Here is a 57671-nt window from a genome sequence, read left to right as displayed (position 1 = left end):
CGTTGAAGGGCCGTATTTCTCATAAAATCCCTGCGTTCGCGCAAGATGCTCGGGTTTGATCAGAGCAGTTCCCATGAATTTGATTCCCAGTACTTTATGTCCAAAATATCTGCCAAACAGATAGTTGCAGGTGTCTCCCAGTATTGCTGCTATAAGGAGCAAAATAACAACCAGCCATATGTTCAGGGATTCGGGATATTTGGCCGCCATCATGCCAGCTGCAAAAAGCAAAGAGTCACCGGGCAAAAAAGGCATGAAAACAACACCTGTTTCAATAAAAATAATCATAAAAAGAATGACATAGGCCCATGCCCCGTAGTCCTGAATGATTTGTCCGAGATGCTTGTCCAGGTGAACAAACAGGTCGATGAATTGGTCGAAAACCTCCACTGTGAATGTAATTTAAACTTGACTTCAAAAACCAAAATAGATGCTGGCGACATTAAAACGCCGCATTTTTATTTTTGCAGTTGTAAATTTACAGGTATAATGATGATTAACCTAATGTTGGATGAAATGATTAGCCATGTTCATACTATTAATGAGCCTTACTGCATGAAAAGTCGTGCAAAGTGATTTTCCAAATGGCTCCTCATGGCATTGCGCAACTGCTCGGAATTCCCGTTTTCAATAATTTCTATCAGGCCTTTGTGCGAGACGAAATTCGCATTCGATGAATATTTGCACAGCAAACCGCTTTTGTGCACATAATCGAACACCGGTAAAAGCATCCGCTGGAATTTTTTCATGGTTTCATTGCGTGTGATTTCATACAGTTTTCCATGGAAAGCGATCTCATGCTCGATCTGGAAAAGCATCCGGTCCGAGGATGAGGGTTCGTTTTCCACAAGAATTTTCAAAGCAGCGATATCATCGGGCGTAACGCGCTCCATAAGATTATCAGGCACATGGCTTTTACAGCGATGATCACGGAAAGACATTCAAGCTCGGCGAAACCATTTCTTTTGAAGGCTCCAACGAAGCTACGGCGGCAGAAATTTCAGGTGGAAGGGTGATGTTCAATGCCAGAAATCAGCAAGGCGATGTGCGTGCGCGCATTGTGGCGCTCAGCAGCGATGGCGGCGTGAAATGGGATACCACCTATTTTGACCACAACCTGCCCGATCCCGTATGTGAAGGAAGTATTCTGACCATTGGCAAAAACAAAAAACAAAACATCCTCGCATTCTCCAACGCCGCCGACACCAAAAACCGCGATAATCTCACATTAAGGATCAGTTTCGACGATGGAAAAACCGGGACGAAGCAATATCTGGTAGACAAAAGTAAAAACGGGGAAAAGGATTTCACCGCCTATTCGGATCTGGTGCAGACCGGGAAGAAAAGTGTAGGGATCCAATATGAACTTGATGGCTACAAATCCATTGTGTTCAAAGACATTAAACTGGAATATTAAAATTCCTGCAGTTTTGGTTACCATCACTAATGCTGTTACCCTTGGCAGGAAATAACGGAATCAATGATGGTAATTTTTTATTTTGCAAAACAAATTGGCTATCAAGACCTTACCTTAGTATTTGGTTTTTCACCAAAGCCAGTTTTTAAGCTTTTCTGCTTTTTCAAGATGGTGGTGAAGCGTGGGCAGCTTGCCGCTAGCGAAGGATTTTGTCTCCTCATCCTGGCCTAAAATAATCTCCGTTTTAAAGAGATCGATCGTTTCTACGTGAGAAACAACCATCATCATCATGTAAGTGGAATCAAAAGCCATTCCGTTCAAGGAAGCCAGGCTATCCAATTTCTTCTGTTTAGCCTCCGAAAGCATCATAGGTAGGTCTACCATCTTTTTGGCAGCAAGGGCTTTCAATTCGTCGCTCGCCTTACCGTGGTCCATGACCATATGATGACCATATTCTTTCACAGAATCGACAACTGCTTTCATTGACGCCATTTCACCGGCTTTGATTTCAAACATATTCCCATCGGCAGCCTTGATCATAAATTGTCTGTCGGCTTCGGCAACCATACCAACCCCTTCGTGGTCTGTACAGGAAATGACTGCGGACCCAAGTGCCGCCATTAAACAGAAAAGTACTCGCTTTTTCATACGTAGTTTTGATGAATTGATAAACAAAAATGAACGTTAGTTAACATCGCATATGTAGCATTGCGATTTCGCGGCCGGTCTTTAAAAAACTGTTCCAGAAGCGCGTATCCCAGCAAAACGTTGCCATTTATTTTTCGCAGCGTATAATCCGGGTCCGGATTACTGATCTGAGTGTTCTTGTCTTTCACCGTTTTACCGCAAGTTTTCTATTGGGCTTATCGGAAAAGTGAGGAGGGTTAAAAGAATCGTTAGCGCAATGCTCGAGTTATAGGTATGAATGTATCGCCTTGTTCTTTTGAGAGGGTAAATTCATAACTATGCGCTGCTCATTCTTCACCGGCTGGATAACATTCGTTTTACTTACAGGCTCCTGCCTGCTGGCTAATGGACAAGCCACAGCCCGGCTAACTGGCTATGTAACAGATGCCACGACTGGAAAACCAATGCAGTTTGCCAATGTATATGTCAATGGCAGCAGCCAGGGGGCCGTTACCGACGAAAAAGGAGCATATGCGCTTGCAGTAAGCCCACTTGGCACGGTTGAAATTGTGGCATCTTTTGTTGGATATCAATCTGCTACGCAAAAAATCCGGCTTGAAAATACATCTCCGCGAAAAGCCGATTTCCGGCTCAAAATAAGCGAACAAATGCTGGATGCGATCACAGTAAAGGGCAATACGAAGCGGTCAGAACGACATTTGCGTCAGTTTAAAAAGCAACTTTTCGGTGAGCCGTTTGGTGGGCAATGTGTGCTTGTAAACAGTGAAGTTCTTAATTTTAAAGAGGAAAATAATCACTTATATGCCACGGGCAATGCACCGCTAATCATTGATAATCAAGCATTAGGTTGCCGGGTGATCTACGATCTGCAACATTTCGATGCTACGCCGTCCGGGAAGCTCTACTCGGCTGGAACGGCCCGGTTCGAAGAGCTGAAACCTGAGAACGAACGTCAGGCTGACCGGTTCCGGCGCAACCGGCTGACCGCATACGGGGGATCTATCCGGCATTTGATGGCCAGCCTGGTCGATAGTACTTTTGAGCAAGCGGGCTTTCTTGTTTATCAGGAGGACGCCACCAAGCCAATCTCCGTCGAACGCAAGACCATTACGCTTACCGCTGCCATTGGCGAATACAAGCGTCTGGTTCCGGTCCAGCGTTCGAAAGTGATCCGGCCGGGCCGTTTACCGAGCGAGCGCCGATTGGTTTCACCCATGAAACTGATTGTGTTTTATACCAAAGCGGTCTCCAATTTCTCACCGTATCCCGATGCCCGCTACGCCTACACAGAACTGCAATTACCGGCCGGGCAGCTGCAAATGACCGTGGATGGGCTTATTACAATGCCCGAGGGCCTGGAAGTGGAAGGCTCCATGGGTGACGACAGGCTCTCCACCATGTTGCCCGCAGACTGGAAACCTAATGCAAGTGAAATGGAATCCGTTTCAACCGGCGCACTGGCCGCAAAGGGGAAACTCGCGCCGCCTGACACCGCCCTGGGAAGTATCCGTGCAGATTTTGACAATCGTTATAAACTGCTGGCACCCAGCTTGTTTGTACATGTTGATAAGCCGTTTTATGTCACGGGCGACCGCCTCTGGATGAGCGCATACTTACTCGACGCAACGAATTACCGGCGGGCGGGTGGCGAAACCGCCATGCACGTCGACTTGCTTACCTCAACAGGCAAACTGGTTGAGCATCAATGGGTACGCATTGCGGATGGGCGGGGCCAGGGAAATCTCCGTCTGTCCGATACGCTCACGACAGGAACGTATCGCCTGCGTGCCTATACCGATGAAGATGATGGTCAGCGACGCCCTGCATTCGAGCGGTCTGTGCCGGTTTATAATTTGGTGAAAAACGGTCAGCCCGTTAAAAGTGATTCGGTTACTCAGCCATTGGATGTTCAGATTTTGCCGGAAGGTGGCCGCTGGATTTCCGGGTTACCGGCGCGTTTGGGTATGAAAATCATACAGCCCAATGGTTATGGATTCCAGGCGGAAGGACGCATTGTGGACGATGCAGGCATTGAAGTGGTTCGGTTTAAAACCAATCGCGAGGGGATGACGAGCGTACTGATGGAGCCGAAGCCCCAGCTAACTTACTTCGCAGAACTAACCTATAATAAGGAATTGCTGCGCATTGCTTTACCGAAGCCAGAAAACCAAGGATTATTGCTTTCCGCCGATGCACTGAGTGATTCAACCCGGCTGGCATTGACCATCATGAGTTCCAATCGGGACGCTGCAGACTCTGTGTATGTGCTGATCCAGCAACGCGGTGTGGTAGTGGATCAGCGAAAAATCATTTTGCAAAACGGGTCAGCCAAAATAAGCCTGCCTATGCTGGAATGGTTGCCGGGCCTTGCGCAGGTTACCCTGTACGATGCCAAAGCCATGCCGCAATGCGAGCGCTTGTTTTTTGTGCCCGAATCCGTGCCACCCGTTCTGGTAACATTGAAATTAAACAAAACGAACTATCAGCCGCGGGAACAAGTTGCGGTGAGCCTTAATCTGAAAGATAACGGAGCGCCCACGTCAGCAGCCTTGTCAGCATCGATCACCGATGCCAGCAAAGTGCCGGGCGACACCGCCGATGCTCATGTGCAAGCACACTTGCTGCTGACCGGAGAACTGCGCGGGCGTGTTGAAAATCCTAATAAATACTTCGCTAATCCATCAACTGAGACGCGTAAAGAGTTGGACGACATGCTGTTGACGCAGGGCTGGCGACGGGTAAGCGGCACGCCGGAAGCTGATTCACTCGGTGGTGTGTCGTTCAGTGGCCGCATTCTGAATCCGAAACATCAACCTATTCCCGGCGCACAGGTTACCGTGGCGTCCACAAGGCCCGGGCAATCGTTCGTAAGATCCGCAGGCACTGACGAGCAGGGCCGCTTTCGGCTACCCGGATTATCCGTTGCGGATACGGCAACATTGATGGTGCAAATTGCCGGGCGTAATTTCCGGAAAATGTCTTCCAAAGAAGCCGTTCTGGTTCAGGAATGGCCTGGTAAAAGTTGGGAATTTGGTAAAATAATTGCTCCGCCAAACTGGTCCGACCTCCAAGCGGAACTGCAAGCCGCCCGCGGCCGGCAGGAAGCAAATACCGAATTGTACCGTGATAAAGCCGCTAAACAGCTAAACGAAGTAACAGTTCGTGCGCAAAAATACAATGAAAGGCCTGATGACATTCAAATGCGGAGTCTGCATAACAATGCTGATGCCACCATCCTTTTCAATGAGAAATCCCCAAATTACCCGAATTTGTATGAAATGGTTCAAGGGCGCTTTGCGGGCGTGACTGTATTCAGGACTGTCGCAGCAAAGGGCATTACAGCGCCCCCTGGCTATCTTGTGTCCGTTCGTGGTGGTGGGCAACCCTTGTTTTTGATGGACGGCTTACCGATTGAAGACCCTGACGGAAATGCTCTGATGAACTTCAATCCAAGAGACATTGAACGTGTCGAATTGCTGAAAAATGCTGGTTCGACGGGTATATACGGGGTTCGGGGAGGTAATGGGGTAATTGCATTTTACTCCAAAAGTGCGCGTTCCATGCAGGCGGGCACAAAACCGAAAGAGCGTATGACCCCGGTCCAATTCATCGGTTATCCTTCGGTGCAGCGGGAATTTTATGTGCCGCGCTACGATATAGAAACAACCGACACCACCATTTCTGGTCGTTTGGACGACCGGGATGTACTATATTGGAAACCCATGATTCAAACCGATAGCAAGGGCAACAGCCAGCTGCGCTTTCCCCTCTCAGACACCGTGCGGACATTAAGAATTGTTATACAAGGCATTACGGCCAACGGCCGCCCGGTGTACGGCGTTCAGCTGGTGCGGGTTCAGTAAAGACGTCACCATAATCTTAACCAATCCTAAGTGGAGAATGCAAATCCCCTTTTATTCAAATAATGGCATGCGGGCGAACTCAGGGCGTTCGAGCTCCTCGAACAGAACTGCTGCGCCTATGTTTCCTTTATACAGACTATGGTTTCTCATTTGCCCTGAATAAATGTGGGGAAGCATTTGTTTAGCAATACGCTTGGCCTCAGTCAGGTAAAAATTGTTTTTTGTTGCATTATACACACTTAAAAGGGCATAACATTCGCCTGATCTTCCACAGCATAAGCTGCCATTCATGCCTGGCTCAGCCGCATTCAAAAAGTGGTTGGCCGTTTTTGTTGCCAGGTCCAGGTAATGTTCGTCGGAGGTGAAGTGGAATAACGCTGTCCATAAAAAGGTGTATCCTGCCGATCCGTGGCACCAGCCTGTCCATGAGACGGGTTCGGTATTGGAGATTTCCCAGCGTAAATGCCCGTTTTCTGCTATGCCCAGACTGACCAGTTGCTCAACTCTTTCGAAAAAGCGAACCGGTAAATGTTGCCCGGAAGTTTTACACCATTTCAAAGTAGCATATAAAATCCCCGCCCAGCCGTGCGCAATTCCCCTATAATTAATCAGGTTTTTCTCGCCAACGGCGGAATAGGCATCGATAGTGGACCAGATTTCTTCCATCGTATTTTTGCCAAAAGCCAACAGATCATTTTTTGTGAACCTGTCATAAGAAGGCATATTTTCCAAAATAAGCGAACCGCCAATCAACGCCGCTGACTTACCCAATGTAAGATCCAGGTTCTCGCAAGGCTGCGAGGCGTGCACTAAAAAATTGTGGACGGCATTATAGTAACTCCCGTAATCCCCCGCGGCCTGACTGACCAGCACCTGAACTAGATCCACTCCGCTGGGCGTATGGTAAATAGAGGAAAGCCCGACAATGGATGGAGTGAGATCCATATCTTTTGAATAGAATCCGCTCTCGGGATCGTGCGTGTAACCGGCTGCCCGATCGCTCCATACGTCCGCAAGTGCCAGTGTTTCGGCGCTGGAATGGACCAACGCTTTTCGCAAAAGCATGTAGGCAATGCCTGCCGCGCCAAAATTGACCGAGCTCTTCGGCGCCAGTTGCAGTCCGGTTTTTACGAGATTTCCAGTAAATCCATAATCTTTCAGAATTGAATCCCGGAAGACCTGCACCGACATTTTCTTGTCTTCGGCAAATCGATCCGGGAAACTTTCCTGCACTTTCATCATGGCTAAATAGAAATCTTCAATGCGTTCATAACGGTCCTCTTTACGCTTGGAAAGTGCTTTGAAGATCGTTTTCTCAATGTTATTATTTATAATAATGTCCAGGCTGCTGAACGGAACGGGGGTTTCGCTCGCAATTTGCGTGAACAATGTTTTTTTGTCATAGGAAAAATTGAGATACTGCTTGCCCGTAAATATCTGGTATAGCAAGGCCCCCAATGCATATTGCTCACCTGCAAATGTCGAAGGCGGGGCAGGTCTAGCGTCAAGAACAGCCTGTGCATATTCGGGCTCAAAGAAGAAACCCAATCCACCCCGTGCGGGCACCTGGTCGTTTGCGACCATCCTGGAAAGACCGAAATCAATGATTTTCAATTCACCCGATCCGGCAATGATAATGTTGGCCGGATGCACATCCGAATGGATAATGCCCTGACTGTGAAGATGTGTGTAAGCGTGGAGAATCCGGCAGGAAATGTCGAGCAATGCAAGCACATTGGATTGATCATGAAGATTATGATATTTCTCGGCAGCCTGCAAACATGTTGCCCCATCAACCCATTCCATGATCAGATAATGGTCGGTTCCATGTTCTCCATGTTCCGTCAGAGCCGGGTTGATAGCACCGTCGAGTTGGTTCAGTATGTCAATTTCATTGTAAAAATTGGCCAGTAACTGGGGTGTTTTCTTACTCGTTTTGAGCAGTTTAAGCGCATAATACTGACCATTTCTTTTGATCTTATAAATTTCCGTATCCGCAACGCCGTCCAGTTTTGATACGATTTCATAGTCTTTAAACCGGTCGCCTGCATTTAAAAACTGTTTGCTTACTCCGCATGTATCATCGTAAGAAACAAGAAAGCCTTCATTTCTGAGTTTGGCCAGGAAAGTATAGGAGCCTTCCAGGATCTTTTGCGCATCCAGGTTATTCATCAGTGCATACGTGAGGACACCTTCCGGCAGGGATTTTGGCTTGCGAAATTCCTGCAAAAGCGACGCAGAAGACGCATCGATTATTTTGCTTGTATTTCTGGCCTGTGTATAGGTGACGATAAAGTCGTCCGCTTCGTATTCGAATTTGGCCAGCGCCTGCTCCGGCAATGCTTCTACCGGCAGCACCTGAACATTCTCAGGCAATATATATAATTGATTGGAAGCCATAGTTTTAGGTTTTTAAGCTGCCGTCCAGGTCATCGTATTGACTCCTTCCAGCATCATTTTTTTTAGAACAAAATCAACACTTTCAGCGGGGGGCAGCCTTTCGGTTTTGGACAGGGTGATGGATGCCGCCAATTTTTCTGTCACTATGGCCCGCCAGCTTCCTCCCTCACGATTCTTGGTAGTTTCGTCCGTTGTGCTGTCCATTCCCCAGGACAACATTCCCGTTTCATCCAGCGAAGCGGTAAAGGGAACGCCCTGGGCTTTGTGCTTTTTCAAAACAGGCGCGAGCATTTCGGCGGCTGCTAACAGGTGGTCCAATTCCGTGAAGTAAGCCACAAATTTGTCAGGCCGGAGCAGTCCCTCGCGGTTCATGCCCATTTTGAAACTGAATGCCTGGGATTTGGTTAGGACAGAGGTCGTTTTCTCAAAAACCTCCGGCAGCTCTTCTAAGACGGGACTAATGTAAATTTTATAGATGGAATGTGGCTTCGTATCGCGACGCCTGGAATCCTTGCGGTTCCACGAGATCCAGCGGTAATCTGGATTCGGTTCGTGCTTGTTCCAGTTTTCCAGCAGCTCCCTGTTCATCCGGTTATTTTTTCCAATTCTTAAAAATTCTTCTACTTCTTCCAATGTTCCCAGCGCATCGGCTGGCGTAAAGAAGTGGGGCATTGTGTTGTAAGCGTAGAGTTTACTTGCCAGCGCAGCCTGATCCGCTTCTTTTAGCAACACCCCGTACCGGATCGCCGCAGTAGACATTTCAAGCAATGGATGCCGACTATCCAAGCTTGCTTCCTGAGCTTCATATAGGAAATCGTGCGCTGCAAAACCCGAATAAAAATGCTGACCGCCCTGAATTTCGAAGATGCCTTCAAGCACGAGTTTAGCCATCGTCAGGTTCACCTCATCATCATATCCGGACTTGAAATAATGTGGCAATTCACCCGCATGCTGCAAAAAGTAAAACAGCAGTGCTACTTCTTTATACGCCAGCTTGGCACTGCCGGCGGCCTCCATCTGCTTCCGACGGAATAGGCCGAAGAACTCAGGATCTGTGTTTAAATCCGCAAGAGCATGAAGCTCCTGCGGATTTAAATTTCCCTGCTCGACCAATTCAAATGCCGGACTTGACCGGAATGTTGCGTGCAAAAGAAATTTGACTTTGATCATCAGGTTGTTGTTTATCGGTTTCCCCGCTGCGCACGCACTTCCTCAATGGCTTCCTGCAACTTCTTTTCAAGCATATCCAGCTGATTCGGCGCATCCTGAATTTTTACATCGACATACCTTTGAAGCTCGGCCAGGTTGGTCTTGAATTCGTTGAGTTCCGTTTCCTCTAATTCATCGACGACTTGCTGATAAGGTGTTCCGGTTTTCCAGAGCGTGAAGTCGGTCGGCACGTAGGAAGGCAAATGGCTGCATGCAATAACGCTGCAACCGCCGCAGGTGAATACAGGACAGATTGTAGGCCAGTGGCAAAATGAGTGGCCGGGGCAGTTGAAGACCGTCGGATTCGGGCATAGGAGGGAAGGACTTGTGATCCTGCAAAGGGTTATCTTATTGGGATCAAAATTTACTGTGACGGCAAGGTCTTTGAATTTGAAAGTTTTCATGTCTCTTATTTTTATGTATGGCTAAATGGTCATGCTCCCGACTTTTATCAGCAAAACATCGGGTGAAAACGTTATCACTAATTCATTAAACTACCCCATAGCGCACCTCCTTTCATCAAAAAAATTTGACGTATTTTTAACATTAAGCAGGGTAGGAAGAGGCAAAGTCGCACGATCCCGATCCGCTGGTAATATTCATTTTATTATTTTTTATCTAACCAAAATTATATTCAAACGCATCCGTTTTTAAGCGTCAGATTACCCTATTTACAAATCAGGTAATCTGGCGCAAGCAGGTAAAAACACGTTTTACAGAATGGGTAATTTGCAGTTGTGTGGGGAAAGCGAGGAGGGGTAGGAGTTGACGGGGAGTAAGGGGAGGCGGCGAAAAATTAAACACAAAAAGGCGACTTAACAGCCGCCTTTCTACTTAGTTACTAATGAATGCCCCTACTTCACAAGCGTAGCTTCAAGTTCCACACATAGTGTTTCATAAAGCGTCTTTACTTCGACGACTGTTGAAACTTGTTTTATTTCGTTTTTGGTGACCCATTCGGTGAATGTGTCGAAAGCCGCGAAAAATTCGGGGTGGTTGGTTGTATATATGTTCAGGCGCGCGATGTTTTTTAGTTCGTATCCTGCCTGACTTACAACTTGTTCGAGATTATGAATGGCCAGCAGCAGCTGGGTGCGCATATCGGCGTCACTCGATGTTCCGTCGGGATGCACGGCTGCCTGGCCGGCGCAGTATAATGTGCTTTCGATCTGCTTTACTTCAACGCCTTGATTGTAAGCGCGTCCATCCTGCCATTTCCAGGGATTAATGATTTTCTTTTCCATTTTAAGCTGATTTGATTTCCAGTGCAAACCTAGCGATCGCACCTGAAATCAGCCTGTGACCTGCGTCACGACTTTGGTGTGCGGTAGGTCACACTACAAGTCGAGCCGGCTGAGCGTTTCGCGGGAAACACCCAGATAGGCAGCGAGTTGTGTCTTGGGAAGGCGTTGCAGCAGCGTTGGGTGCTGGGTAACGAACTGTTTATAGCGCTCCTGGGTGCTGGATGTCATCAGCGAAAGGATCCGGCGTTGACCTGCAAGAAAGCCCGCCATTACTTTTTCCAAAAAAAAATGATCGATCTTAGGCAGCCCGGTGCGTAATGCATTGAAATTGTCGAGCGACAAGCATAGCGCTTCGGTATCTTCCAGGCATTCCATGGAGAGTGTGGCCTTTGTGCGGGTGTAGTAGGCTTCGAAGTCATTGTCCCACCAGTCTTCCATGGCGAAGGCCAGGATGTGCTGCTTTTCCGTTTCTTCGTCGGTATAGACGAGTTTGGTTAGCCCCGACAACAGGAAATAGTTATAGGGCACAAGTTCTCCGCATTGCACCATGAACTGGTGTTTTTTGAATTTCCGGCAAACAAAATGCTGCTCAACGAATGCAAATTCTTCGTCCGTTAAGGGCACCAGCTTTTCGATATGTTGCCGTAATTTAGGATACGTCATCTCACTGCATATTTGGAATGGCAAAGATTGAATTTACTTTGGAGAAAAGCGATAATTCAGTGCAGTAGGTGCTATGCCAAACTTTTTCTTGAAGGAGTGGGAGAAATGGGAAAGGCTTTCGAATCCCAGATCCAGGTAAATGGCTGAGGGCTTTTCGTGTTTGGTTTCGATCAAATGTTTGGCTTCGTTGAGCCTTTTGTCTTGCAGCCACTGACGAGGCGGAGCTCCGAATGTTTTCAGAAAATCGCGCTTGAACGCTGCCAGGCTACGGCCGGTTAGCTGTGCGAACTTTTCAACAGGGACATTGAAATGAAAGTTATTGAGCATGAACCTTTCCAGGTCGATCTTACCCGGGCTTGAAAAGTCAAATAAAAAGTTGCGAAGTGTAGGAACCGCAAGAAGTAGCAATTTGATTCCTTCCTTTATTTTCAGGATCCCCATTTCGTCCGTCATAGCCGCTCCCGAATTTCGGGCGTAGGGAACAATGGATTGAAAATATCCCTGCAGGAATTCATTTAACGGGATCAGCATATTGGGCGGACCCACATATTTCTGATCCGCCTCAATTTTTTCTTCCAGCACAATCCGTCGCAACAGTTCTTCCTGCAGGGATATTACAATGGTTTCATAATGAGCGCCAGGCACTGAACCTTCAGGTCCGGGATATGCTGGCCCGGAGCCTGCCGGCCGGGAAGCTGCTGGCACAGGAACTGCCGGTCCGGGACCTGCCAGTCCGGGACCTGCCAGTCCGGGAGTTTTGGTGAGCGTGCCTAGCTGGTTTCTGCCAATTAGCAGCAGTTCTCCTCCGGTCATTGAGATCTTCTGAGAGGATGTTTCCAAAACGAATTGTCCTGAAACCTGTAATACCAATGTATGATGGTTCCAGAAACAGACCTTCTCTCTCCGTTCCGTAGAAAGGTAGGAGTAAAAGATAACACCGGGGAGAATTTCAGCTGGACTGGTCATTTAGCGTTGTAAATAAGTGCCGCCAAGGATAGCACCGATTGCAAAAGTAGTGTTTAAGGTGTTCATTTCTTCCGTCGAAAACACAATATCCATGGCTGCCATATTCTCCGGCAAACGCGACCTGCGGCTCATGCTTACCAAAGGCATCATATGATCGCCCTGCGCATTCACCCAGGCAATGGCAAGCTGTGTGGGTGTACAGCCTTTATCAGACGCCAGTTGTTTTAATACTTCGACTTTTTCCAGGTTATGGATGAGATTTTCGCCTTGAAAACGGGAGAAATGATTGCGGTAATCGTCGGCGGCAAGCGGTGCTTTCAGGTCGCCAGTAAGTAACCCTTCCGCAGTGTTGGCAAATGCCACAACGCCAATGCCCAGCTCTTTTGCAGTGGGGAGCAGCTCAGTCTCGATCTGACGTTCGGCCAGCGAATAGCCAATTTCCAGCGCGCTTATCGGGTGGGTGTTATTGGCTTTACGAAGTTGATCAGCAGAGATCTCCGACACGCCAATGTAACGAACCTTACCTTCCTTAACCAGATCGGCAACTGTGCCGATAATGTCTTCTACGGGCACGCTGTCGTCCATCCGGCTAGGCTGATAAAGGTCAATGGTTTCAATGCCCAGGCGGGTCAAAGAGTAGTTGATGAAATTCTTGATCGCGATGGGACGCAGATCCATTCCCAGCCACTGGCCATTGTGAAAAATAGCACCGAATTTTACGCTGATAAAAGCGTCGTCCCGCCTTCCTTTGATGGCTTTGCCTATCAGCATTTCATTATGCCCGGCGCCATAGAAGTCTCCGGTGTTCAGAAAATTAATGCCGCTATCCAAAGCTTCATGGATCGTTGCAATACTTTCTGTTTCGTCAGGTGTAGGTCCGCCCCAAACGGAAGACATACGCATACAGCCCAAACCAAGTTTGGACACGAACGGGCCGTCCTGGCCTAATTGAATTTTTTTAATGTTTTTCATGATGCAAAGTTCAGCTTTTGCACCACATGACGAGTTGCCTGCACGGCTCAAATGTTTTGTCTGTACGGCTCATTTTACTAAAGCCGTACAGACAAAACCTAAAAGGGAATTAATCCAAAAAATAGTTGCATTGCGCAGAATAGAACCTTGCGCTAATCAGATCTGATAAAACTTCACTGTTCCATCGCCCTCATTGCTTGTTACCAGCACGCCTTTGCCATTCGGGCTCTTTGCCGGTGCAATGTAGAGAACGCCTTCGGGAGCATCCCCGGTTTTGATCATCTGAAGGAATTTGGGAGCCATGGGATTGCTCAGGTCATAGGCAGCAACAGCATCCACACGTTCAAGTGCAATGAAAGCAACGGGCTTATTATCAATCATGCCTATTGTGACACCTTCCGGCTCAACGCCTTTGTCATCCGAGCGGTCATCATCATAAATGTCAGCCTGAATTGCCTCCTGTTCCAGCATGCTTCCGGAGTCAAAAACCAATTGACCGCTGGTAGCATTAAAAATACTGAATCCACGGCCGCCAAAGCCATATAACACATCGTAATCGCCATCATTGTCGATATCACCACGCGTGCTGGTTACGCGCAGACGCCCAAGATTTTCAGGTTTTTGCAGGTTAACAGCATCCGGGAACGCAGTAGCGTCAAGTTTAAGTGCGCTAACGCGCTTCTGCTCGTCAAAGGCAGTGTACTCGCGTGCATCGCCTTCATTGGCGGTAATCAGATAGTCCGAGCCGTTCACGCTGAATGGCGCGATCGCGTCTGGCAAGTAGAATGATCTTACCGGCCAGGTAGCCAACGCAACTTTGCTGTCTTTATCGCTCGCATCCATTGCGTTCACCAGTTTGCTGATGTCTTTCATGCCGAGCGGGTGCAGCTTCAAAATTGTTCCGGAAGTCAGATCCAGTTCAGCGATACCATTATTTTCTTGTAGTGTTACAAAAGCTTTTTTAGAATCACCCGAAATCGCCACGTATTCAGGCTCAATGTCTTGTGCAAAACTAGCACCCGGACCGAAAACCCGGAAGCCGTCAGCAGCCAGCTGGTTGTAAGACGAAGCAAATGAGCCAAACGACAAAGTTTTTACGCTATAATTGTCGGTAACATTAATAATCGAAACGGAGCCCTCAGGATCAACCGTGTAATCTGCATTCGGCTCACCTTCGTTAGCCGTTACAATGTATTTTCCGTCCGGACTAAAAGTTACCATATCGGGCAATGCGCCAACGGCAACCTGCTTGATCGTCGCCAAAGTGGCCGTGTTCATTACGATTACGCTTCCGTTTGCCTGCTTATTGGTTGCTTCCAACGCAATCGCCAGTTTCCCGTCGGACACGGCAACGCTGTTGGCAACGCCACCCAGTGAGGAAATATCGATGGATTGCAACTTGGATACGGCCGGAAATGCGGAAAGATCCATTACATCTACTTTTGCAGCAGACTCATTGTTCACTGTGAAAAGCCGGCGCGAGGCAGGGTCATATGCTGAGATTTCGGACGCAGCGGTTCCTCCCAGGTCAATGGAAGCCACTTCTTTAAATGCCACCGGCGTTTGAGGCTCCTGCGGAAAATGATCCGTACAACTATTCAGGGCTACCGACAGCATTGTCAGTGCGAGTAAAGGTTTGTGTTTCATCTTAATGTTTTGAATGTTAAAAAAACAAAAATAGATACCGGCAATCGAGCAGCAGATGGATTTGAAAAGCTTAACAATTTGATAATTGGCCCGATGCACAAATGGCTTTTTCCAGGATAATCTTGGCTTCATCGTAATTATCACGAGGCAGGCATACTTTTTTACATTGGGTTGTGACCTGTGCCGGTAAGTCCGGCACGCAGTTTTATCACCACTTAAACAATCATTACTAATGAAAATTGCATCAACATTTATGGCGCTGGCAACCGTAGCAATGCTATGGGGCTGCGGATCCAAATCGACCGACACCACGGACACTACCGAATTAGCAGACAGTACCAACGAGGCTGTTGGCGACACTGCTGCAAGCGACTCTGCATCGGCCGTTGCCGAAGATGACGCTGAATTTGCCGTAGAGGCAGCGAATGGAGGAATGGCGGAAGTTGCATTGAGCAAAATTGCAGCCGACAAAGCAACCGATCCAAAAGTGAAAGAATTTGCAAAACAAATGATCACAGATCATTCGAAAGCAAATGATGAGCTTAAAACGTTGGCGGGTAACAAGAATATCACGCTGCCTGCTGCGCCAAATGAAGAGAAACAAAAAGCAGCTGCTGACCTTGGCGGCAAAACCGGAAGCGATTTTGACAAAGCTTATATATCGCAAATGAAGAAGGATCACGATGCAACAGTGAAACTTTTCGAAGATGCGCAGAAAGAAGTGAAAGACGCAGAGCTGAAAGCTTTCATCGACAAAACATTGCCGGTGATCAAAGCACATGCTGAGCATGTTAAAACGCTTGACAAGACAAAATAATTTTTAACAAGCGTTTTTGAGGCTGGCGGTCACGGATGTGGTCGCCAGCTTTTTTTTGCATTTGTGCTGGCATAATTTTTAGTAAAGCACCGATCTATCACAAAACTAAACACTTCATCCCATGAAAATGATCAGCACCAAATTACACAGTATTATCGACTATTCGACAAGCATTTTGTTCATAGCAATGCCCTGGATAGTTGGTTTCAACGAAGTAGCGGCTGCCACCTGGGTCCTCATTGCGGTAGGAGCGATGTCCATCACGATGTCACTCTTTACCGATTACGAAGGGGGCATGGTCCGCAGCCTGCCCATGCATGTACACCTGAATGTGGACGTGGTTACGGGTCTGCTGCTGGCTGCCTCGCCCTGGATTCTCGGCTTTGCCGACCAGGTTTACCTGCCGCACGTTATTTTGGGCCTGTTTGAAACAACAGCTGGGTTGTTAACTTCCCGCTCGTCGCATGAAACCCAGGAGAGCCCGCTGGAACGCAGTTAACAATCTATAATTCCCTTATGTTTAAAAGCAAGAAAGCGCTTCAGGTCGTCATCGCTGTTCTGGCAGCTGCCCCGCTGGTTTCCGGGCTCATAGGGCTGTCGGGGATCCGCAATCCACTTTTTTCTGAGGCGCTGCCTGCTGACCTGGTTTTGGATAGTAACCTTCGCTTCCTGAATGCCATGTCCGTTGCTGTGGCCGTTTCATTCTATTGCATTATACCGGTTATAGAAAAAGAAACATTCGCTTTCAGGGTAGTTTGCGGTGCAGTATGGCTGGGCGGGATCGGAAGGTTAATATCGATCTACGATCTGGGTGTTCCGCCTCTTTTCATAATCGGCTTTCTGGCTTTGGAGCTCCTGTCGCCAATCGTGATTATTTACTGGCAGAAACAGGTTGCCTTGCCGGTGAAACGAGACGTTATATAATGTAGTAATATTCTTTGATTCAAATTTGATAAAACCATGAATAAACTCATTCCGCTATGGGCGTTAACATTGGCCTTACTAGGTTGTGGTGGTAAAAACTCATCATCAAATGTGGAAGCGCCCGGCGATGAAAAATCTGCGAAAGACAAAACTCTAAATGTAGGGGCGGATTTGATACAGGATAAAACCCCGCTGAAAGGTTTCAATGCTTATCTGGATGGATTCCATTTTTATAATGGAAATATGAATTCACAAATGGAGGCTCACCACTATGTGAACCAGATTAATGAGGACATTTACCAGGCCATTATTTTTGATGGCAATGGGAAGAATGCCAAAATTATGGGGGTCGAATACATCATTTCCGCGAAAATGTTTGTGCGCCTGAGTCCGGAAGAGAAGAAATTATGGCACAGTCATCACTTTGAAGTCAGTTCAGGATCACTCATTGCACCGGGCATACCCGAAGTTGCGGAACACGAGCTCATGGAAAAACTGGTATCTACCTATGGCAAAACAATCCACACCTGGCATACCGATCTCGAAAAGGAACTTCCTGTTGGTTCCCCAATGATCATGATGGGGTTTACGAAAGAAGGGCAACTCAATGCGGGCATTCTGGCTGATCGCGATAAGCGATTCAACGTTTCGTCACAAAAGAAAAAACAAAACAGAAAGGACATTCCTGTTCCTGCGGTTGATCCCGGCGCGAATGCCTGGGAGAAGGGTGAGGTCCGGCAGCTGGTTATCACAAATAAAAGTGATTCCTCAGCCCATAAACATTGACCGGGCAGACCATACTTAATATAACATTGGTGTATTAAAAAATGGCGGGCCGTAAGAATCCCTTACGGCCCGCCATTTTTAAGTTTACCTATTTCCCGGCCGTTGACCAGATTTGCTGGAACCTTTGCCCGTAGTGTCCTTGCCACCCTGAACGGTTGATCCCGATTTTTTCCTGTTGGCTGCATTCACTCCTGTATTTTGCGGGTTACTGGCAGCCGGAACGCTGTTCGTTTTGTCGATGTGCGTGGGCGGGGTGCCGGTAGTTGCCTCACTGGTGACGCTTCCTCCCTTACTCTGCTGCGGCTGCTTACCGGCCTGGCTGCCCGTTGTGGCTTTTTGTTTCGATTCTTTTCCCTGTTTCTGGGTTGCAGTGGATTGCGCCATGAGCGATCCAGCCGAGAGCAAAAGCGACAATGCGAGATACATTGTTTTCGTGTTCATAGTCTTGTGGTTTTAGTGAAAATTAATCATTGTTTTTGTACTTAAATTTTAAAAAGAGCATGGCTACGTTGAGGCATATCGTGAAAATATTTGTGGCGATAATTGGGACGTCTTTTTTATCGACGCCGTAATAAACCCACAGCGCATTACCCGTAAGTAACACGATAAACATCGCCGTCGAAACCTCGCTGGCCTTCTTTTTCTTGACAGTAGTAACGAGTTGTGGCACCACCGCCGATGATGTAAAAATGCCCGCCAAAAGGCCAAGTCCATCTATGAAATCCATATGCTCATGTTTAATTATCAGAGGCGACCTTAGATAATTTTCATGCCAAATGATACCGGGGGTGGAACAATTTTGATATCGTGGGCGCAAGCATGCTTGCATGTTGCATATGTTTTATCTAAAAATTCACTTAATATGAAATCGAAATGTTTCGCAACCCTTATGGTTGCAGCGACGCTGCTGCTCGGGTGCTCCAAAAATGAAGATCAGCAAAGTGGGTCGATCAGGGCGCACCCATCGACTCCACAGTGATTGGAAAAGACACAAATTCTGTCGATACCAGAGCTGGTATTGAGCAAAGCGATGAGCAAAAGCTCGCAACACCGGGACGTGACACGATTAACTCCGATGAGCCTAAAAAGTAACGTCGTGTTTGGTTAAGACCGCTGCTAGAATCAAAAACCGCTGCAAGAATGCCTTGCAACGGTTTTCGTTTTCTTTTACTTAATATTTGGTTTAATGTGCGAGTAGCAGTGGTTCGTTTCTTCTTATTCCTATCTGCTGATAAGCACTTTCTGACGATCTATTTTTCCATTTTGATAATAAATGGACAAAACATAAATGCCAGCGGGCAAATTACCGACCGAAACGGTTTTCGAAGTCCCAATATGTGACTTTAGAACCTGTACGCCTTTGACATTATGCAGTTCGACTGAGCTGATCTGGATCGTCGTATTCGTTTTGATAGATAACAGATCTGAAACCGGGTTAGGGTAAATTTCAAGAAGATGCGCTCCTTCAACACCCACGAAAACAATGTGGCTGTATGCAAAAGTCTGATCCGTATCGATCATTTTTAACCGGTAAAAATTATCTCCCGTATTAGGCTTATCATCTTTGAAGGTATAATTCAATGTCACCGAGCTTTCGCCCCCGGATTTTTTGGTTGCAATCGTTTCCCAATCTTTCCCCGTGATACTGCGCTCAATTTCAAACTTTTCGCTGTTTGTTTCCTCACTTGTCCGCCACTTTAACACCACAGCATTTTCCTGGCGCGATGCCGAAAAATCAATAAGTGTGACAGGGAGCGTACAGTCACGGAATACGGACAAAGTACTGGTACATCCGTCTTTTGTAACAGTAAGAATGGCCGTTTCCTTGCTCGGTATATCGATCACGCTATTTCCCGAAATTGTCCCCTTATCGGTTGTGACTGTGGCGCCTGCCGTAGCTGTGAAAACCACCGAATAAGTGTTTAAATTAAATGAACAGCTGTATGCATCCGGGCCTAATGTAATGGTTGGTGTTTCATTTACGACGATGGTTGCGCTTTGTCCCGAAACAGGTGTAGTCGCGTCACCTGCACCATTGACATTGACCAGCTCATAGATAAAACTTCCGGCTGCCGCGGTAGAAACGGCAACACTGGCTGTTGTATTCGCTTCGGTTGTAGTCACTTGCAGGTCGGGACCGGCGTTTATTTTATACGTAAATGTAAATGGCCCCACACCATCAACAGCCGTGAAGGTAACTTGTGGAGAAACAGCACCAACGCAAGCAGAGCTTCCGGCTGATATAGAAGCTGTTAAGCTGTTAGCAACTGTGATGACTGCAGTCTGTGCCGACGCAGGTGTCAATGTGCATCCCTGCGCGTCGGTGACGCTGACAAGTTCATAGGTAAACACACCAACGCTTGCAGTAGACTGAGTAACGCCAACCGTTGTTGCCCCACCGGCCGTGGCTATTGTAGTTGCAGTTCCGTCATTGATTTTATAAGTAAAAGTATAGGGAAGCGTTCCACCGGTTGCACCAAAGGTGACCACGGGAGCGGCCGCACCCTGGTCAACAGTCGCAGCGCCTGAGATCGTAGAAGCGGTAATTTCGTTGACGGTCAATGTAGCTGCTGCTGAGGTGACGCTATTGCAAGGATTGGAAACAATGCATTGATATTCTGAATTGTTATCGGTTACCGGAACATTCGTTAGCGTCAGCGTTGCTGTGTTTGCACTCGGATTTATGCTTGCATCAATATCTGCGAATGCGCCGCCAAAAGGCTTTTTCTGCCACTGGTAGTTTGTTACTACGCCCGTTGCAGCCACAGTGAATGGAGCGTCCTGGCCGGCACAAATCAGCTGATCCTGCGGTTCTTGCGAGATTACGGGGGCCGGGGTAGGCGTAACCGTCACTGTAAATGAGCACGTTGCATCCGTTCCGATTCCGTTGGAGGCATTCACCTCCACGGTGGTCACGCCAGCCGGGAAAATGTAGGGGAATGTGATCGGACTTCCCGAAACACTGTATACAACTGTTGGCGCAGGACATCCTGCAACGGTCGCTGGAAGCGATAGCGTTGCAGTACAGGCGCCAGCGTCCGGGTCTACAACCTGGTTGGTAGGGCAGGCACTGATAACCGGTGCCGAAACGATGGTGGTAGCCGTAGGGTCGCTTGATCCTGGCGCGCCGGGATCGTCTGTCAGGACGGTGGTAAAATCATTTCCGCTCACAGATCCCTGATTGGTGACCTGGCATGTCGTTACGGGGATATCATTGTTTACCGTAACCTTAAATTTGACAATCACATTCGCACCGGCAGGCAGTGAAAAGCCACTCCCCGTGCCATTCACAGTAACAGTTTCGCCGGCCATAGAAGCTGCTGTTCTTGTATTGGATTGAACCTCATTCGCCCGGATAGGTTCATTTATGCTCTCCTCAGGCTTTGTTTCTAAAATTGCTGCTGCGGATTGAATTGAATCAGAAGTATTGTCAGCAGCCGACGACCCCTGTCTTAGTGTCGTTTCTTCTGCCGCTATTCTTAGTGCCGAAACATTGGGCACTGCGCAGGTTTGGCCTATGTTAAAACTAATTGTTCCCGAGCCTCCTGATAATACAGCTGCATTTGGCGGCGTGTTTCCATTCCCACTCCACACTGCTGCAAGGGTATTGCCTGCTCCTTGGAGGATGATCTGATTCCCTGGCGCACCCGGACGCAAGCGCAATGCAGCTCCCGCAGCCGCCGCCACATTATTATTGGCAATGAAAGCGCAAAGTTTGCCCTGATTATCTGCAAGACTTGAAATGAAATTGACATCAATGTCGAAAAACGCATTCGGTCCTGTCGTGACCGTATTTCCGATTATCGTCACATCACTTTTGGTGTTGCTATTTGTAACGTAGCCCGAAAAGCCAATGCCAAAATCATTCAGGATGCCAGAAACCGTATTGTTGCTGATCTTGACAATCCCTTTTGCGGTAGGCCCTTCTGTATCAAAGTAAATTCCCGATCCTCCGCCACCATCACTTACCACGGTATTTCCGTCCACAGTTCCTTCATGCGTGGAATTGTTGCTCACCTTGAGATTGATTCCCGTGCCGTTTTTGCAACGGATATTATTTCCGATAATGTTGTATTTCAATGATGAGGTGCTCGTACTTTGCAAATCAATCCCAATTGAGGTTAGCCGGGTCACACCATCAAGCGCCAGGTTATTTACAACGGCGCCCTGAATGTCACCCACCAACTGGGAATTATCATTTGAGATCATTTTTATGCCTTGTGTTTCGCATCTGAGAAACTGGCTGCCACCTGTAACCTTCAAGCTCATCTGAGAATTGCCATAACCCTCCATCAGGATTCCGCCATTGTTGGGGGAATCCGTAAAATCGGAATTGTCAACGGTCAGAAGCGATAGGTTGGAATTTGTATTTCCAAAATACGCAACCCTGCCCGAGGGCGCATTGGTAATGGTGCTGTTTGCAAAAGTGGAATTGGTAATAGAGGCCGTCCCGGTGGTATTTGTGGCGAAAATAGCCCCCTCGGTAGCAGCATTTCCTGCCTTCTGCACAGAACTGTTGCTGATAGTCAGGTTGTTGACACCCCGCAGGTTAATGCCCTGTTGGTTTGTGGTGCCGGTAATAATGATCCTTTCTAATTTAAATCCATTGACAACATTGGCATAAACAGCCGCGTTGCATCCTGAATTATCGGATGTCCCGCATCCCCCGGAATCTGAACCATTGGCATTAATGAGGTTAATGTTGTTCAGGGTAACACCAGCCGCATTGGTGAATTCAATGCCCCGTGCGGAAATGTTCTGGATCGTTCCGCCCGAGCCAGCCGTAGCGCCTGACCCTGTGATCTGAAAAGTTCCCGTGGTGCCGGACACTGCGACGCCCTTGGCTGCATTGCTGCAAGAAACCGCCGCCAATGTAACATCAAGACCCAGCGAGCTTCCTGCTAGGTCAATGGCAGCAACATTGGTTGACGAAATTGTTCCGGAGCTGATTTTCAAATTTCCGCCGACGGAGGAAATGTCAATCGGGCTAACCGGTCCTGAGCTGACATTGGAAGATAGTTCCGAAAAATCTGCTGCCAGCGTAACATTGGCCAGGTTAAGCGCACTGCCGTTGCCGGTTAATGCTATCTCGCTGATAGTAAGCAGTCCTGCTGTTGATCCCACAATTTTCGCTCCTCCCGAGTTGCCGATGTTGAGGCCCCGGATTGTATTTGCAGCAGCAATAGTAATTACATTTGCGTCGCCCGAACTTGTTAATGCCGGGCGGGTGCCGCCGGTTGTAGGAAGAAGATTGTTTCCACTTGGCGCGCTGTATCCGGAGATCGCCAGCAAGGATGCGCCTGCGCCCTGACCAATTACTTTTTGCTGGTCGAGCAGCGTGACAGGTCCGGTATAACTTCCCTCGTATAAAAATATGGAATGTCCCGCCTGCGGATGCAGCGCCGCGCCATCATTAATAGCTGCAAAACCTGCCAGAGAAGTAAAAGGCTTTGCCAGTGTTCCGTTTTCGCCGCTGGCGCTTGCTGCCGAATTTACGAACCATATCGCGCCGGTGGTTGCAATGGTAACGGTTGCTGTCGAGGTCAATCCCGATCCGTTTTGCAATGTGTAGGTAAATGTGTCGTTACCAGTGAACCCTGCCGCCGGTAAATAAGTGAAAGCACCCGTGCTATAATCAAGGGTAACCGCGCCTCCCTGGCTTGTGGCAATTTCTCCGGATCCCACGATGCTGATGGAAGCACCGTTAGGGCTGCTGTCGTTGACAAGCACGCCGCTTCCCGCAGGAATGTCAAGCCCTACATTGCCAATAGCATTGTAAACATCATTTTGAGCAATAGGGCTCACTTTAAGGGATCCCGCGACGAGTGTTGTATTGGCATCGATCTGATCTGTAAAAGTGACGCCGCTTGCGTCCGTGCCGCTATTGGTGATGGTCACTGTGTATTCCAGTTCGTCCCCCGCAGAAGCGCCCGGCAGGCCGGTGTCGTTGGTAAGTGCATAGGTGTTTGTGGCAGAAATTGTCGGAGCAAAAAGCATTATCTTATTGGCCTTTTTTCTTTTGAACGGAACGATTGACTGTGATTTGCTTACAGGTGTTGAAGTTACCTGCGCAGCCTTTTGAAGTTCCGAAATCAGTGGTTGGCCAGATTCGTTGATGAAAAGCCCTGAGACGAGCATAGCAGCCCCAGCTAAAAAGAAGTATAAGTTTTTCATTATTTGATTTTTTGAGTAAAGAACAAGGGCATCGTCGAAAGAGACAATGCCCTGTAAATCAGGAGAAGACAGCCTCGTATTTTACGCCGCCTATATCCCTTGCGATCGGGACCAGAAACACTTCCAGCGGGCCTGACTGAGGATGTAAAAGCGTGTAAATTCCTTGCTGACGGGGATTTTGGTCGCCCGGGGTTTGCAGTACTACCGAAAAAGCGCCTCTTTCCAGCGGAGAATAGGTTTCCAGTTCGGTTATTTTGTCCACATTGGCCGCAACAGCCTCACCATTCGCAAATTCAATGTTCAGCTTCTGACCCAGATGATCCTTGAAGTCCTGGGCAGTTAGTTTGCTTAAATCGTATGTTTCCATTCCATTAAATGATAGACTCCGTTTGTTTCGCTAATTTTATTGAACCCGAGCCGGTTATACAGGTTTTTCGCCGGGTTGAAGCTTTCGACATGTATGCTCAACGGTTTTTCGGACTGAGTCGAAAGCTGCATCAGGTCTTTAAGTATACTGCTTCCGATCCCATTATTCCGATATGCAGGAAGCAGGGTAATGTCAATGATCCGCATGCCACGCCCTTGAAAATTTTCATGCACATACAGCCTGCCGGCACTCGATTTATTTTTACAAATCACCCAAAAATCGGCTCCTGAATAGTTTTTCTGATAATGGCTGTGCTGCGCGTCAAACTGGCTTTTAATAAATTCACGCTTCATCGTCTCGCTCCATCCGGGCACTTTACTCATTTCTTCCTCCCGCGTACTCGCGTACATAGCAAGCAATGAGGGCATATCTGACTGGTCGATGCGGCGTAACGTTATGTCCGGGTGGCCTGGCGTAAATTCCATTAATCGGTAAAAATTTTCAGTTGATAAATTTGGGTGATGCGTGTGGCACTACGACCGAGGCGGAAAGACTCCTTGCAGCGCTATGCAAAAATAGGTGGTCAGGTAAGGCTGCATATTGTTATGCGGCTGACTGCCACCTGCCTCGCCGATTGAGCTGGCAGACATATAGCCATTCGGACTTCCACCGAGAAACACAGCACCATTAACAGACCTTGCGATCGTGTGTCCCGATGGGTCCGAAATTTCTCCCGGCTGTGGTGTAATGTTTACTGTGTGCCCATGCATAGGGATTTCCGATTCCAGGAGCGTGACGGTTTCCGAGCCCCCGCTTTCTCCCAGGTCGTGGAGCGAGAGGCCGGGGCCCTGGCCGGGATGCATGGGCGCGCGTCCCTGCAAGTCGGGCAAAGCAAAGTTGGATTTACCATCGCCGCCATACGTGGTACCCAAAAGGGAAAATAATGCTGTATTTTGTGAAATGGGAAGTAATTGTCCGTCGCACCACGCCCAGCCTTTGGGTGAAAAATTGAAAGGGACCATTCTTATTTCTGCTACAAATGGATCTGCCATTATTAAATATGTTTGAGGTTATAAAAAAGGGATAGGAGTATGTTTAGGTAGGAGAGGGGAATATGCCAAAAAGTGAAATGATAAAGCTTACACACAGGTAAGGCTGGAAGTTTGTATGCGGCAACGAGCCTCCGGTAGGACGAATGCTAACCGGGCTCATTGCGGCAGCAGACGGTGGATCGCCCATAAACATTTTCACTGAGGACGAATTTCCTATAACAGCATTGAGCGGTTGTGCCGTGTTCGCGCCATTTGCGGAAGCAAACATGGGGTGCTCATGTGCAGGGATTTGGTTGACCGTCAGCGTAATTTCTTCCGCGCCGCCGGTTTCGGCCAGCATAAATCCGTTTCCCTGGTGCACCGGCAGGCGCCCACGGAGGTCCGGAAGACAAAATGTAGACTCACCATCCCCACCATAAGTAGTTCCGATCAACTGAAAAAGGGCTTCGTTTTCGGAGATAGGCAGGAGCTGCCCGTTGCAAAACGACCATCCGACAGGGGAAAAATTCCCTGCGAACATCCTGATTTCTCCAATATAAGGCTGCGCCATTATTTTTTTAATTTAAATGATTGAATAAAAGACCGCTAATGACTAATTCGGACTCGGAAAAATGCCCTGTAAAGCGATGCAAAAACTGATTGTGAGAAACGGCTGCATGTTTAAATGCGCCTGACTTCCGCCACCGCCGCCAATGGTATTTGGAGCAAGCTGGACCAAATTGGTTGCTGTGTTCTGATAGAGGTCGGAAGGTTTGGAGTTGGAAAACAGGTTGTTGACAGGATTGTTCACATTGTTATCTGCGCTTCCCGTATCCAGTTCATTCAGCAAATGCGAGTGTTTGGGAAGCTCAGCGACGCTAAGGGTGTGGGCCTGTTCACCGCCCCGTTCTCCCAGATTATGTCCTGCGCCGACGTGTATCGGCGTGCGGCCGCGATAATCAGGCAGTGCAAAATTGACACGGCCATCGCCACCGAATGTGGTTCCCAGAAGAGCAAAAAGGGCCTGGTTCTGGTTAATGGGCATTAACTGCCCGTTTGCCAGCGCCCAGCCCTTGGGAGCAAACGAAAAACTGACCATTCGGATTTCTGATATAAATGGTTCTGCCATAAGTAAAAAGGGGTTAAGGGTGAAATTGGAAAGGAAGAAGCCCGATGCAATTCGGACGAAATATTTACGACAGTAATATTGAAAGATTCTGACAAAAAATATAGAAATTCTTATTTTGCGGTAAATGGCAAGATCCTCCGCCGATCTAACTGACTGACGGAGGATCTAAAAGTCGGGAGGTGATTTTGCCTGTTCGGGAAATTGTGGCGTTATTTTTTTGGAACTACTGCGATCACATCTTGCCAGTTATTCCAGCCTTGCTCAGCCCAATATATGACGCGCCCTTTTTTGTTTTTTTGTATAAAATTAAAAAGCCACTTTGGGTTCGTGAGCGAATCTCCATACACAGTTGTACCATGCTGGTGGCAGTAACCAAATCCGGTTGCGAGATAGCCCGCGTCGATAACATGCCTCCGACGGCTTCCCTTTTGAACATGACCGTAGCAAAACCGCCCATGAGTTGTAAATATTAAAACGCCATCTTCCTTCAATAACGATATTAAAAATTCATACAACTCTTTGAATCGGTTGCTGGATAAATGAGTGAAAAGCGAGCCTACCCAAATCACATCGAATTTTTGAGAGACATCAATTTCCGCAAACTTGTCTTTTGACAAAAAGACTTTGGCATCGAAAGTTTTAGCACAAAAATCCAGATGTCGCTGTGTAATTTCACTACCGTAGAACTCAGCATTTGGAAAATACGCCTTCGAGAACCGCATGACTCGTCCATAGCCACACGGGAAATCCAACACATGCTTGACCTGCAATGGATCTTTTCCTGCACTGAGCAATGCTGCTGCTATGTTCTGCAACGCAGAGATTCCCGTTTGGAAATATGCTTCCTCATGACCTTTTACGAACATCTCGTCCTCCGGGTCAATTATTAAGTTAATCTGCGATGCGCCAAGCTGTTTGTCAAATACAGACTTGCTCAAAAGTTGTTCTACTAAGTTCGATAGCATGTTGGGTAAGGTTTGAATTATAGTGCCTATTTCGGAAAATTCGCGTCTGATTTTACTTTACGGATTTGTCTTAAATGCCGGTCTACGTGTCCCCATTGATAAATGTAGACCTGGTGCATGTTTCTGGGGTTCGGGGTGGCGGTGAGTTCAAAGTGTGCCCGCATATCTATATCCGTCTTTTTTAGGAACGCAATGTTCTGTTCGCGGCGGCTCAGGAAGAATTTAAGGTTATCGCTTCCCTTGATAAAACCGGTCGGAAAGCCAATGTCCTGTGCGATGTGCGGGTTAGTTTCCATGATGAAATCGGAATAGTAGCTGTCGGGCCTGGTCGATTTATTCAGTTCCGGTTGCGGCTTGCTGCGTGACCCCATGCTGATTTCGCGGGCCCAGATAATCTCCCACAACGCGAGGTGCTCCACAATTTCGCCAATGGACCAACGATCTGCTGACTCGCGAAATGCCCATTGGGCAGGTGTCAGATTTTCTGTTTCCTTAACGACTTCGTCCCGGGTCCGGTTGAACTGGTCGAGGGTAAACTGACGGTCCGCTTCTGTCCACAGTTTTTCCTGAGCGAGGGTTACATTAGCGAGAAAAACGAATAGTAGTAAGCTGCAATAGTTTAAATGCTTCATTTTCAGTTGAGTTAAAGTTCAACCTAAAACTAGTGCAAATCAAAAAAGAGGAAAGAAAGCAATGAGGAAACGGTCGTCTTATTGAGCGAACGGGAAAATGACTGCTGATAATTGACATCTGTACATTTATGCCTTTAAGGCGGCACTTGCGTGCTTTTGTTTTCCGGCACCATGTGTTTTACGGAAGCTGGCGGGTGAAGTGCCGATTGTCTTGCTGAATAGCCGGATGAAGTATTTATGATCTTCAAACCCAAGTTGAAATGCTATTTCTTTCACACTCTTTGTAGTATAAAAAAGCAGGCGTTGTGCTTCGCGCAACACTTCTTGTTTGATCAGCCAGGTTGATGAAAACCCGGTTATAGACTTGACCGTGTCGTTGAGGTAACTCACCGTAATGTTCATCTGTGCGGCATAATCTGCCGGTTTTTTCAAAGTTTGAAAATTCGCTTTTACCAGCAGATTGAAATTTTTGACGATATGAACACTGCGGGAGGACACGGCCTGGATACGCTCATTTTCCTGGTATTGAAAAATATTGACAACGCTGTAAAATAGGGAGTCAAGCAGAGACTGGATTAATTGTTGCCGGAACTGCGCTGGTTTCTCTTCATTAACTGCTGCGGACAGCAAGTGGAAAATGCGCACAAACCATTCTTTGTCAGCATCATTCAGCATGATGATAGCAATGTTTGCAAGGGAATGTTCGATTACCACGCGGGCGCTTTGATCGATATACTTTGCATCGAAAGCAACGGCCCAGCCAGTGACTTTTTCTGCATGCCGGAAATCATGGACCTGCCCGGGACAGGAAAGTAAAAGTGCAGGCTGGTTGATGTCCACGTCCTGGAAATCGACTGATCCGCCCATAGATCCTCCTTCCAGCAGGAAGCAGAAATAGTGATCGTGACGGTGAGGGCCCCGGACTCTCTCCGACATAGCATCCAAATAAGCTTCTTCGGAAACCTGGCCAATCTCAATGCCTGTCATGCGGTGTTGCAAGTGACGGATTTCTATTTCTTGATTTGTCATTATTATCGGCTGTTAAGACCAGAAACCATAGCATTTGATCCGGGCATGTACATTTGGGTTTGCTTTCAGTTTGCCCCTCAGCGTTTTGATCAGGGTAACATTTCCTGCAATATATATCGAATTATAATCCGCCAGGTTTTTACCGAGAAACCATTGCTCCAAGCGATCAAAGCCGACTTGTCCTGAACATTCAACAAAATGAAATTCAGGGTTTTCTTCTTTGAAAATTTCCGGGATTTCATAGTCGCTATGCACGAGTACAGCAACGTCCATCGGATGTTCACTGCGGTCCGTGAGCTGCTTCAATGCCAGGAAATGTCCAATCGCACTGGCATCAGCAAGGCAGAGTACCGGCCCGTGCTGTGATGGAAGCGCTGCGGCGTGGGCGGCCCCGAACAGAATTTGATCGCCAGATTTGAGTGTCCGGACCCAGCGACTCCCTGCACCTGTATGTCCGCTATTAATGAACATTGTACAAATATTCGTTTCCGAGTTCCAGAGCGCGGGCGTGTAATCGCGGTATTCGAGTGTGTCCACCTTGCACTTTAAGCGTTTGATCGAGTGCCAGCTATCCATGTCAATGTCTGGAAGATGCAAATCAATTTCCAACATATCTGCCCCGGGCCAGGTCCTAATCATCACCACCATGGCCGTGCTAAACATTCTTTCCAATAAACCCGATGCCGCTTTTTTTATGATATCAACCATTTTTACCTTCTGTTTTTGAACAAAGGTATTTGGGAAGGAGAAGCCATTTGTCCAACAAAAGGCATGAATAGGTGGACTAAAAACGGGTAAGTCAGCACGTTCCCGAACCTTAAAGTCCGCTGACCGCTATTTAATCAACAAAAACACAACATTATGATAATCCAGGCAGCTTTGTTTCAAGTCTGCTTGAATCGTTTTTTGCAAAAAATACATGAGCTGATGTTCATGGTCACATTTCGATTCAAGCGTAAAAGCAGAAGCATAAATTCAATGGATTCCAGAAGAGATTTTCTAAAAAAAGCAACCATACTGACAGGCGCGGGCGCGTTGTCGAACATGTTACCGCCTGTTATTCAAAAAGCACTGGCGATCGATCCTGCGCCGGGAAGCACTTTTTATGACGCCGAGCACGTCGTTTTTCTGATGCTCGAAAACCGTTCGTTTGACCATCAGTTAGGCACATTGCAGGGCGTAAGGGGTTATAATGATCCACGCGCGATTGACCTTCCTGATAAAAATAAGGTTTGGTTCCAGTCGAATGAAGCGGGCAAAACTTATGCACCTTTTCATTTGAATGTCAAGGATACGAAGGTTGCCTGGATGGGTTCCATTCCGCACGGCTGGTCGGATCAGACGGATGCGATGAACGAGGGGAAATATGACAGATGGCTCGACGCCAAAAAGCCAGGCAAGAAGCAATACGCCGACATTCCGCTTACGATGGGTTATTGCAACCGCATCGATTTCCCGTTCTATTATTCTATGGCCGACGCGTTCACTGTATGCGACCAGAACTTTTGTTCGAGCATTACGGGAACGCACCCAAACCGCTATTACTGGATGACAGGAACGGTCCGGGAGCAGAACGAACCCGACGCAAAGGCCCATCTCTGGAATATCAGCAACTATGTCTATCCCGAACTCGAATGGAAAACATATCCCGAAAGGCTGGAAGAAAATGGCATTCCCTGGAAAATTTATCAGAATGAAATTACGATGGGTTACGGTCTGAAAAGTGAAGAAAGCGGCTGGCTGAGCAACTTTGGGACCAATGTGCTGGAGTATTTCAAAGAATACAATGTGCGCTTCCATGAAGGCGGGATCGCAAATCTGCAAACAAAAAAAGAAACCTTACTAGAAACGATTGCGGAGCTGGAAAAACAGCCTGCGGACGAGCAGTCGGGTAAAAAACTTGCAGCTGCCAGGAAGCTGCTTTCCAACATTGAAACGGCTCAGCAGAAGTTTAACCAGGACACATTCAATGCGCTTTCTGAAAAGCATAAGAGTTTGAATACCAATGCATTTACCACCAATATTAACGACCCTGATTTTCACACGCTAACACCGTTACAGTACAACGATAACGGAACGGAGCGGACGCTGAATGTCCCGAAAGGCGACGTATTCCATCAGTTCCGGGCCGATGTGGAAAGTGGAAAACTGCCTGCCGTTTCCTGGCTGATGCCTCCCGCACGGTTTTCCGATCACCCGGGCGAGCCCTGGTTCGGGCCTTGGTATGTGAGTGAAGTGATGGAGATTTTGCTCAAAAATCCGGAAGTCTGGAAGAAGACCATCTTTGTTCTGACTTACGACGAAAACGATGGCTATTTCGATCACGTTCCTCCTTTTACTGTCCCTAATCCCTACAAAGAAAACTCAGGCAAAGTATCCGCAGGTATTGATCCGAAAATGGATTTTGCAACCAAAAGTCAGCAAACAAATCCATCGATGAACGAGAGCAAGCTCCGTGAAGGGCCTATCGGACTGGGTTACCGCGTGCCGATGATCGTTGCATCTCCCTGGTCCCGCGGCGGCTTTGTGAATTCGGAGGTTTTTGACCACACATCTTCTTTGCAGTTTCTAGAAAATTTTATTGAGAAAAAATTCAATAAAAAAGTAAAAGAAGAGAACATTACGCAGTGGCGCCGAACCATCTGCGGGGATCTCACATCTGTTTTTCGGCCTTACCTGGGCGAAAAAATCGAGCAGCCGGCGTTTCTTAATAAAACCGAGTTCATAGAAGGCATTCACCAGGCACAATTCCGCCAGGCGCCCGACAATTTCAAATCCCTTACCGCCAGCGAGATCACGGAAATGAGCAAAGATCTGCGCAAATCCCAGGATTTTCCAAACCAGGAAGAAGGCGTTCGCCCGGCCTGTGCATTGCCTTATGAGCTTTACTCAAACCTGCATTTTGACAAAACCAAAAACAGCATCCGGGTGTCCTTCAAGGCTGGTAATGCGGTGTTCGGGACCAGATCAAGCGGCGCGCCTTTCAGGGTTTACGCATTGAATCCTTACCAAAACGAAACGCTGCGTGCCTGGAATTACAGCTCGGCAGCAGGCGACGAACTGCTCGACGACTGGAATATCGGCGATTTTGAAAATGGCAACTATCATCTCCGCGTTTACGGCCCGAACGGTTTCTATCGCGAGTTTACGGGTAACTCTGGCAACCCACTGCTGAAAGTGACTTGTGACTATGAATCCAAAAACGGAAAATTGACCGGCCATGTCGTGGTGAACATTCAAAATCTGGACGCGAAATCCCACAGCATTACCGTAGCAGACAACAGTTACAAATCAGGCGTACAAAACAAAACCATTGCAGCCGGCGGAAAGGCCACAATGGTTTTAAACCTATCCAAAAATTTCAACTGGTACGATTTCAGCGTGAAAGTTGCGGGCAGCGAAACATTCGAAGAACGCTTCGCGGGACACGTTGAAACCGGCTCAGTAACCAAGACGGACCCATTGATGGGCGGGATCGTTTAGGTATATATCAGGGCAGTAATCTTGCATTATTGTGTCCGGAGATATTTGATCGGATTTTGCATGACGGCTTTGAAAGCATGTCCCAAAATCGTGATGGCGGTGATCAGCGCTGTAATGCCTAATGTTGCGGCAAGCAGCCAGCCACTGGATGTGATCCTGTGGGCGTACTGCTGCAACCAACTTCCTGTAAGCCACCAGCCCAGGGGAGCCGCAATCAGGAAAGCGATCAGAATCAGACGTCCGAATTCTTTACCAAATATCCAGAGCAACTGCCGGGTCCGCGCACCGAGGATCCGGCGGACGCCTATTTCTTTGGCGCGGCCTTCTGCCATGAAGGTCACCAGTCCGTACAGTCCGAGGCAGCTCATAGCCATTGCTATGAAGGCTGATATTTGTACAAAGCCGGCCAGAAGTCGCTCAATGTCAAAGAATGATCCCAGCAGATCGTCCAGAGAATCGGCTTTGTAAACCTGGTGCGGCATTGTTTCGTCCCAAACCTCCTCAATGCCTTTCGATGTAGCGTGCGGATGGTTAGGAGCTAAGGTTAACACGGCCATCATTGTGTGCCCCAGGTCGTGGACAATAGTCGTGGGCAGAATGGGTTGGTGCAAGTCACCGATGCGGAAGTCCCTGACGACTCCTACTATGATGCGGTCCGCATCTTTCACACGCATATGCTTGCCCACAACATTGCCTGGAAGCACACCCAGTTGCCGAACGAGCGTTTCGTTGACGAGCACCTCCTGAGCAGTGGTGTCGGTGGAGCGGAAGTTGCGTCCTGCAACGAGGGTTAATCCGAATGTTGACAGATAATGTTCGTCTGCGGCCCGCAAGCGCGTTTCGAAAGGTTCAGGTTTGGATGCGATATGGTAATTAAAAGGTGTAGGCCGGTTATACGGAGAAGCAGGAGGATCGCTGGCATAGGTCACACTTTCCACGCCGGGCAGCTGCAACCAGCTTTGTCGTAACTGGTCATAAGGAGCCCGGTTGCCAGGCGAAAGCCATACAGCCAGCTTCCGTTCATGTTTGAAACCCCAGTCTACTTTTTGCATGTGTTTCAGTTGGGCCGAAATCACCAGGACGATAATCAGGAACAATTGCGAGAGGACAAACTGACCGGTAATCAATGTTCTCCTGATTGTGAAACCGCCGATTGTCCGGGTTGTTAGTTGGCCGGCTAGTGCCTTTGTCGGATTAAATTTTGATAATACCAGGGCCGGGTACAAACCTGCCAGCAGGACCACGGCTCCGAGCAATGTCGGGAACCATTGCAGGCTTTTGGGGTGCAGCAAATCGAGAATGGAAATGGCCGGATGCAGCATTTCCACCTGCTTAGCCAATGTCTGGTTAACAAAGGGCATTGCCATTTGCGTAAGCATTAAGGATATGATCACCGCAAAGAATGTAAGCATAACCGTTTCAAGCATAAACTGCCGGATGAGCTGGAACTGGCTGCTGCCGATGACCTTACGGACGCCCACTTCCTGAGCCCTCTGCAAAGCCTGGGCCGTGGCTAGGTTAATGTAATTGATGCACGATGCAAACACCAGAAGCAGTCCTACTGCAATCAATGCATAGAGAACCGGACGCGGCGCCATGCCGCTGCGCTCGTGATTGAGATCTGCCAGGGGCAGCATATGGTAGGCAAATTGTGCTGCTTTTTCCGCCGAAAGGTTTTTCTTGCGGACCTCATCCAACGCAGATACCAGCTGCCCGGGAGCCGTTCCTTCGCGAAGCAGCACAAAGCACATGCTTTGCAGGCCTTCCCAATCCTGCATTCCGCCGTTTTGTTCCAGGCCCGGAATAGTTGCATAGGAAATCAAGGCATCGTAACGAAGCTGGGTATTGGCGGGCGGGTTTTTGATGATGCCCGTAACGGTGAGGTCTACCCGGTTATCCAGCCGCAATGTGCGACCGATAGGCTCGCCACGATCGAAGTATTTTTTGGCATAACGTTCGCTGATGACAATGGTGTTCTGCAGGCTCAGCGCCGTTTTTGCATTGCCGGAAATCCATTCTACCAGAAAGTGATCGAAATACTGAGGTTCAGCAAAACAGACATTCCGGGCCTCACTAAACTTTTTTGTCCAGCCCTGTTTCCCATCCGGGACACTTATGGTGCGTCCGAATGCCGTTTCCAGCCGCGTTGCATTCTCGATAAACGGATAATTGCGGCGGAGCACGTCTGCCAGCGGGCGCGGTGCAGCGTCTGTCGGCATAACGTTTTCCCTTTTAACGTCGGTAACCACCCAGTATGTCCGGTCCATATGCGGGTGATGGCGATCGAAGCTGAACATATAGTTCACGACCAAAAAGATCACCAGCCCGCTTGCCAGTCCCAATGCCAGGCTCAATACCCGTATCGCATTGACCTGGCGCTGCCGCCACATGCGGCGGAGAGAAAGTGTTACGTAATGTGTTAGCATGATGTAGCGTTGTTTAGTTTTTGTTTTATATATAACAATATTACATATAAAACAAAAACTAGCTTATCTACTTATGGATACAGCAGGTATTTTGCCCTTATGGTTTTAAATTTTTGCAATCCGGGCTCCCAGCTTTTCCGGATGTCCGCTTCCGACATGCCTGCTATGATCTGCTTCCTTAATGTATCGGTTCCAATGCGTAGGTCGAATGCTGAAATATCCTGATTTGCCCGGCCGGGGGAGAAAAACCGTGCTTTATCCGGATAAGCATTGTATAACTCAATGAGCCAGGCCAGGTTGATCTGGCGACTCGCCCGGAGGTTGTCGACATCATAGGTGCGAAGGTCAAGACCATAACAAACAGAGTCCTTGTGACTAGGGCGCTCGCTCATGCCCGGAATGCTCACCGGCTTGTATGAGAATGCATATTGGCCTTTCAATGCTGGTGCACCCAAAATAGTAAATGGCATAAGCGTCCCCCGGCCTTCATTGATTGCCGTGCCCTCGAACATACACAAGCTGGGAAACAGCATTACGGCCTGCTGTGTATTCAAATTCGGTGAAGGATTGATCGGAAGTGTATAGGGTTGGTCATGATCATAGTTCGCAACCTTTATGATTTTGAGCCTGCATTTTTCTTTCAGATATCCTTCACCATTCAGATATTGGGCAAATTCACCGATCGTCATGCCGTGTGTCATGGGGATATAATGGATTCCAATGGCTGATTTAAACCTGTCATCCGTCATCACCGGCCCGTCGACCACATATGCGTTAGGATTGGGCCTGTCGAGGATCAGCAGTTCTTTGTTGTTTTCCGCACAGGCTTCCATCACATATTCAAGCGTGTTAATGTTGGTATAGTAACGGCAGCCCACATCCTGGATGTCGAACACCATCAGGTCAACATCCGCGAGCTGTTCTTTTTTGGGTTTTTCATTTTTTCCGTATAAAGAGATAATCGGAATGCCCGTTTTCGCATCAACTTCATTATTTACCACCGCTCCGTTACTGGCGTTACCCCGGAAACCATGCTCAGGCCCAAACACTTTTACAATGTTAACACCCAGGCTCAGCAGACTGTCCACGCTGCTTTTATTGCCGATGAGAGAACTCTGGTTGGCAACCAGACCGATTCGTATTCCTTTCAGATATTGCAAGTATTTGTCCGTCTGGTCTGCACCGGTGATAATTCCCCCCTTATCCGGTTTATTTTGTTTTGGAGATGCAGTTTGCGCGTTAGATTCCATGCAGCGCATGGCCAGGAGCATTAAAAAGGATATAAAAACCGATCTGATCATTTTGTGCAGGGTTGTTTTAAAGTCTTTAAATGTAGAATCTTTTCCTGTTAAATGTGAGATGATAACGATTTTACCCGTTTCAAAACCGGGACAATGCTAAAAAACAGACTGTTCTTTTAATTGGTCAGTAAATTGCTATTAAGTTGTTTATCAATCTCACCGGCAACTTAATTACACACCTCAGTATGAAAACATTATTTGGATTAATATTCATCGCATCTATGATCACAGACCAGCCCCGCAAGGTCCTGCTTTTTTACAACGAAAGTGGAGAAGCGAAGTGGAAGTCACAGGTAGAAACGCTCAATGCTTCCCAAAAAGGAATTCAGGAGCGAGATATCGAAGTTAAGTCCATAGTTTATGCAACGGAAAATGTCTCTGAATGGAAAAAATGGAAAATCGACAGCACAGCCGCATTCACATTCCTCCTGATCGGCCGCGATGGCGGTGAAAAGTTAAGATCATCCGAAATCGTAAAAGCTGAAAAGTTATTTGGCCAGATCGACGCCATGCCTATGCGGAGGCAGGAGATGAAGGGGAATTGATAAAGCAGATGAAGGGTAACAAATATGTATTTGCCAGGTGAAAATTTTCGTTTTATATAGAGAAAAATTTCTTATATTCGTATATCAAACGATCAGTATCGATGAAAGTATCCGGTAACCAGCCTTACCATAGCTTAAAAGCAAAATTCACTTACCTTGATCTGGGAAGTAACTTTGCGATCGTTATTTCGGCACGCAAAGGTCTTCAACCCAAGGTATTCTACGATTTTGCCGAAGCCATCAAAATGCCTGAAAAGAACCTGGCAGCATTAATTAATCTTTCTTCCAGGACTATCAGCAACTACAAAGAGTCTCAGAAAAAGCTTGATCCGTTGTATGGAGAGCATTTATTGAAGTTGATTGCTTTGTTTGAAAAGGGCGAGCAGATTTTTGGCAATGTGGACGAGTTCAATTACTGGCTTCAGAAACCGTTTTGGAATTCAAATGAAAAGCCGGCGGATTGGCTGGGGACAGGAGGAGGTGTAGACTTTTTAGCCGAAGAACTGGACAAGCTGGCACAAGGATATCCGGTTTAATTATGCTGATTTACAGGATTGTCCATAAAATGTATAGCGGCACTTTGTTTGCATCCGGGATGCAGGGGCGCTGGAACAGTGCCGGGAATAAAGTCTTATATGCAGCAGAATCCATTCCGTTGGCTTTTCTTGAAAATATGGTCAGAAGGCAGGGAGTTGGGTTTAATGATGATTTTCAAATCATGTTTATCTCCATTCCGGATCCGGTTTCAATCGAGGAAATCAGCGTAAATGACCTGCATCCTTCATGGAGAGATCCCAATGACTACACGGCATGCCTGCCAATAGGAGACAAGTGGTTTCAAGAGGCAAAGTCCATTGCTTTAAAAGTGCCATCCGCAGTAATGCCCGAAGCATTCAATTACGTAATCAACACCATGCACCCGGATTATAAGCACGTCACCCTCGCAGGCACTACCAACCTCGTTCCCGATCCCAGGATTGATGACATTTTGAAAAGATATCGCTAGTGGTCAGTTATACATGAAGGTCGTGCAATTAACGCGCCACGACGCCAGCTTACCCCACAAAATTCGCACGGAAATTGGACGGAGACTCACCGGTTTTGGTCATGAATAGCCTGCTGAAATAGGCGGGGTCGTTGTAGCCCAGGTCGTAGGCGATTTCTTTGGCGGTGAGGGACGTGTGGACCAGTAGTCGCTTGGCTTCTAGGATAATGCGGTTTTTGATCACTTCGTTGGGTTGAGGCAGACGCAGACGGTTGAATTTGTGCGTAATGGTTTTTGGCGCCATGCACAGGAAATCGGCATAGTCGGCGACGGTGTGTTTGGATTTATAATGTTCTTCGACCAACCTGGTGAATTTGCGGAAAAATTCCAGGTCGCTTTGCTGATCCGTCACGGCGTTGTCCAGATGCTGCCTTTTCCAGGAGCGTGTTGCGCGGATGAGGAGTTGTTTGAGATACGTCCGGACCATTTCTTCCAGCGAGCTGTCATTCAAATGGAATTCCTCGATCATGTCTTTGAATAAGGACCCTAAAAAAGCAATTTCGTTTGCGGACGCCTCTACTTTCGGCATGTTCCTGATGTTGTTGAACAGAAGTCCGTCACAGGCAACTTCCTGATCGTGAATCTGAATGCAGTAAAAATCGCGGTTGTAAAATATGAAATAGCCGCTTTCCTCACCCGTTACTTCCATTTCAAGATATTGGTTAGGGCTTATGAAGAAAAGCGTTGGCTGCAAGGTGTCGTAACAGGCAAAATCTACCCTGAGCTTATAACCGGCCGGCAGATAGAGGATCTTGATATATTGCTTATAGTCCGGACCGTTGATGGCATCCATTTGGTTTTGCGTGACTTGCAGCAGCCCTAATGTCTTTGAATTATTGTTAAACACCGTTGTACTCATGGCTATATACGCAGATATTAGTTAATGTTATGTTGTTTAAATGTTATAGGCAAAAGCTGTGAAGGGGTCGTTCCGTTCACAGCTTTTGCCAGGGCTTTATTTCCTTGCGAATTTTTCAAGTTCAGAGTTGAATTTATCCATTTCTTCCAGGAATAAACCGTGTCCGCTTTTCTCAAATCTTACAAGGTAAGAACCTTTGATGCTTTTGTGCAGCTGTTCTGACAATGAGAAGTCACACAATTTGTCATTTACACCGTGGAATAAGGCAACGGGGATTTTAATTTTTCCTAGTTCAGGACGCAAATCCAGGTCGCCTAATGCTTTGATCGCCTGCGTAGTAGCGTAAGGAGAGGCGTCCAGGTTAATGCTTTCCAACCATCTGAGTGATTCTTCTGACAAACTTCCTTCTTGTCCGGCAAAGCCTTTGCCAAAACCGGATACCAGTTGCTGACGATTCGTCTTGGTCTGCTTGATCAGGTCCGCTGCACCTTGTTCGGTGATGCCGTAAGGATAGCCCTCGCGTTGCTTCCATGATGGGCCTGTTGCTCCGAACAAGGCCAACTTGCTGATATGCGCTCCGTTATATTTCGTCACAAAGTGGAGTGTTACTGCGCTTCCGAGTGAGAAGCCCCCAAGCGTTGCATTTTCAATTTTCAATTTTTCCAGCACCACTTTAATGTCGTCGGAGAATGTGTCGAAGTCATATTTTCCAAAAGGTCTGTCTGATTTACCGAAACCGCGGAGGGAAATGCCGATAACCCTGAACCCTTTTTCAACCAGATATTGGTATTGATATTCATACATTGCATTGTTCAGCGGCCATCCGTGAATGAGCACCACCGGCTGGCCTTCGCCGAGGTCGATCACGTGGAGTTTTACATTTTTCTCCACTTCAATGTATTCTTCTCTTCCTGCGGATGCCGGCTTGCGCGTTTGTGCGAATAGAAATTGACTTTGGATAAAAGTTAACAAGAATGCGATGGTCAAGGCAACAGTTTTCATTTGAGTGGTAAGTTTGAATTTGTTTGAGTTAATCAGCTAACCCTTAGCCGATTGTCTTTGCGTTTCGACATGACAAAGGTGGCGGATTAAATTCCGCAGAAGAATGGATAAAAGGCAATGTGCCTTGTACATTTTTCCCGAATAGGAAATTACGGTTTGTAAAAGGCCGCTAGTTGGCCCAATCGCTGCCTGACCAGGACATTTTTCATGGGTTCGAACTTGGCCAACTCCTTATTATTCTTGGTGACGACTATATAAAATGGGGATCTCAATTTAGTTGTGAGGTGATAAATGGTTGCAAGCTCGGCAATATCCTCAGACCATGCCGCCATTGCATATAAGGAGGGAAATGGCGTTTTCGAGAGCTTTGCATAAACTTCCGGTGCCTGGGTGATTGAAATTGGCTTCCCGTTGCGGAAACGCGTTTGTTCCAAAAGGGAATCAACGTATGGATCAGCCGGCACATCCATCAGGCGCCAAATATCTTTTGTAAATTGTGTAGGCTCCACAACTGCATTGGCTTCGCCAGGATGCGGCGTCATGTTCATCACCGCATCAACAACGTGTGTAGCTTCGTGCAAAAGCACGTAGATGATAGCATCCATCTTTCCCGCTTCTACGCGTACTTTATAACTGGAATCAGCGGCAGGCGTGAAGCAGCTATTTTCCTTCCATGTTGCCCATTCCGAAATATTTTCATCCAATAAAGTTGCCCGAAAGGTAATGTTGAACATTTTTGGTCCAGCAGTGGAATCAACAGGTGAGGTTAACGCCGTGTTGGGCATATTGTCCATAAAACTGATACTATGCAAATGCTGCTTAAGAATACGTTGATGCAGCGGCGGTAAGGTTGCAAAAGCATTGCGCACTTTTTCGTTTTGGGCCAGCGTCAGCTCGTGGTTAACAGGCTGCATTCCAGCCTCCCGGAACATTTTGAAGACGCTTTCAGGTGCGATTTTAATCCGATGCGCCGGATCGTTTTTGCGGTTGGAATCCGGCTTTTGTGCCGATGTGAATGTTGAGGAAAACAGTAGAAATAATGCTGAAATGGCCAGGGTTAACCGCATTTTGACAATCATATGTAAATTTGAATTATAAAAATTTAATGTTTCGCAGGAAGCTCCGTTGATTTGAACCGGAAGCATTCCTGCGAAATTATGCGTTCCATGTTATCCTGTAATCTTTAATGAACTGATTAATTTTTCATCAAAACCCAGGTGATAATGCATGACCGCCGGACTGCCCGGAAATGTACCGGACACTTCAACGGTCAGCTTGCCCTTAGAGCCGGATTGTATAAAATCAATGGGTTTCAGTTGCATATTGTACTTTTCAGTCGCCTCTTGTATCCATTTTATAATTTCGGCCCTGCCTGAGTAAGACGAACCTTCATCGGAAACGGTTGCGTGTTCTGTAAAATAAGCGGCAAATGCCGTGCTGTCCAGATTGTTTTGCGCCCGAATAAATCCTTCTATGTTACTAGGAAGTTTCATGATTATTTTAAGTTTAATTTTTGAAAATGATTTTGTTCAAATAAAATACCGGTAATTGCTATGCTTAAACCGTGGGTATGGTGCCGCCGTCGATGACATATTCGGTGCCGGTAAGGTAAGCTGCCCTGGGCGAAACCAGAAAGCCCACGAGTTCCGCAACTTCCTCCGGCCAGGCTGGTCTGCCGAACGGAATGCCGCCCAGCGCGTCCATAACTCCTTTGGCAGCTTCTTCGGCCGTCGAGCCTGAACTCTCGGCAATGCGTTTCATCATCCGGGCAGATGCCGTCGTCATGATCCATCCCGGTGAGACGGCGAGCACGCGCACGCCTTTGGAGGCAACTTCATTGGATAAGCTTTTACTATAATTGACCAAAGCCGCCTTTGCCGCCGCGTAGGGTAGGGTAGAGTCATACAATGGCAACTTCGCCTGGATGGAAGCAATGTGGATGATAACGCCAGCATGACGTTCAATCATGCCGGGCAGGAATCCCCGGTCCAGCCGTACGGGTGCGAGGAGATTGGTTTGAAACGAGGCCTCCCAATCTTCGTCGGAAAGCACGGCAAACCCTCCGCCAGGCGTTTCTGAGCCACCCATATTATTGATCAAAATGTCAATGCTACCAAATTGATGATGCACTTGTGAAACCACTTTTTGGGTCCCGTCTGGTTTGCTTAAATCCGCTGCTATGAAATGGAAGCCGTTGCTTTTATCCTCCGGCTCGTTCCTTGCGGTAATGATGACGGTTGCGCCTGCATTCCGTAGTCGTTCTGCGATTGCTTTGCCTGCGCCTTTGCTTCCGCCGGTTACCAGCGCAACTTTACCTGTCAGTTCGTTTTCGAAATTGAAGTCCATAAACTTTGTTCATTTGTTTAGGACAAATTTCAGCACAATGCTTATTGCTGACAAGTAGGGATTTACGATTCAGATAGGGATAAATTTATCCCTATCTGAATCGATCAGCACAATCATCGCTTACGAACACTTATCCAAAAGGACATGCAGCATTTGATTTCAACTGAGAAGCTTCTGTCAGCATGCGCTCTATTTCAGCGAGCAAGCCAGGGATAGGATTGTCGCTTGTATTGGTCAGGCAAAGGGCGCCATTGGTTGTTAATGCGCCGATGGTCTGTTCCATTCCTTTTCCGGAGCGCACCATCGGACCATAAAGCGCTTCCAGCTTCAAAGGCCCAAAATCCGTTTGATAACGCACTTTTACCAGGTTGGTCACCATAATGTGATGGTTGAATGCGGTTTTTAAAACATCAATCATTTGCTGCATATCATTGTGCCCAAATACAATGTCGCGGAAAAAGGACAGATAGCCGTTTACATATTCCGGTGAATTGGTCCCATCGAGCCCGGCCTTTGCAAGTCTGGCCAGATCCCAGAATGTTAAATCCGGCTGCTTTTCAAAAAACACAGATTGCGTCGTGATATTAAGGCCAAAGTTATCGTCCAGATTCAGCGGCCCTCTTGTGCAAACGGGCGAGACCAGCTCCATTCTGGCTTCATCCCATTCTTTACGCATCTGCCTGGACGCCAATAGCACTGCTGCACAAATGGCACCGTGAACGGTTGTGTTTTCTTGCCTGGCTTTTTCAAGCAGGTTCCGGGTAATTTTTTCAGAAATACGGATGGATGAAATCAGCGGCTGCACAATGTCCGTTTTCATTTTCAGTTCCAGCACTTCGCCTGCGGTCTGGGCAGGGAGGTCTTCCGGGAGGTTAAGCGTCTGGTCGTTGGACACTTGCGGTTCCATGGGTTCTAGCTGTTTTCCCGTGACGGCAAGCAATATATCCCGGGTCAAAAAGCTCAATGACGACCCATCGGCGACGGTGTGATTGGCTGCCAGAATCAGGACAGTGCGCTCTGGTTTCTGCACCAGAACGACCCTTAATAGCGGAGCTTCTTCCGTATTAAACCGCACAGAAAGCTCCTTCTCGACTTCCTGTTCCCAGCGATAATCCTGCTCCACATGCACCACCCGGAGCGGAATGGTAATGTTTTCTACATGCTGCAATACAGGCCTCGACAGCTCATCGAGGCTAACCCGTACAGAAAGGTTCGGGTGGCGCTTCTGTGCCATATCCAGTGCGTTGCGCCATTTTTCAATGGGTAATGTGCCCGAAATGTCTGCGGCGAGCGCGAAGTCCTTGGAATCGATTTGGTCCAGCAGCCAAAACGCCTTTTCGAATGCACCCAGGGTGCGGTTCTGTTGTCTTTTCATGATGTATTATGAGTTATGATGACGGGCGCGGGACATTCCGCTACCCTGTACCGAATGCAAAATTGGCAGGTTGGGAAGCCGGATAGAATGGACAAAAGTCGAGCAGTCATGCACATTTCGCCATCCTATTGCATTCGCTGATTCTGTTTTGCAATGTCCGGTACGAATACGCGTGGCAACAGGCTGCTGGCGCGGTTATTTAAGAGGGCAGCCACAAGCGGATGCCCGGCTCAGGAGGCAATGATTCTTACTTTAACCGAATTTTATGAAGATTGTTATTTATGCAGACCTGCAAGAAAAATATTTGGAAGAACTAAAAAAACAGCTTCCCGAAGATGCGGACATCGTAACCAAAGGCGAGCTTTCCGATGAGGAAGTGATGCAGGAGATAGCGTCTGCTGAAATTCTGATTGGCAATCCACCTGCGGATTCTTTCCAGGACATTCCGGAAAGTCTCAAATTCTGGCAACTCGAAAATGTGGGTTTTGAGCAGTATAAGGATTTGCAATTCAAGGGTAAGGCTGCTAATGTAGGCGATATGTCAGCCGCAGCATGTGCGGAGACTATTCTTGCTGGCATCCTTGGCTTTTACAGGGGCGTTCATCTCATGGTTAGAAATCAGATCAACAGAAAATGGGAGGGGGAGGCAGTTGAGAACGAACTTTCCATTTTAGGAGAAAAGCAGGTGATTATCCTGGGATCCGGTGCCATCGGTGAAAATGTTGGAAAAATGCTGGAAGCATTCGGATGCAATGTGCAGATGACTGCGAAAAGCGACCCGGATGCAGACATTCATTCCTTTGATGACCTGCTTGCCCAGCTTCCGGATACTGATTTAGTAGTCAATACATTACCTGGGAATTTGGATAAATATGCGGGCAAAGACTTTTTTGATGCCATGAAAGAAGGTGCGCTTTATGCAAGCATTGGGCGCGGCAACACCACGGATGAGGAGGCTTTGATCAAAGCTTTGGAAAGCGGCAGATTGGCTGGTGCTGTTCTGGACGTAACGGAAAAGGAACCTCTTCCGGAAGATTCCAGACTTTGGCCAATGACAAATGTAATCCTCACCCAGCACACAGGCGCGGCGCACAAAATGCGTGATCGCGATAAGGTTGCCAAATTTGTCGATAATGTTCAGAAATACCTGAAAAGCGAGGAGATTGCCGATGAGGTCGATCTCTCGAAGGGTTATTAATTAGGCAGGAAGAGGAGAACGTACAATTAAATAAAGTTTACTTCATATATGGGTATGAAAGGTGTTGATTTCAGTTTTAGCTTATAATCAACTATTTCTACTCCCTATATATGAAGAAACGAACCTTTACGCTCTCCTTTTTTTTACTATCATTGCTCGCTTTTTCGATAGTAACCTATCAAAAATTCAGCCGAAAAACGGTTTCCGACCTGGTCATCATTGACGAATCTCTGAAAGATTTCCGCTCCCTGGCGGATGGGCTGAGTCCCGGATCAGAAGTGATTTATGTTTCGAATAGCCGGGAAGGTTTTCAAAAATTAACAAAACAGCTTGCAACGCAGGGCAAGGCCGAACGCGTGCACATTATGACGCATGGTACGGACGGCAATTTTGTGCTTGGTCAGACCCAGCTTAATGATGCCAATATTGCAGAGCACAACAGCTTTTGGCAAAGTTTGGGTAATGTGCTTGAAGTGGGCAAATCAAGTTTGCTTATTTACAGCTGCGAGCTTACTGCAAGCCGCAGCGGGGAGGGTTTCGTACAGCGGATCCACCGTATGCTCGGTGTGCCCGTGGCCGCTTCCAACGACCAAACAGGCTCAGCTCGCCGCGGCGGAGACTGGGACCTCGAATATGTTGTTGGTAAGATAGTTAAAGAGCAGGTCCTTACGATCTTGAAATTCAATGGCTTACTTGTGCCGACCTTCTCACAGCTTACTGGCGGGGCAAGCCCATTCAACGGCATTACAATCTCTGGTGACGATCAGCTGATTTACGGGGATTTTGATGCGGATGGTGACATTGACATTCATTCCTATCCGGGAGGAACCGTTAACGAATTTTGGCAAAACAACGGCAGCGGATCATTTGCAAAAGTGACCGGTTCTGCGGATCCATTTCAAAACATCAATGAGAATGCCGTTTTCTATTCTGCCTCGGGTGCGTTTGTGGCAGACTGGGACAATGATGGCGACGATGATATCTACGTCCCGATGCGTAACGCCAATCAGAACGAAAAGAACTTTTATTACCGCAATGACAATGGAAAATACGTGTTGCTGAGTGGCGCTTCAAGCCCGTTCAGCGGCATTAATGTGAGCGGTAACAATCAGCTGATCTTTGGCGATTTCGATAATGATGGAGATGTTGATTTGCATAACTATCCTGGAAATAATCTTGATAACGAGTTCTGGCGCAATAATGGCAGCGGTGCGTTCAGCAAAGTGACGGGCCCGCAAAATCCTTTTGACGGTCTGCCTGGCAAAGCTGCTTTTTCAAGTGTGCAGTATGCCTACGTGGAAGACTGGGACAATGACGGTGATGTCGATATTTTTGTAAGCAGGATCGGCGGAACTTCGGTGAGAGACTACTACCGCAATGACAATGGCGTATATTCAAAACAGACGGGAGGCGCAAATCCTTTCAACGGCATGACAATAGCCAGTGATAACCAGATTCTTTCCGGAGACTTCGATTCGGACGGAGATATCGATCTGCATACTTCTGATGGCTCGGAAACGCTTGTTTTCTGGCGGAACAATGGCAGCGGCGCTTTTACGCAGGTGACAGGCGCCGGGAACCCTTTCAATTCGCTTCCGAACTCGGGCGCTTTTTATAATAATGCAATAAAATCCTTCGTAGCCGACTGGGATAATGATGACGATGTGGATGTGTTTACGACCAACTACACTGGCGCAAACCAGAAATATTTCTTCCGTCAGAACGGCGCGCCACCCCGGATCACTGCTACCAGCCCGACCAACGCTGCAACGGGGATATCCGTGAGCAGCAACATTTCGCTGACATTCAACCAGGCAGTTACCGGTGCAGCAGGCAAGTACATTCAGATCCGCCGCCTGTATGACGATGCAGTCTTTGCCACCATTGCGGCGAATAGTGCGCAGGTTACCGGCAGTGGCTCAAACACAATTACGATGGATCCCGCAACAGACCTGGAGGGTGGCACGACTTACTATGTTATCGTTGACAAAGCCGCATTTGCCGACACCGACGGCCGTATTTTCGAGGGTGTGAGCAGTGCTACCTGGCTGAGATTTACTACCGGTATACCTGCCGTAGCGCCTACTGTTACCACGGCTTCCGCGAGTGAAATTGCGCTGACCACTGCCAAAGTCGGCGGTGAAGTGACGGCCAACGGCGGTGCTGCCGTCACGGATTATGGCATTGTGTGGAGTACATCGGCGGCGCCTACTATCGAGCTGGCCAATAAGGTCGGGATCGGTTCCGGCAATGGTGCTTTCAGTACAACAGTGACAGGGCTGCCCGCAGGAACGCGCATTTATCTGCGTGCTTATGCAACCAATTCAATAGGAACTTCCTATGGCAGCGAAATTAACTTTTATACGCAAACAAGTGTAACTTCCGTTACCCAGCTTTCCTCCAATCCGACGAATGAGGGCACTGTCAGTTATCAGGTTGTGTTTGCGCAAAGTGTAACGATTGAAGACGCTTCTGTTTTTACGCTGTCGACGAGCGGTGTTTCTGGCGCATCGGTTTCGGGCATTTCGGGGTCGGGGACAACGTATGATGTTACTATAAATACCGGAAGCGGAAACGGGAGCATTAAGCTGGAGGTCACGGGACTAACCGGTACGATACCCAACCTGAATGCCGCATTCACCTCGGCAAATGCCTATACGATTTATAAGGTTTCAAACGCAGGTGATTCTTACAGGACGGCAGCCACAGATGGCACCTGGAACACTCCCGGCAACTGGCAATCTTCTCAGGACAACAGCTTTTGGATTACGGCATCTTCTTTTCCCGATGCCAGTGCGGCAAGTACGGTCGTTACCAGCGGGCATACCATGCGGATGCCGGATAACATCTCCTTCAACGTAAATAACTTTACTGTGAACGGGCTGTTGCAATCGGGCACTGGGGTACATTCCATTAGCGGCAGTTTTGACAACAACGGCGAGATCCGCGGTAATGCCACATTTTTACACAATTCATTTACCAATGCAGGTACGCTGGCCCCGGGTGAATCGCCGGGCACGCTTGCGTTTGCCAGCGAGTTTGCCAATACAGGAACGCTGCTGGTAGAGATCGGCGGAACCACCGCTATTACAGGTTATGACCAGTTTCAGTCCGGGCCATTCACGGCAGGAGGGACGATAACAGTATCATTTATCAACGGTTTCACGCCTGCACTGGGTGATGCATTTATTCTTCTGGATGCAGGCACCATTACCGGAACATTCGCAACGGTAAACCTACCGGATATCGCGCCATTGATATGGGAAACCTCTTATACCGACGGCAAATTCACGATTAGGGCTATCAACGATCCTATGCCGGTTACCCTTGTGGATTTCAAGGCTTCAAAAAATGAATCTGCCGTGGAGCTGGCTTGGACAACTTCAAGCGAGGTCAATAGCAGCCACTTCGAAATTCAGCGTAGTGCAGAAGGAAAGGTTTGGGAAAAAATCGGTTCCGTTGCTACGCGTAACGAAAATTCAGAAATCCAGCGTTACCGCTTTATTGATCCGCTGCCGCTGCATGCCGACAACTTCTACCGGCTTCGTATGGTGGACACCGACGGCACATTCGCATTCAGCAAGATAGAACACGTGCGCTTTGCAGATTCCAAGGGGCAGGTGAAGGGTTATCCTAACCCGGTGACAGACAGGGTTTTTCTTGATGCTCCTGCTGCCGGGACCATACAGTCGGTGCAGATCTATTCAACATCCGGCTTACTGCATTATTCAGGGGAATATACAAGTGCAGGTATCGATGTAAAAGCGCTGCCAAAAGGTATTTTTATACTGAAAGCAACCGGGGTCGACAACAGGGTTTCAACTTTTCATTTCGCAAAATACTGAGTTGCCCTGATTTACATTTTGTATAAAACCAGAAACGCCCGGGAAGCTATTTCCGGGCGTTTTCAATGTATTGAGCAGCAGCTGATCCCTAGTTCAGGTTTTTAGGGATTTCATTCATGTTGTACCAGGCTTCGGTGCTCCATAAATTGTTGCCACTCTGGCTGATGATGGTTTTTCTGTTCAAATGAATATAAACCATATGTTTGCTCTTCATGCCCGTCAGCTGTAATGTTGCCTTCTTGCGATCAGGGGAAACCTTTACTGATTTAACAGCCAGGTTTTCTTCGTCCAGCTTCGGGCCGCCGTAATCGCCGGTAGGTTTGAACCACCATTGGCGGATCTGGTAGTCGGCTGCGGTTTCGCCCGCGCCTTCTTTCAATGGTTCGGTAAATTCAATTTCCACACCGTCCGATTTGGCTCTTACGGCCAGCATTTCAAAAGCAACTTTGTTATTGAATGTCAGCTTTTGGAGTCCGTATCCGAGTTTTCCAGCGTGTCCCCAGTTACCTGTGGAACCCACACCGCCAATGTAAAGGGAGCCATCCGGGCTCCACACTAAGCGGTTAACGCCCGCTTCCAAACCTTGCGTGAACCGGAACACAGCGCCCTGGTAAGCGCCGTTTACTTTTTCAGCAAATACGCGCTTGATCCCGCCGTGCGTAACGTCGCCATGGATCATTTGGTTTTGGTAAGGCCCCACATTCAGTCTGGCAGGCTGGCTTGGCGAGTTGCCGATTTCATCCTGGGTAAGCCACACCACCGGCGGCGTTTCTGTTTTGTTGGCAGTTCCTTCAAAGTCCACCGAGCGCGAGCCGTACCAGGCGCCTTCCTGCAAGTGAATGATCTTGTTGGCAGGCAGCCAGTCGCCCTGGTTATCGGCGATGAAAATTTCGTTGTCAACGCCCAGGCCGATGCCGTTTGGCGTCCGTAAGCCGGATGCTGCAAAGGTGAATGAGCCGTCTTTTTTAGAAATTTTCACGACTTTCCCACGATCCGGGATCTGTGGCTTGGTGCTGGCACCGCCGGGATTGATGGCCGTTGCCAATGTTCCGTAGAAATAACCATCCTTATAAACCAGCCCGAATGCGAATTCGTGGAAGTTGGCCGAGACTTTCCAGCCGTTGCAGATGGTCTGGTATTCATCGATGAGCTCATCATTATTCAGGTCGACCAGCTTGGTCAGTTCCTGTTTTTGCATAATGTAAATCTCATCATCCACCACTTTCAGACCCAGCGGCTCGGCGAGTCCGTAAGCAATGCGTTTTACTTTAATGTCGTTCGGTGTCGTCGCTTTGCGGCCATCAACAATGTAAACAGATCCTAATGAATCCCAGGTGCTGACCACCATTCTTCCATCGGCCAGAAAATCCATTCCGCCGACTCTTGGCTGGAAATTATACGGGCGGGCCTGCGCCAATGTAAAGCTTGGGTGCACGGCGACGAGTGGCGATTTGTCACCCGGAATGTCTTCTTTTTTGACATCTACCGGTGTCTGTCCGGTTCTTTTAATATCAGCTCCTTTATAGGTAAACACGCTTGGCGGCACCACCACAAATTCCTTGGTGCCATAAGGCCTCCATTGAAGCGAAAGCCCCTTGCCAAATGCGCCCTGATAATATTCTACTTTAAAAGGATGCTTACCTGGTTTGAGAATAATCTCTCCGTCGGTGGGTTGCAGGGGGTGGTTAACGCCATTGTCGATCACCATTTTATCATCAATAAAAAGCTTTCCACCATCATCACAAACCAAGCGGAAAACAATGTTGGTCGTCTTTTTAATGTTGATATAACCGCTGGCAAAAATCGCAAAGTTGTCTTTCAGATCTCCAAAATCCTGCTCATCCAGATGCAATGCATTGATAGATCCTGATTTCACAGGCAGCATTTCATCATTAATTTCAGGAACAGCTCCTATGCCGCTTGAAAACTGGTAAACATTGACAGCGATGCCTGGTTTTTCCGTCGCAGTGGCAACTTTGGCAGGAACGATGGATTTGAGGACGATCGGGTAGGCGGGCCTGGGCATTAGTTTGCTGGCCGCTTGTGCTCTTTCTTTGTCAGCATCCAGTTCCAGAATGTAGGAGACCATTGTTTCGGCGTCCTCTTTTTTGAGATCCGGGTGCGGAGACATGGCGATCTGTCCCCAGTTTCCGGCGCCTCCTTTGATTACTTTGGTAACCAGCGCATTTTTGTTGTTATCATTGTTTTCATAACGTTCTGCAATGGCTTTGTAAGCCGGGCCAACGGTCTTAACGTCCTGGTTATGGCAGGTGTTGCAGTCGCTTTTGGCAAAAAGTCCGGCTACCATATCAGCTTTGCTTTCCTGCTGGGCCGTTTGCGGCTGCGCTGGTTTTTTGGTCAGGCTTACAGACAATGTGGTTTTGCCATTGTTGTTCAAAACCAGCTTTCCATCTATCGCTTTAAATGCCTGATTCCCGGCTGTTTCCTCGCGTTCATTGGTCACTGAAAACCGGCCGTCCGTTTTATGGTCGGTGGCAGCCGTCAATGAATTCAAATGTACATTTAACGCAATCTGAACACCCGAAGGCGCATTAGCAACCGTAAAAACGCGTTCGAATCCGGTTTTGCCATTTTGCGCATCAAAAAACTCAGGTTTTTCTTCAACTGAAATCTTCTTTCCCTGGTAATCCAAGTCATATTTCAATGTTACCTGGTTGTTCAGAATGGCGTGGCCTTTGTAGCTGATTTCCGGCGTAACTTCCTTTCCATCAATGGTGAGCCGCCAGGGATTTTCATCAGGCTCTTCCATATATGTGGTTCCCTGCGACACGGGTTGCGGGCCGTGGGATGAGGTGTAAACAGGGCCGCCAAAGTTGATTTTTCCTGCCCAGGCTTTGTATAAGGAGGCTGTTTTGGTGTTGTAGGCGAGCCATAGATTGTCGTGCAATGCAATGCTGAGAATCCGTGGACGGGCGTCCAGAACGGAGCGCAGAACCCACGCTTCGCGCGGGCGTTTAACATCAGAAAAACCAGCAATAGTTGCTGGCTTTGGAGTGAAAGTAGTGGCAGGGCCACGGTAGGCGGAGCCAAGCACTGCAAGAAGAATTGCAGCGCTCAACCCAACCAGGCGTGGTCCGACCAAAGGTTTTTGAAATTTCATTTAAATCTATTTTAGTAACCTGGATTCTGCTTCAATTGCGGCGAAGAGTTCAACACATTCTGACCAATCGGGAAAATTTCCGTGTGGTTGTCCGCATCGGGTTTTTTATCCCACCAGCTTCCCGTGTTAAACACGCCCCAGCGAATCAGATCCGTTCTTCTGCGGCCTTCTGCCAGGAACTCGCGCATCCATTCGTCCAGCATTTCCTGGTCGGTAAGCTCGGCGCCGTTGGCTTTGTAAAGGCTTGGTGAGCCGGCTGGATAATTGCGTTTGCGGACTGCATTCAGCAATGTTGCAGCAGCAGCCTTGTTTCCAGCGCGGTATTTGCATTCGGCCAGAGAATAATAGATCTCGGCAAAACGGATCTCCGCATAGGCCGAGGAAATCTTGTTCTGGTCGTCGCTTGGGTAGTAAGGGTATTTTACCGGATAAAGGCCCGAGTTGTTGTCTCCGTTGTTCATGTTGGAAACCTTATCGGCGATCTTCGTTCCTGGTTTTGCATCCAAAAACTTACCCACCTGGTCACGCAGGAACAGCGGGTAGGGGCCTTTGAAACCTTTCACTGTGTCTGCTTTTCCACTCGCATTTTTGTAAGGCAGGTAACCGTACAGGAACATGCCTTCGCGCTTGCTGTTGCCCAGGTTTTTGTATTTTTTTAAACGCAGGTCATCCTTGTATTTCTGGAATTTGATAAATGGTTTTCCCAAAGTAAAGCTGTACTCCACGCTGTCCACATCGCGGCCTGGCTGCATGGCATATTTCGGGTTAGCATTGCCAAAATCGGTGAATCCGAAATAGCTCGGTGCCAGGTTAGGTAGCATCCAGAAATACATGCCGCCGTCATACTGCCAGTGCGTTTGTGCAAAGCTGCCCGGGAAACCGAACATGGTTTCTTTCGAAGTCGGGTTGGTGTAATCAAATGGAGCATCCCAGCGCGTTTCGAGTGCATAATCGCCGTATTTGCCATCGATAATCTCCTGCGCCATCGTCTCGCAATCTTTGAAACGATCGGTTCCGGTGTAAACTTTTGCATTGAGATACAAACGAACCAGCAATGCAGCCGCACCGCCTTTGGTCCAGCGTCCCGATACATTGTTACCTAATGTGGTGTTGGTCGAAAGCTTCGGAAGGGCCTCTTTCAATTCCTGCTCGATGAAAGCGAATGCTTCTTGCGGAGGAACCTGCAAGCCCCCTTCGGTCTGGCCTTTAACTTTGGTCACAATGACAATGTTCCGGTAAAAATCCAGCAAACGAATGTTCAGCCAGGCACGAAGCACTTTCAGCTCGGCAATCATGCCATCCAGCTCTTCGCGGGTCATGTCAAATTTCGAGGGGTCCGTAATGCCTTCCAGATCTTCCAGGGAGTTGGTCGCCAGGGTTACACCGCCGTAAAGCGCGTTCCAGGGATCGCTTGTGAAGCCGTCCTGGGCAGTCCAGGTGTGGTAATGTACACGCTGGAACTGACCGCCGTCAAACCAGTCGCCCTGGCGGTTGATGGTCATCATTTCGTCGGAGCTGTTTTCCTGCAGCATGAATGTGCTGCCGCCCTGGATGCTCCAATAACTGTGCTCGAAAGCTCTCAGAAAGTCACGGGTAACGTCGTCCCGCGTTTGCAGGAAGTTTTCGGAAGTGATCCGATCGTATAGTTCTTCGTCCAGATTGGTGCAGCCCGCCGTTACAGATAGCAGTGCGCAGGCAGCGAACCGGAGGATGTATTTTGATATGTTATGCCTTTTCATTTTCGGAATTTAATCGGCTAATTAAAATGTAAGTTGTAATCCCAGCAGCAACTGCGTGGTGGCAGGATAGTAGTTTAGCGTACCGCCATTATCGCGGTTGGTAGCTACACCCGGATAAAGTCCGTTCACCTGGATCAGATCAGGATCGCCGCCCTTGAACTTGGTAAATGTGGCCAGGTTCCTTGTCGTCGCATAAATGCGCGCAGACTTAATGAACTTGGCATTCAAAGGCTGGGTATAGCTCAGCGTAATGTTGTCCACTTTCAGGAATCCACCCGGTTCCAGGAAATAATCGGATAGCGAAGAATAAGTCGATGTGCTGGTCAGCTTCGAATATTTACCACCATCGAATGCAGAGGTCAGGAGGTTCACGTTTTGCTGAGCGGCTGGTGTGCCCAGGTAAAATGCATACGTGTTGAACAGCTTGTAACCAAAAGCCCCGCGCAGAAACACAGTCAGATCGAAGTTTTTATAGCGGAATGAGTTGGTAATCCCGGTTGTGAACTTAGGAAGCCCGTTTCCTACGATTTGCTTGTCGTCGTTATTGGCCTCGTTAGCAGGGATAATGTCACCGTTTTTATTGTACACCAGCAGTGCACCGGCATCATTTACACCCGCCGATTTGAGCGCGTAGAAATTACCGATCCGCTGATCTTCCTGCAAGCGCTGGATCGTTCCCGGACTGCCCGGCGCAGGCATGCCTACCACATCCACGTAAGTTTGTCCTTTGTACAGGTCATTGGAGAATGATACAAATTTATTGTCATTGAATGCACCCGTTGCACTGATGTTATAGCTGAAATCCGCTTTGTTCACCACCGCTGCACTCAATTGCAATTCCAGACCGCTATTCCGCATCGTGCCCACGTTGGCAAAGGTTTGTCCCTGAATGTTGGGCGGGTTAGGCACATTGTAGTTGCCCAAAAGATCTTTGTTCTGACGCACATAGTAATTCAGGCTACCCGTGATCTTGCTGCTGAAAAGCTCAAAGTCAACGCCCGCATTGAAGTTGATCGCCTTTTCCCAGCGCAGGTTATAGTTGGTGTTCTGGCTTGGTCCCCACACCTGGTAAGAGTTTCCGTTGTAAGGATAGTAACCATAGCCGCCGTAAGTATCCAGCGACAGATAGTTACCGAAATCCTGGTTACCCGTTTCGCCGTAGTCGGCACGCAGTTTCAGCTCATTCAGCCAGGGAAGGTCTTTCAGGAAGCCTTCCTGCGTGGCGCGCCATGCAAAGGATGCGGCCGGGAAATAACCCCATTTATTGTCATATCCAAACTTCGAAGATCCCTCGCGGCGAAGGCTGGCAGAGAAGTAATATTTCTGGTCGAAGTCATAATTCACACGTCCGAAGAAAGCGATCAGTTTGGAGCTGTTTTTGTATGAACCAACACCATTGACGCCTTTTTCCAGGTTCCATAACCCGGTGCCCAGGCCATTGTAAGTCAATACATTGGACGGGAATTTCTCATTGCCCGCGCTAAATCCGGATTCCATAAAATGCTGGAATGAATAACCTGCAAGGAGTTTCACAGAATGCTTTCCTTTGTCCAGATAATAATTGCCCAGCCATTCGAAGCTTTTCTGGTCTTTTTCTTCCAGCCCCTGCGAGGCGGTATTGCGGCCGTTTCCGTTAATAACAGGCGTAATGTTGGAAGGCGTGAAGTTCATGATGCGCTGAGACAGGCTCACTTCTCCGAACGTCACGATCGTATTCAGGTTTTCCAAAATGTTCAGTTTCACAGAACCATTCAGGTCGAGCGACTTATGCTCACGGTCTTGCTTCACGTTTTTAGCCCATTCCACAGGATTGTTGGCAAAAAAGCCAGAGTTAATGTAGCTGTATTTGCCTGTGGAATCTCTCACGCCCTGCGTAGGATTAAGCGTCAGTGCATAATTGAATGCGCTGTAATCGGCTTCGCTGATTTTCGCGTAACGCGGCGCCACGCTGAACGTCAGGGCAAGCAGGTTATTGGCAGTGGTGTGGTTAATGTTCACCCGGCCACCGTATTCTCTCTTTCCGGAACGGAGGTCAATCCCGTTTGCATCGCGGTAATCCACGGATGAAAAGTAGTTGGTTTGCCCGTTACCGCCCGAAAACTGCAATGTATGCTTGTGCGAGAATGAGGGCTGACGGCTTACTTCTTTCAGCCAGTTGGTGTTTCCGCCAAAATCGAATCCGCGCTTGTTGGCCAGGAAATCGTCTTTCGAAAGCACCGAAAGCTGGTTGGTCAGGTAATCAAAAGTCGTGTACCCATCATAGAAAAGGCGCGGTTCGGAAGAGCCTTTTTTGGTGGTGATCACGATCACCCCGTTGCTTCCCCTTGTTCCGTAAATCGCCGAAGCCGCACCACCTTTCAGTACGTCGATGGATTCGATCTCATTCTGGTTGATGTTGTCGATGTTACCACCCGGAATGCCGTTGATAACGAACAAAGGTCCAAGACCGGCGCTGCGGGACGAAGCTCCGCGAAGCTGGATGCTCGGCGATGAGTTCGGATCGGCAGTGGATGTGTTGGTGATGGATAACCCGGCCACTTTGCCCTGGATGGACATCAGCGGGTTGTTACCGCCCACACGCAACAAGTCCTTGTCAGACAAGTGGGTAATGGCGCTGGAAACTTCTTTTTTGTTCAAAGAACCATAACCGATCACGACCACTTCATTCAGCGTTTTCTGGTCTTCCAGCAGTGTGACATTCACAGTAGATTTGTTGGTAACATCCACGTCCTGAGCAAGGTAACCAACGCTTGATACGGTGATTGCTTTTGCCCCTGCCGAAAGTTGCAAGTTGAATTTTCCTTCGGCGTCCGTCGTGGTCCCGTTGGAAGTTCCTTTCTCAATCACTGAAACACCGGGCAGAGCCCCTTGTTTATCACTGATTTTACCCGAAATTGAGGTGCCGGTCTGAGCTTGTGCTACACCGGACATGGCACAGATAATGCCTAGAAGCATCGCCATCGTGGTCCTTACAGACCAGCGCATGAGCGCCTGCTTTTTAGCAACCTGTGCCAGTTTGTGCAAATTATTTTTCATTAAAATTGTTGGTTAAATTGGAATTTGAAACTCCCCGACTTGTTACTATCCAACTAAAATATTGGACTTATTTAAAGTGGTGCGAATTTCCTGCTTTGCTGATTAACGGAATGATCTGTGAGTCTCAATTTTAGATCAATTCGTCTCAACATGATGTTATATTAATTACCAATGATTTTGCAGGGATATATTTATAAAAATGTTCAACAAGTAAGGGTCGGCAGCAAAGCTGACTTTGTACGGATGCCTGGGTGAAAAAGCTGCTCTCTACGTTCTACTTCGTGTTTTTATGTCTGGCTTGTCTGGGTCAGGAAGCGCCGTATTATTTCAAAAGCTACAAAGTTTCGGACGGCCTTTCCGGCAATGCCACTGGGGATATTATTCAGGATAAAAAGGGCTTTATCTGGATTGCCAGCCGCAACGGACTCAACCGTTTTGACGGGAATTCTTTTAAGATTTTCAGGAGCAAAGAAGGCGATTCCACCAGCCTGGGCAGCAACTCAGTTTTCTCAATTTCCGAGGATCAGGACGAGAAACTTTGGATCGGGACGCACAAGGGCGTTTATATATATAATCCTGTTTCGGATCAGTTTTCCGTCTTCAATTTAATCCCGACCGGCGAGGTGCGTATGATCCGCAGCGACCATGACGGTGGAGTCTGGATCATTTCCGATAATCAGCTTTACCGGTTCGATTCCAAAACACGAAAAGTAAAAGCACTTCCCGATGCGGCCAACACGGTGGCTATACACGTCTCAACCGACGGAAAAGTCTGGGCAACATTCAGCAATGGCGTTATCCGGCGTTATCACCCTGAACTGGGCACGGTTGCCAAATACGATCTTTCCGGCCGTGTGAATGAGATATTTTCCAACATGCGCGTGCATTCCGTTTCGGACTCCACCTTGCTGGTTGGCAATATGAAGCGGTTGCTGCTCTTTAATTACAGGACAGGCAACATTACCGACATTTCGCAGCAGACCGGCCAGAAACAGGACATTTACATTCATACATTCTTCCAGAACGGCAAAGACGAATACTGGCTGGGTTCAGAATCCGGGCTCTTTATTCTTGATTTGAAAAAGCATAAAATGAAGCAGATCGTGAAGGAGAAATACAACCCTTATTCGATCACGGACAACATTATCAATGCTATTTTCAAAGACCGCGAGGGTGGGATCTGGGTGAGCACGCAATTTGGCGGCGTCAATTATTACTCGTCTGAATTCAACCGTTTTCAAAAATATTTCCCACAGCCCGGCAACAGCATCAGCGGAAACCTGATCCACGAAATGGTGAAGGACAAATACGGAAAACTATGGATAGGCACTGAGGATGCGGGTTTGAACCAGCTGGATTTGCAAACGGGAACATTCAGATCATTTCTACCTGACGGCAAGCAGGGAAGCATTGCATACCGGAACCTGCACGGGCTGGTCGCCGACGGCGACGAACTGTGGATCGGCA

47 protein-coding genes (2 of these 47 only partly in view) are annotated in these 57671 nt (G+C 48.0%); 13 read left to right on the top strand and 34 right to left on the bottom strand.

The window, feature by feature from the left end; genetic code table 11:
- A protein-coding gene (locus tag G395_RS0105100) for a VTT domain-containing protein (RefSeq protein WP_026629081.1) crosses the window boundary here: on the bottom strand, positions 1-390 show its 5' portion. The gene continues 291 nt to the left of window position 1, outside the view; 390 of the gene's 681 nt are visible here — the first part of the coding sequence; the start codon lies at positions 388-390; its stop codon lies beyond the left edge, outside the window.
- Between the two features lie 158 nt (positions 391-548).
- A complete protein-coding gene (locus G395_RS28610; RefSeq protein ID WP_084439393.1) occupies positions 549-941 on the bottom strand; it encodes a FadR/GntR family transcriptional regulator in 393 nt (130 codons plus the stop codon).
- A 17-nt stretch (positions 942-958) separates the two neighbouring features.
- On the opposite strand from G395_RS28610, the gene G395_RS28605 reads away from it, so the two are divergent.
- Positions 959-1417, top strand: coding sequence for an exo-alpha-sialidase (locus G395_RS28605; protein ID WP_229204019.1), 459 nt, complete (start codon positions 959-961; stop codon positions 1415-1417).
- A 129-nt stretch (positions 1418-1546) separates the two neighbouring features.
- On the opposite strand, the gene G395_RS28600 is transcribed toward G395_RS28605, so the two are convergent.
- Entirely contained in the window at positions 1547-2065 is a 519-nt protein-coding gene (locus G395_RS28600; RefSeq protein ID WP_051349997.1) for a DUF4142 domain-containing protein, read from the bottom strand.
- A 317-nt stretch (positions 2066-2382) separates the two neighbouring features.
- On the opposite strand from G395_RS28600, the gene G395_RS0105075 reads away from it, so the two are divergent.
- Positions 2383-5928 carry a carboxypeptidase regulatory-like domain-containing protein gene (locus G395_RS0105075; RefSeq protein ID WP_026629078.1) on the top strand — a complete coding sequence of 1182 codons (3546 nt, stop codon included), beginning with the start codon at positions 2383-2385 and terminating at the stop codon, positions 5926-5928.
- A gap of 51 nt (positions 5929-5979) precedes the next feature.
- Here the strand turns inward: G395_RS0105075 and G395_RS0105070 are convergent, their stop codons facing one another.
- From G395_RS0105070 to G395_RS0105025, 8 genes are all read right to left on the bottom strand, one after another.
- Positions 5980-8328, bottom strand: a complete 2349-nt coding sequence (locus tag G395_RS0105070; protein WP_026629077.1) for a protein kinase domain-containing protein — start codon at positions 8326-8328, stop codon at positions 5980-5982.
- Between the two features lie 12 nt (positions 8329-8340).
- The gene (locus tag G395_RS0105065; protein ID WP_026629076.1) at positions 8341-9498 is read right to left on the bottom strand and encodes a hypothetical protein; all 1158 of its coding nucleotides are present in this window, start codon (positions 9496-9498) and stop codon (positions 8341-8343) included.
- A gap of 11 nt (positions 9499-9509) precedes the next feature.
- The gene (locus G395_RS0105060) at positions 9510-9941 is read right to left on the bottom strand and encodes a hypothetical protein (protein ID WP_026629075.1); all 432 of its coding nucleotides are present in this window, start codon (positions 9939-9941) and stop codon (positions 9510-9512) included.
- Between the two features lie 450 nt (positions 9942-10391).
- Complete coding sequence (locus G395_RS0105050) at positions 10392-10781, bottom strand: RidA family protein (RefSeq protein ID WP_026629073.1); 390 nt, start codon at positions 10779-10781, stop codon at positions 10392-10394.
- A 93-nt stretch (positions 10782-10874) separates the two neighbouring features.
- The gene (locus tag G395_RS0105045; protein ID WP_035360403.1) at positions 10875-11444 is read right to left on the bottom strand and encodes a Crp/Fnr family transcriptional regulator; all 570 of its coding nucleotides are present in this window, start codon (positions 11442-11444) and stop codon (positions 10875-10877) included.
- Between the two features lie 33 nt (positions 11445-11477).
- The gene (locus G395_RS0105040; RefSeq protein WP_026629071.1) at positions 11478-12410 is read right to left on the bottom strand and encodes a helix-turn-helix domain-containing protein; all 933 of its coding nucleotides are present in this window, start codon (positions 12408-12410) and stop codon (positions 11478-11480) included.
- Positions 12411-13382: an aldo/keto reductase gene (locus G395_RS0105035; RefSeq protein ID WP_084439391.1), complete on the bottom strand. Its 972-nt coding sequence runs from the start codon at positions 13380-13382 to the stop codon at positions 12411-12413.
- A gap of 156 nt (positions 13383-13538) precedes the next feature.
- Positions 13539-15029 (bottom strand): choice-of-anchor I family protein, encoded by a 1491-nt coding sequence (locus G395_RS0105025; RefSeq protein WP_026629069.1) that lies wholly within the window; start codon positions 15027-15029, stop codon positions 13539-13541.
- A gap of 232 nt (positions 15030-15261) precedes the next feature.
- Here G395_RS0105025 and G395_RS0105020 point away from each other — a divergent pair, with 232 nt between their 5' ends.
- The 4 genes from G395_RS0105020 to G395_RS0105005 all read left to right on the top strand — a co-directional run bounded on the left by G395_RS0105020 (position 15262) and on the right by G395_RS0105005 (position 17556).
- A complete protein-coding gene (locus G395_RS0105020; RefSeq protein WP_026629068.1) occupies positions 15262-15846 on the top strand; it encodes a DUF4142 domain-containing protein in 585 nt (194 codons plus the stop codon).
- A 121-nt stretch (positions 15847-15967) separates the two neighbouring features.
- Positions 15968-16345 (top strand): SPW repeat domain-containing protein, encoded by a 378-nt coding sequence (locus G395_RS0105015; RefSeq protein WP_026629067.1) that lies wholly within the window; start codon positions 15968-15970, stop codon positions 16343-16345.
- Positions 16346-16362: 17 nt separating this feature from the next.
- Positions 16363-16770 (top strand): DUF4345 domain-containing protein, encoded by a 408-nt coding sequence (locus tag G395_RS0105010; protein WP_035360401.1) that lies wholly within the window; start codon positions 16363-16365, stop codon positions 16768-16770.
- Positions 16771-16806: 36 nt separating this feature from the next.
- The gene (locus G395_RS0105005) at positions 16807-17556 is read left to right on the top strand and encodes an OBAP family protein (protein WP_026629065.1); all 750 of its coding nucleotides are present in this window, start codon (positions 16807-16809) and stop codon (positions 17554-17556) included.
- An 84-nt stretch (positions 17557-17640) separates the two neighbouring features.
- Here the strand turns inward: G395_RS0105005 and G395_RS0105000 are convergent, their stop codons facing one another.
- The 12 genes from G395_RS0105000 to G395_RS0104945 all read right to left on the bottom strand — a co-directional run bounded on the left by G395_RS0105000 (position 17641) and on the right by G395_RS0104945 (position 29591).
- On the bottom strand, positions 17641-17997 hold the full coding sequence (locus G395_RS0105000; RefSeq protein ID WP_026629064.1) for a hypothetical protein: 357 nt from the start codon (positions 17995-17997) through the stop codon (positions 17641-17643).
- A 22-nt stretch (positions 17998-18019) separates the two neighbouring features.
- On the bottom strand, positions 18020-18283 hold the full coding sequence (locus G395_RS0104995; RefSeq protein WP_026629063.1) for an SWEET family sugar transporter: 264 nt from the start codon (positions 18281-18283) through the stop codon (positions 18020-18022).
- Positions 18284-18777: 494 nt separating this feature from the next.
- A complete protein-coding gene (locus tag G395_RS0104990; RefSeq protein ID WP_026629062.1) occupies positions 18778-23730 on the bottom strand; it encodes an Ig-like domain-containing protein in 4953 nt (1650 codons plus the stop codon).
- Positions 23731-23788: 58 nt separating this feature from the next.
- On the bottom strand, positions 23789-24097 hold the full coding sequence (locus G395_RS0104985) for a DUF6916 family protein (RefSeq protein WP_026629061.1): 309 nt from the start codon (positions 24095-24097) through the stop codon (positions 23789-23791).
- On the bottom strand, positions 24079-24582 hold the full coding sequence (locus G395_RS0104980; RefSeq protein WP_026629060.1) for a GNAT family N-acetyltransferase: 504 nt from the start codon (positions 24580-24582) through the stop codon (positions 24079-24081). The genes G395_RS0104985 and G395_RS0104980 overlap by 19 nt, the downstream gene beginning before the upstream one ends.
- 48 nt (positions 24583-24630) lie before the next feature.
- On the bottom strand, positions 24631-25149 hold the full coding sequence (locus G395_RS0104975) for a phage tail protein (protein WP_026629059.1): 519 nt from the start codon (positions 25147-25149) through the stop codon (positions 24631-24633).
- 43 nt (positions 25150-25192) lie between these two features.
- Positions 25193-25699 carry a phage tail protein gene (locus G395_RS0104970; RefSeq protein WP_026629058.1) on the bottom strand — a complete coding sequence of 169 codons (507 nt, stop codon included), beginning with the start codon at positions 25697-25699 and terminating at the stop codon, positions 25193-25195.
- Between the two features lie 42 nt (positions 25700-25741).
- Positions 25742-26257, bottom strand: coding sequence for a phage tail protein (locus G395_RS0104965; protein WP_026629057.1), 516 nt, complete (start codon positions 26255-26257; stop codon positions 25742-25744).
- A gap of 209 nt (positions 26258-26466) precedes the next feature.
- Complete coding sequence (locus tag G395_RS0104960; protein ID WP_169719999.1) at positions 26467-27195, bottom strand: class I SAM-dependent methyltransferase; 729 nt, start codon at positions 27193-27195, stop codon at positions 26467-26469.
- A gap of 53 nt (positions 27196-27248) precedes the next feature.
- Positions 27249-27854, bottom strand: coding sequence for a DinB family protein (locus tag G395_RS0104955; protein ID WP_051349996.1), 606 nt, complete (start codon positions 27852-27854; stop codon positions 27249-27251).
- Between the two features lie 126 nt (positions 27855-27980).
- Complete coding sequence (locus tag G395_RS28595; protein WP_051349995.1) at positions 27981-28883, bottom strand: AraC family transcriptional regulator; 903 nt, start codon at positions 28881-28883, stop codon at positions 27981-27983.
- A gap of 12 nt (positions 28884-28895) precedes the next feature.
- Positions 28896-29591 (bottom strand): ferredoxin reductase domain-containing protein, encoded by a 696-nt coding sequence (locus G395_RS0104945; RefSeq protein ID WP_026629054.1) that lies wholly within the window; start codon positions 29589-29591, stop codon positions 28896-28898.
- Between the two features lie 270 nt (positions 29592-29861).
- On the opposite strand from G395_RS0104945, the gene G395_RS0104935 reads away from it, so the two are divergent.
- Positions 29862-32366 carry a phosphocholine-specific phospholipase C gene (locus tag G395_RS0104935; protein WP_026629053.1) on the top strand — a complete coding sequence of 835 codons (2505 nt, stop codon included), beginning with the start codon at positions 29862-29864 and terminating at the stop codon, positions 32364-32366.
- Between the two features lie 26 nt (positions 32367-32392).
- Here G395_RS0104935 and G395_RS0104930 read toward each other — a convergent pair whose 3' ends face one another.
- Both G395_RS0104930 and G395_RS0104925 read right to left on the bottom strand, forming a co-directional pair.
- Positions 32393-34792, bottom strand: coding sequence for an ABC transporter permease (locus G395_RS0104930; protein WP_026629052.1), 2400 nt, complete (start codon positions 34790-34792; stop codon positions 32393-32395).
- Positions 34793-34863: 71 nt separating this feature from the next.
- Positions 34864-36093 (bottom strand): exo-beta-N-acetylmuramidase NamZ family protein, encoded by a 1230-nt coding sequence (locus G395_RS0104925; protein WP_026629051.1) that lies wholly within the window; start codon positions 36091-36093, stop codon positions 34864-34866.
- Positions 36094-36278: 185 nt separating this feature from the next.
- Between G395_RS0104925 and G395_RS28590 the strand changes: the two genes are divergently transcribed.
- The 3 genes from G395_RS28590 (at position 36279) to G395_RS0104910 (ending at position 37644) form a co-directional block, all read left to right on the top strand.
- On the top strand, positions 36279-36638 hold the full coding sequence (locus G395_RS28590) for a DUF4174 domain-containing protein (protein WP_051349994.1): 360 nt from the start codon (positions 36279-36281) through the stop codon (positions 36636-36638).
- A gap of 101 nt (positions 36639-36739) precedes the next feature.
- Positions 36740-37174 carry an Xre family toxin-antitoxin system antitoxin gene (locus tag G395_RS0104915; protein WP_035360399.1) on the top strand — a complete coding sequence of 145 codons (435 nt, stop codon included), beginning with the start codon at positions 36740-36742 and terminating at the stop codon, positions 37172-37174.
- A 2-nt stretch (positions 37175-37176) separates the two neighbouring features.
- Complete coding sequence (locus G395_RS0104910) at positions 37177-37644, top strand: RES family NAD+ phosphorylase (RefSeq protein ID WP_026629049.1); 468 nt, start codon at positions 37177-37179, stop codon at positions 37642-37644.
- A gap of 49 nt (positions 37645-37693) precedes the next feature.
- Here G395_RS0104910 and G395_RS0104905 read toward each other — a convergent pair whose 3' ends face one another.
- From G395_RS0104905 to G395_RS0104880, 6 genes are all read right to left on the bottom strand, one after another.
- Positions 37694-38542 carry a helix-turn-helix domain-containing protein gene (locus G395_RS0104905; RefSeq protein WP_026629048.1) on the bottom strand — a complete coding sequence of 283 codons (849 nt, stop codon included), beginning with the start codon at positions 38540-38542 and terminating at the stop codon, positions 37694-37696.
- A 96-nt stretch (positions 38543-38638) separates the two neighbouring features.
- Entirely contained in the window at positions 38639-39544 is a 906-nt protein-coding gene (locus G395_RS0104900; protein WP_026629047.1) for an alpha/beta fold hydrolase, read from the bottom strand.
- A gap of 149 nt (positions 39545-39693) precedes the next feature.
- The gene (locus tag G395_RS0104895) at positions 39694-40623 is read right to left on the bottom strand and encodes a hypothetical protein (RefSeq protein WP_026629046.1); all 930 of its coding nucleotides are present in this window, start codon (positions 40621-40623) and stop codon (positions 39694-39696) included.
- A gap of 90 nt (positions 40624-40713) precedes the next feature.
- Complete coding sequence (locus tag G395_RS0104890; protein ID WP_026629045.1) at positions 40714-41037, bottom strand: nuclear transport factor 2 family protein; 324 nt, start codon at positions 41035-41037, stop codon at positions 40714-40716.
- Positions 41038-41101: 64 nt separating this feature from the next.
- Positions 41102-41890 carry an SDR family oxidoreductase gene (locus G395_RS0104885; RefSeq protein WP_026629044.1) on the bottom strand — a complete coding sequence of 263 codons (789 nt, stop codon included), beginning with the start codon at positions 41888-41890 and terminating at the stop codon, positions 41102-41104.
- A gap of 130 nt (positions 41891-42020) precedes the next feature.
- A complete protein-coding gene (locus tag G395_RS0104880) occupies positions 42021-43265 on the bottom strand; it encodes a condensation domain-containing protein (RefSeq protein WP_026629043.1) in 1245 nt (414 codons plus the stop codon).
- A 265-nt stretch (positions 43266-43530) separates the two neighbouring features.
- On the opposite strand from G395_RS0104880, the gene G395_RS0104875 reads away from it, so the two are divergent.
- Together G395_RS0104875 and G395_RS30970 are read left to right on the top strand one after the other, a co-directional pair.
- Positions 43531-44463: a D-2-hydroxyacid dehydrogenase gene (locus G395_RS0104875; protein ID WP_026629042.1), complete on the top strand. Its 933-nt coding sequence runs from the start codon at positions 43531-43533 to the stop codon at positions 44461-44463.
- 110 nt (positions 44464-44573) lie between these two features.
- Positions 44574-48308: a DUF4347 domain-containing protein gene (locus G395_RS30970; RefSeq protein WP_051349993.1), complete on the top strand. Its 3735-nt coding sequence runs from the start codon at positions 44574-44576 to the stop codon at positions 48306-48308.
- An 88-nt stretch (positions 48309-48396) separates the two neighbouring features.
- On the opposite strand, the gene G395_RS28580 is transcribed toward G395_RS30970, so the two are convergent.
- Genes G395_RS28580 through G395_RS0104855 form a run of 3 tightly spaced genes read right to left on the bottom strand, consistent with a single transcriptional unit; the run spans position 48397 to position 56204 of the window.
- Positions 48397-51429, bottom strand: a complete 3033-nt coding sequence (locus G395_RS28580; RefSeq protein WP_051349992.1) for a PA14 domain-containing protein — start codon at positions 51427-51429, stop codon at positions 48397-48399.
- An 11-nt stretch (positions 51430-51440) separates the two neighbouring features.
- Positions 51441-53168, bottom strand: coding sequence for a RagB/SusD family nutrient uptake outer membrane protein (locus G395_RS0104860; RefSeq protein ID WP_035360396.1), 1728 nt, complete (start codon positions 53166-53168; stop codon positions 51441-51443).
- Positions 53169-53189: 21 nt separating this feature from the next.
- Positions 53190-56204 (bottom strand): SusC/RagA family TonB-linked outer membrane protein, encoded by a 3015-nt coding sequence (locus tag G395_RS0104855; protein ID WP_229203990.1) that lies wholly within the window; start codon positions 56202-56204, stop codon positions 53190-53192.
- Between the two features lie 251 nt (positions 56205-56455).
- Here G395_RS0104855 and G395_RS0104850 point away from each other — a divergent pair, with 251 nt between their 5' ends.
- Positions 56456-57671: the 5' portion of a hybrid sensor histidine kinase/response regulator transcription factor gene (locus G395_RS0104850; RefSeq protein WP_051349991.1), read on the top strand. The gene runs 2756 nt beyond the window's last position; 1216 of the gene's 3972 nt are visible here — the first part of the coding sequence; it begins with the start codon at positions 56456-56458; its stop codon lies off the right edge, out of view.

The organism is Dyadobacter alkalitolerans DSM 23607, assembly GCF_000428845.1.
Taxonomy (GTDB): domain Bacteria; phylum Bacteroidota; class Bacteroidia; order Cytophagales; family Spirosomataceae; genus Dyadobacter; species Dyadobacter alkalitolerans.
This window is presented reverse-complemented; position numbering and strand designations above follow the sequence as displayed.

Excerpts from the sequence above, each read along its gene's own strand:
- G395_RS0105000 (WP_026629064.1), bottom strand. The coding sequence starts at position 17,997 with ATGAACACGAAAACAATGTATCTCGCATTGTCGCTTTTGCTCTCGGCT.
- G395_RS0105065 (WP_026629076.1), bottom strand. The coding sequence starts at position 9,498 with ATGATCAAAGTCAAATTTCTTTTGCACGCAACATTCCGGTCAAGTCCG.
- G395_RS0104980 (WP_026629060.1), bottom strand. The coding sequence starts at position 24,582 with ATGGAATTTACGCCAGGCCACCCGGACATAACGTTACGCCGCATCGAC.
- G395_RS0104930 (WP_026629052.1), bottom strand. The coding sequence starts at position 34,792 with ATGCTAACACATTACGTAACACTTTCTCTCCGCCGCATGTGGCGGCAG.
- G395_RS0104995 (WP_026629063.1), bottom strand. The coding sequence starts at position 18,283 with ATGGATTTCATAGATGGACTTGGCCTTTTGGCGGGCATTTTTACATCA.
- G395_RS30970 (WP_051349993.1), top strand. The coding sequence starts at position 44,574 with ATGAAGAAACGAACCTTTACGCTCTCCTTTTTTTTACTATCATTGCTC.
- G395_RS0104925 (WP_026629051.1), bottom strand. The coding sequence starts at position 36,093 with ATGATCAGATCGGTTTTTATATCCTTTTTAATGCTCCTGGCCATGCGC.
- G395_RS0104855 (WP_229203990.1), bottom strand. The coding sequence starts at position 56,204 with ATGAAAAATAATTTGCACAAACTGGCACAGGTTGCTAAAAAGCAGGCG.
- G395_RS0105010 (WP_035360401.1), top strand. The coding sequence starts at position 16,363 with ATGTTTAAAAGCAAGAAAGCGCTTCAGGTCGTCATCGCTGTTCTGGCA.
- G395_RS0105035 (WP_084439391.1), bottom strand. The coding sequence starts at position 13,382 with ATGAAAAACATTAAAAAAATTCAATTAGGCCAGGACGGCCCGTTCGTG.
- G395_RS0104985 (WP_026629061.1), bottom strand. The coding sequence starts at position 24,097 with ATGGAAACATACGATTTAAGCAAACTAACTGCCCAGGACTTCAAGGAT.
- G395_RS0104860 (WP_035360396.1), bottom strand. The coding sequence starts at position 53,168 with ATGAAAAGGCATAACATATCAAAATACATCCTCCGGTTCGCTGCCTGC.
- G395_RS0104900 (WP_026629047.1), bottom strand. The coding sequence starts at position 39,544 with ATGAAAACTGTTGCCTTGACCATCGCATTCTTGTTAACTTTTATCCAA.
- G395_RS28580 (WP_051349992.1), bottom strand. The coding sequence starts at position 51,429 with ATGAAATTTCAAAAACCTTTGGTCGGACCACGCCTGGTTGGGTTGAGC.
- G395_RS0104895 (WP_026629046.1), bottom strand. The coding sequence starts at position 40,623 with ATGATTGTCAAAATGCGGTTAACCCTGGCCATTTCAGCATTATTTCTA.
- G395_RS0105075 (WP_026629078.1), top strand. The coding sequence starts at position 2,383 with ATGCGCTGCTCATTCTTCACCGGCTGGATAACATTCGTTTTACTTACA.
- G395_RS0105025 (WP_026629069.1), bottom strand. The coding sequence starts at position 15,029 with ATGAAACACAAACCTTTACTCGCACTGACAATGCTGTCGGTAGCCCTG.
- G395_RS0104970 (WP_026629058.1), bottom strand. The coding sequence starts at position 25,699 with ATGGCGCAGCCTTATATTGGAGAAATCAGGATGTTCGCAGGGAATTTT.
- G395_RS0105050 (WP_026629073.1), bottom strand. The coding sequence starts at position 10,781 with ATGGAAAAGAAAATCATTAATCCCTGGAAATGGCAGGATGGACGCGCT.
- G395_RS0105040 (WP_026629071.1), bottom strand. The coding sequence starts at position 12,410 with ATGACCAGTCCAGCTGAAATTCTCCCCGGTGTTATCTTTTACTCCTAC.
- G395_RS28595 (WP_051349995.1), bottom strand. The coding sequence starts at position 28,883 with ATGACAAATCAAGAAATAGAAATCCGTCACTTGCAACACCGCATGACA.
- G395_RS0105005 (WP_026629065.1), top strand. The coding sequence starts at position 16,807 with ATGAATAAACTCATTCCGCTATGGGCGTTAACATTGGCCTTACTAGGT.
- G395_RS0104955 (WP_051349996.1), bottom strand. The coding sequence starts at position 27,854 with ATGAAGCATTTAAACTATTGCAGCTTACTACTATTCGTTTTTCTCGCT.
- G395_RS0104915 (WP_035360399.1), top strand. The coding sequence starts at position 36,740 with ATGAAAGTATCCGGTAACCAGCCTTACCATAGCTTAAAAGCAAAATTC.
- G395_RS0104885 (WP_026629044.1), bottom strand. The coding sequence starts at position 41,890 with ATGGACTTCAATTTCGAAAACGAACTGACAGGTAAAGTTGCGCTGGTA.
- G395_RS28600 (WP_051349997.1), bottom strand. The coding sequence starts at position 2,065 with ATGAAAAAGCGAGTACTTTTCTGTTTAATGGCGGCACTTGGGTCCGCA.
- G395_RS0104880 (WP_026629043.1), bottom strand. The coding sequence starts at position 43,265 with ATGAAAAGACAACAGAACCGCACCCTGGGTGCATTCGAAAAGGCGTTT.
- G395_RS0104965 (WP_026629057.1), bottom strand. The coding sequence starts at position 26,257 with ATGGCAGAACCATTTATATCAGAAATCCGAATGGTCAGTTTTTCGTTT.
- G395_RS28590 (WP_051349994.1), top strand. The coding sequence starts at position 36,279 with ATGAAAACATTATTTGGATTAATATTCATCGCATCTATGATCACAGAC.
- G395_RS0104910 (WP_026629049.1), top strand. The coding sequence starts at position 37,177 with ATGCTGATTTACAGGATTGTCCATAAAATGTATAGCGGCACTTTGTTT.
- G395_RS0104905 (WP_026629048.1), bottom strand. The coding sequence starts at position 38,542 with ATGAGTACAACGGTGTTTAACAATAATTCAAAGACATTAGGGCTGCTG.
- G395_RS0104975 (WP_026629059.1), bottom strand. The coding sequence starts at position 25,149 with ATGGCAGATCCATTTGTAGCAGAAATAAGAATGGTCCCTTTCAATTTT.
- G395_RS0105070 (WP_026629077.1), bottom strand. The coding sequence starts at position 8,328 with ATGGCTTCCAATCAATTATATATATTGCCTGAGAATGTTCAGGTGCTG.
- G395_RS0104875 (WP_026629042.1), top strand. The coding sequence starts at position 43,531 with ATGAAGATTGTTATTTATGCAGACCTGCAAGAAAAATATTTGGAAGAA.
- G395_RS28610 (WP_084439393.1), bottom strand. The coding sequence starts at position 941 with ATGTCTTTCCGTGATCATCGCTGTAAAAGCCATGTGCCTGATAATCTT.
- G395_RS0104945 (WP_026629054.1), bottom strand. The coding sequence starts at position 29,591 with ATGGTTGATATCATAAAAAAAGCGGCATCGGGTTTATTGGAAAGAATG.
- G395_RS0105045 (WP_035360403.1), bottom strand. The coding sequence starts at position 11,444 with ATGACGTATCCTAAATTACGGCAACATATCGAAAAGCTGGTGCCCTTA.
- G395_RS0104935 (WP_026629053.1), top strand. The coding sequence starts at position 29,862 with ATGGATTCCAGAAGAGATTTTCTAAAAAAAGCAACCATACTGACAGGC.
- G395_RS0105015 (WP_026629067.1), top strand. The coding sequence starts at position 15,968 with ATGAAAATGATCAGCACCAAATTACACAGTATTATCGACTATTCGACA.
- G395_RS0104890 (WP_026629045.1), bottom strand. The coding sequence starts at position 41,037 with ATGAAACTTCCTAGTAACATAGAAGGATTTATTCGGGCGCAAAACAAT.
- G395_RS0104990 (WP_026629062.1), bottom strand. The coding sequence starts at position 23,730 with ATGAAAAACTTATACTTCTTTTTAGCTGGGGCTGCTATGCTCGTCTCA.
- G395_RS0105060 (WP_026629075.1), bottom strand. The coding sequence starts at position 9,941 with ATGAAAACTTTCAAATTCAAAGACCTTGCCGTCACAGTAAATTTTGAT.
- G395_RS0105020 (WP_026629068.1), top strand. The coding sequence starts at position 15,262 with ATGAAAATTGCATCAACATTTATGGCGCTGGCAACCGTAGCAATGCTA.